The sequence below is a fragment of the Sorangium sp. So ce448 genome (assembly GCF_051520915.1).
GTDB classification, from domain to species: Bacteria; Myxococcota_A; Polyangia; order Polyangiales; family Polyangiaceae; genus Sorangium; species Sorangium cellulosum_B.
Genome location: NZ_CP150343.1, coordinates 3,051,431 through 3,109,101 on the forward strand (window position 1 = coordinate 3,051,431; position 57,671 = coordinate 3,109,101).

The 57,671-nt window shown below is 71.8% G+C and carries 41 protein-coding genes (2 of these 41 running past the window's edge); 25 read left to right on the forward strand and 16 right to left on the reverse strand.

Features of this window, described 5'->3' with window-relative positions:
• The 4 genes in view from WMF45_RS11765 to WMF45_RS11780 are tightly spaced (at most 16 nt apart) and all read right to left on the reverse strand, a layout consistent with a single transcriptional unit that may run on beyond the window.
• Positions 1-985 carry the 5' portion of a TIGR02679 family protein gene (locus WMF45_RS11765; protein ID WP_437717002.1) on the reverse strand. Its footprint begins 257 nt before the window's first position, so 985 of the gene's 1,242 nt are visible here — the first part of the coding sequence; its start codon is at positions 983-985; the stop codon falls past the left edge of the window.
• Positions 986-1,001: 16 nt separating this feature from the next.
• Complete coding sequence (locus tag WMF45_RS11770; RefSeq protein WP_437717003.1) at positions 1,002-5,132, reverse strand: TIGR02680 family protein; 4,131 nt, start codon at positions 5,130-5,132, stop codon at positions 1,002-1,004.
• Positions 5,129-6,430, reverse strand: a complete 1,302-nt coding sequence (locus WMF45_RS11775) for a TIGR02678 family protein (RefSeq protein ID WP_437717004.1) — start codon at positions 6,428-6,430, stop codon at positions 5,129-5,131. Before WMF45_RS11775 ends, WMF45_RS11770 begins: the two co-directional genes overlap by 4 nt.
• Complete coding sequence (locus WMF45_RS11780) at positions 6,427-8,031, reverse strand: TIGR02677 family protein (RefSeq protein WP_437717005.1); 1,605 nt, start codon at positions 8,029-8,031, stop codon at positions 6,427-6,429. The genes WMF45_RS11775 and WMF45_RS11780 overlap by 4 nt, the downstream gene beginning before the upstream one ends.
• A 243-nt stretch (positions 8,032-8,274) precedes the next feature.
• Here WMF45_RS11780 and WMF45_RS11785 point away from each other — a divergent pair, with 243 nt between their 5' ends.
• From WMF45_RS11785 to WMF45_RS11795, 3 genes are all read left to right on the forward strand, one after another.
• On the forward strand, positions 8,275-10,248 hold the full coding sequence (locus WMF45_RS11785; RefSeq protein ID WP_437717006.1) for a hypothetical protein: 1,974 nt from the start codon (positions 8,275-8,277) through the stop codon (positions 10,246-10,248).
• A gap of 182 nt (positions 10,249-10,430) precedes the next feature.
• Entirely contained in the window at positions 10,431-10,907 is a 477-nt protein-coding gene (locus tag WMF45_RS11790; protein WP_437719524.1) for a helix-turn-helix domain-containing protein, read from the forward strand.
• The gene (locus WMF45_RS11795) at positions 10,904-13,534 is read left to right on the forward strand and encodes a VIT domain-containing protein (RefSeq protein WP_437717007.1); all 2,631 of its coding nucleotides are present in this window, start codon (positions 10,904-10,906) and stop codon (positions 13,532-13,534) included. The genes WMF45_RS11790 and WMF45_RS11795 overlap by 4 nt, the downstream gene beginning before the upstream one ends.
• 45 nt (positions 13,535-13,579) lie before the next feature.
• On the opposite strand, the gene WMF45_RS11800 is transcribed toward WMF45_RS11795, so the two are convergent.
• Together WMF45_RS11800 and WMF45_RS11805 are read right to left on the reverse strand one after the other, a co-directional pair.
• The gene (locus WMF45_RS11800) at positions 13,580-14,563 is read right to left on the reverse strand and encodes an OmpA/MotB family protein (RefSeq protein WP_437717008.1); all 984 of its coding nucleotides are present in this window, start codon (positions 14,561-14,563) and stop codon (positions 13,580-13,582) included.
• A gap of 228 nt (positions 14,564-14,791) precedes the next feature.
• A complete protein-coding gene (locus WMF45_RS11805; RefSeq protein WP_437717009.1) occupies positions 14,792-15,376 on the reverse strand; it encodes a hypothetical protein in 585 nt (194 codons plus the stop codon).
• A gap of 658 nt (positions 15,377-16,034) precedes the next feature.
• On the opposite strand from WMF45_RS11805, the gene WMF45_RS11810 reads away from it, so the two are divergent.
• The 15 genes from WMF45_RS11810 (at position 16,035) to WMF45_RS11880 (ending at position 35,065) form a co-directional block, all read left to right on the forward strand.
• The gene (locus tag WMF45_RS11810; RefSeq protein WP_437717010.1) at positions 16,035-17,126 is read left to right on the forward strand and encodes a type III polyketide synthase; all 1,092 of its coding nucleotides are present in this window, start codon (positions 16,035-16,037) and stop codon (positions 17,124-17,126) included.
• A gap of 56 nt (positions 17,127-17,182) precedes the next feature.
• The gene (locus WMF45_RS11815; protein ID WP_437717011.1) at positions 17,183-18,145 is read left to right on the forward strand and encodes an aldo/keto reductase; all 963 of its coding nucleotides are present in this window, start codon (positions 17,183-17,185) and stop codon (positions 18,143-18,145) included.
• On the forward strand, positions 18,142-18,576 hold the full coding sequence (locus tag WMF45_RS11820) for a nuclear transport factor 2 family protein (RefSeq protein ID WP_437717012.1): 435 nt from the start codon (positions 18,142-18,144) through the stop codon (positions 18,574-18,576). Before WMF45_RS11815 ends, WMF45_RS11820 begins: the two co-directional genes overlap by 4 nt.
• Positions 18,577-18,765: 189 nt before the next feature.
• Positions 18,766-19,137, forward strand: a complete 372-nt coding sequence (locus tag WMF45_RS11825; RefSeq protein ID WP_437717013.1) for a DMT family transporter — start codon at positions 18,766-18,768, stop codon at positions 19,135-19,137.
• A gap of 257 nt (positions 19,138-19,394) precedes the next feature.
• Entirely contained in the window at positions 19,395-19,865 is a 471-nt protein-coding gene (locus tag WMF45_RS11830) for a DUF3574 domain-containing protein (protein ID WP_437717014.1), read from the forward strand.
• Positions 19,866-20,196: 331 nt separating this feature from the next.
• Positions 20,197-24,909 carry a copper oxidase gene (locus tag WMF45_RS11835; RefSeq protein ID WP_437717015.1) on the forward strand — a complete coding sequence of 1,571 codons (4,713 nt, stop codon included), beginning with the start codon at positions 20,197-20,199 and terminating at the stop codon, positions 24,907-24,909.
• A 19-nt stretch (positions 24,910-24,928) separates the two neighbouring features.
• Positions 24,929-27,136, forward strand: coding sequence for a YncE family protein (locus tag WMF45_RS11840; protein WP_437717016.1), 2,208 nt, complete (start codon positions 24,929-24,931; stop codon positions 27,134-27,136).
• The gene (locus WMF45_RS11845; RefSeq protein ID WP_437717017.1) at positions 27,133-27,750 is read left to right on the forward strand and encodes an SCO family protein; all 618 of its coding nucleotides are present in this window, start codon (positions 27,133-27,135) and stop codon (positions 27,748-27,750) included. The genes WMF45_RS11840 and WMF45_RS11845 overlap by 4 nt, the downstream gene beginning before the upstream one ends.
• A 7-nt stretch (positions 27,751-27,757) precedes the next feature.
• Complete coding sequence (locus WMF45_RS11850) at positions 27,758-28,489, forward strand: SCO family protein (protein ID WP_437717018.1); 732 nt, start codon at positions 27,758-27,760, stop codon at positions 28,487-28,489.
• A 241-nt stretch (positions 28,490-28,730) separates the two neighbouring features.
• Positions 28,731-30,422: an ABC transporter substrate-binding protein gene (locus WMF45_RS11855; RefSeq protein ID WP_437717019.1), complete on the forward strand. Its 1,692-nt coding sequence runs from the start codon at positions 28,731-28,733 to the stop codon at positions 30,420-30,422.
• A gap of 173 nt (positions 30,423-30,595) precedes the next feature.
• Positions 30,596-31,174 carry a Uma2 family endonuclease gene (locus WMF45_RS11860; protein ID WP_437717020.1) on the forward strand — a complete coding sequence of 193 codons (579 nt, stop codon included), beginning with the start codon at positions 30,596-30,598 and terminating at the stop codon, positions 31,172-31,174.
• Positions 31,175-31,526: 352 nt separating this feature from the next.
• A complete protein-coding gene (locus WMF45_RS11865) occupies positions 31,527-32,066 on the forward strand; it encodes a hypothetical protein (protein ID WP_437717021.1) in 540 nt (179 codons plus the stop codon).
• Entirely contained in the window at positions 32,063-32,782 is a 720-nt protein-coding gene (locus WMF45_RS11870; protein ID WP_437717022.1) for a hypothetical protein, read from the forward strand. The genes WMF45_RS11865 and WMF45_RS11870 overlap by 4 nt, the downstream gene beginning before the upstream one ends.
• Complete coding sequence (locus WMF45_RS11875) at positions 32,779-33,873, forward strand: hypothetical protein (RefSeq protein ID WP_437717023.1); 1,095 nt, start codon at positions 32,779-32,781, stop codon at positions 33,871-33,873. The genes WMF45_RS11870 and WMF45_RS11875 overlap by 4 nt, the downstream gene beginning before the upstream one ends.
• Positions 33,874-33,964: 91 nt before the next feature.
• Positions 33,965-35,065 (forward strand): hypothetical protein, encoded by a 1,101-nt coding sequence (locus tag WMF45_RS11880; protein WP_437717024.1) that lies wholly within the window; start codon positions 33,965-33,967, stop codon positions 35,063-35,065.
• Positions 35,066-35,262: 197 nt separating this feature from the next.
• On the opposite strand, the gene WMF45_RS11885 is transcribed toward WMF45_RS11880, so the two are convergent.
• Positions 35,263-36,288, reverse strand: a complete 1,026-nt coding sequence (locus WMF45_RS11885; protein WP_437717025.1) for a hypothetical protein — start codon at positions 36,286-36,288, stop codon at positions 35,263-35,265.
• Between the two features lie 252 nt (positions 36,289-36,540).
• On the opposite strand from WMF45_RS11885, the gene WMF45_RS11890 reads away from it, so the two are divergent.
• Positions 36,541-36,804, forward strand: a complete 264-nt coding sequence (locus tag WMF45_RS11890; RefSeq protein ID WP_437717026.1) for a hypothetical protein — start codon at positions 36,541-36,543, stop codon at positions 36,802-36,804.
• A gap of 41 nt (positions 36,805-36,845) precedes the next feature.
• Here WMF45_RS11890 and WMF45_RS11895 read toward each other — a convergent pair whose 3' ends face one another.
• Together WMF45_RS11895 and WMF45_RS11900 are read right to left on the reverse strand one after the other, a co-directional pair.
• A complete protein-coding gene (locus WMF45_RS11895) occupies positions 36,846-38,300 on the reverse strand; it encodes a hypothetical protein (RefSeq protein WP_437717027.1) in 1,455 nt (484 codons plus the stop codon).
• 203 nt (positions 38,301-38,503) lie between these two features.
• Entirely contained in the window at positions 38,504-39,616 is a 1,113-nt protein-coding gene (locus WMF45_RS11900) for a hypothetical protein (RefSeq protein ID WP_437717028.1), read from the reverse strand.
• 145 nt (positions 39,617-39,761) lie between these two features.
• Between WMF45_RS11900 and WMF45_RS11905 the strand changes: the two genes are divergently transcribed.
• From WMF45_RS11905 to WMF45_RS11915, 3 genes are all read left to right on the forward strand, one after another.
• Positions 39,762-40,928, forward strand: coding sequence for an RNA polymerase sigma factor (locus tag WMF45_RS11905; RefSeq protein WP_437717029.1), 1,167 nt, complete (start codon positions 39,762-39,764; stop codon positions 40,926-40,928).
• Between the two features lie 119 nt (positions 40,929-41,047).
• Positions 41,048-41,920, forward strand: coding sequence for a helix-turn-helix transcriptional regulator (locus tag WMF45_RS11910; protein WP_437717030.1), 873 nt, complete (start codon positions 41,048-41,050; stop codon positions 41,918-41,920).
• 55 nt (positions 41,921-41,975) lie between these two features.
• Entirely contained in the window at positions 41,976-42,527 is a 552-nt protein-coding gene (locus WMF45_RS11915) for a sigma-70 family RNA polymerase sigma factor (RefSeq protein ID WP_437717031.1), read from the forward strand.
• 598 nt (positions 42,528-43,125) lie between these two features.
• Here WMF45_RS11915 and WMF45_RS11920 read toward each other — a convergent pair.
• From WMF45_RS11920 to WMF45_RS11950, 7 genes are all read right to left on the reverse strand, one after another.
• Positions 43,126-44,436 carry a multicopper oxidase family protein gene (locus WMF45_RS11920; protein WP_437717032.1) on the reverse strand — a complete coding sequence of 437 codons (1,311 nt, stop codon included), beginning with the start codon at positions 44,434-44,436 and terminating at the stop codon, positions 43,126-43,128.
• A gap of 1 nt (position 44,437) precedes the next feature.
• Positions 44,438-45,856 carry a TolC family protein gene (locus WMF45_RS11925; protein WP_437717033.1) on the reverse strand — a complete coding sequence of 473 codons (1,419 nt, stop codon included), beginning with the start codon at positions 45,854-45,856 and terminating at the stop codon, positions 44,438-44,440.
• A 667-nt stretch (positions 45,857-46,523) separates the two neighbouring features.
• On the reverse strand, positions 46,524-49,712 hold the full coding sequence (locus WMF45_RS11930; protein ID WP_437717034.1) for an efflux RND transporter permease subunit: 3,189 nt from the start codon (positions 49,710-49,712) through the stop codon (positions 46,524-46,526).
• 8 nt (positions 49,713-49,720) lie between these two features.
• On the reverse strand, positions 49,721-50,908 hold the full coding sequence (locus WMF45_RS11935; RefSeq protein WP_437717035.1) for an efflux RND transporter periplasmic adaptor subunit: 1,188 nt from the start codon (positions 50,906-50,908) through the stop codon (positions 49,721-49,723).
• Positions 50,905-51,549 carry a hypothetical protein gene (locus WMF45_RS11940; protein WP_437717036.1) on the reverse strand — a complete coding sequence of 215 codons (645 nt, stop codon included), beginning with the start codon at positions 51,547-51,549 and terminating at the stop codon, positions 50,905-50,907. The genes WMF45_RS11935 and WMF45_RS11940 overlap by 4 nt, the downstream gene beginning before the upstream one ends.
• On the reverse strand, positions 51,546-52,850 hold the full coding sequence (locus WMF45_RS11945; protein ID WP_437717037.1) for a TolC family protein: 1,305 nt from the start codon (positions 52,848-52,850) through the stop codon (positions 51,546-51,548). The genes WMF45_RS11940 and WMF45_RS11945 overlap by 4 nt, the downstream gene beginning before the upstream one ends.
• A 1-nt stretch (position 52,851) precedes the next feature.
• Entirely contained in the window at positions 52,852-53,772 is a 921-nt protein-coding gene (locus WMF45_RS11950; protein ID WP_437717038.1) for a hypothetical protein, read from the reverse strand.
• A gap of 270 nt (positions 53,773-54,042) precedes the next feature.
• Here WMF45_RS11950 and WMF45_RS11955 point away from each other — a divergent pair, with 270 nt between their 5' ends.
• From WMF45_RS11955 to WMF45_RS11965, 3 genes are all read left to right on the forward strand, one after another.
• On the forward strand, positions 54,043-55,539 hold the full coding sequence (locus tag WMF45_RS11955) for a sensor histidine kinase (RefSeq protein ID WP_437717039.1): 1,497 nt from the start codon (positions 54,043-54,045) through the stop codon (positions 55,537-55,539).
• The gene (locus WMF45_RS11960) at positions 55,536-56,951 is read left to right on the forward strand and encodes a sigma-54-dependent transcriptional regulator (RefSeq protein ID WP_437717040.1); all 1,416 of its coding nucleotides are present in this window, start codon (positions 55,536-55,538) and stop codon (positions 56,949-56,951) included. Before WMF45_RS11955 ends, WMF45_RS11960 begins: the two co-directional genes overlap by 4 nt.
• 206 nt (positions 56,952-57,157) lie before the next feature.
• Positions 57,158-57,671, forward strand: partial view of a copper-transporting P-type ATPase gene (locus WMF45_RS11965; protein WP_437717041.1) — the 5' end (the start) only. Its footprint extends 1,736 nt past the window's final position; only the first 514 of its 2,250 coding nucleotides appear in the window; the start codon lies at positions 57,158-57,160; the stop codon falls past the right edge of the window.

Below are 57,671 nucleotides of genomic sequence, written 5' to 3' on the forward strand. Positions count from 1 at the left end.
ACCGCAGCGTCGCGCCGCCGCCGCGGAGCCGCTCCAGGAGGAGCCGCGCCGCGGTCCGGACCTGCCCCTCCACGCAGACGAGCGGCGCCCCGCGCGGCCCGAGACGGTCGGCCGCCGCCGAGAGGACCGCTGGGTTCTCGCAGACGAACACCTCGCGCCCCGACACCTCGAAGCGCGGCGGCGCGCGCCACAGCTGCCGGACCGAGAGCCGGCAGGGCTCCCCCGCCGCCGCGTGCATGGCCAGCACCCGCCCGGCCAGGCTGTCCGGCGCCGCTCCCAGGTTGAGCACCAGCACCGGGGCGCTGAGGTCGTCCAGCAGCACGCCCGCGCGGTCCCACGCCTCCCGCCGCTCCGCCGCGCGCTCCCAGCGGGTCGCCCCGGAGAGCGCCGCCGCGAACCGGATCACCAGCGCGCCGAGCGGCGCGCCCGCGTCGAGCGCGTGGCTGTCCCCGGTCACCGCCGCCGCGAGCTCCGCGAGCGCAACGCCCTCGGCCGGCAGGCGGCGCACCACCGAGACGGCCTGCCGGAGCAGATTCCGCGCCGACCCGACGTCGCCGCACGAGAGCCGCCGCACGAGGCCGGATGCGCGAAGATCATCGAGCCACACGCCGACCTCGGGCCGGCCATCGCCCGACACCGCGGCCTCGTCGAAGACCGCCTGCCAGCCCGCCTCGAGCCGCGCCGCCTCGGCGCGACGGTCCACGAACGGACCCGTCAGCGCCTCGACCGCCGCCTCCACGCCCGGGCAGAGCTCCGCGTCCCGGAGGAGCTGCGCCAGCTCGTCCAGCGAGACCCGCAGCGCGCCGCCGTGGGTCACCCGGCCGAACAAACGCTCGACCGCGGCGCGCTCCGCGGCCGTCGGGTCGCGGCGCTGCACCACGGCGCCCCGCACGGGCTCGCCGCGCTCCAGCCGCCGGCGCGCCTTGTCCACGATCCACCCGAGCTCCCGGGCGCCGAGCACCGCCCGCAGCCGATCGCCGGTCACGAGGGCCCGCCGCCGGTCACGAGGGCCCGCCGCCGAACAGCGGCCCCGTCACGCCGTCGGGCTGCGGCTCCGGCGGCGCTGCCGCGGCGGTCGAGCGCACCCGCTCTCGCCCGTTCCACACCCACCGGGTCACGCCGACCGCGTCGATGCCGGGCCTCACCGTGAGCTGGTGGATCGACAGGCCGGGCAGCGTCGCGTAACACCCCCACTCGCGCTCGCTCGTCATCACGAAATCGAGGTCGAACGCGGCGAGGAGCCCCATGCACTTCGCCCGCATGTCGGGGTCGATGCCCACGAACGCCTCGTCCAGCAGGATGAGCCGGGGGGCGTGCGGGTGCGCGCTGCGGTAGTGCGCCGCCGCCGCGGCGAACTGCGGGATCGTCAGCGCCAGCGCCTTCTCGCCGCCAGACCCCGTCCCGTAGGTGCGCCTCGTCAGCCGCTTCCACGCGCCGTCCTGGTGGCGCTCCACCGCGAACGCGTGCCACCCGCGGTAATCGAGCGCCGTCGAGAGCTGCTCCTGCCAGCTCGCCGCCTCGCCGCGAGAGCGCACCTCCTCGATGCGCTCCTTCAGGAACCGCGCGAGCAGCTCGCGGTCGCCCGGCGACCAGGTGCCGCCCGCCCGCAGCAGCCGATGCCGGGCTTCGAGGAGCCCGGGCGGGCCGTCCACGAGCGGCGCCCACGAGAAGCGGAGCCTCATCCCGGTGCTCGTCGGCCGCGCGGCGAGCTCCTGGTTCATGTCGCGCACCATGGCCTCGCACCGGTGCAGGAGATCGTGCAGGTGGCTCGCCACCTCGCCGATGAGGTGGTTCTCCAGCACCTCGCGCTCGCGCGCGTCGAGCACCGTCCGGCGGTGCGCCACCTCGTCGGCCAGCATCGCCTGGAGGTCGTGCACGGCCCACGTCCGGTCCTGGAACGGCACCGTCACCGCGACGAGGCCGTCCTCGCTCGTCGTCTGCGGCCCGTAGCCGTGCGGCAGGAGCGCGTCCCGCAGCGCCTCGACGTGCCGGAAGATGCCCCGCTGCAGCCGCTCCCACGCCCTGTCGTCGTGCTCGACGTCGCCGCTCGACGCCTCGATCCGCCGCGCCACCTCCACCGCCCGCGTCGGCGACCACCCGGCGGCCCCCTCCGTCCCGGGCTCGACGTCCGCCATCTCCAGCACGGACAGGAGCCGCGCCCGCGCCATCGCCGCGAGCGCCTCGACGTGCCCCGCCCGCTCGCGCGTCGCGCGCTCGAGCCCATCGCGAAGCGGCTCGATCTTCGCCTGCGCGCGCGCCTCGGCCACCCGCGCGTCGCCGTGCGCGCGCTGCGCCGCGCGGTGCTCCGCGTCGCGCGCCTCGCGCCGCTCCCGCGCCCCGGCGAGCTGGCGCAGGATCTCGTCGACCAGCGCCCCCGTCGTCCGCTCCAGCGTGTCCCGGTGCACCTCCGCTTCGTGGAGGCGAGAGGCGGCCCGCTGGCGCGCCTCGGCGCGGGAGACCGCGCGCCCCTCGGCGAGCCGCGCCTCCTCCTCGGCCTTCTGCGCGCGGCGGAGCGCAGCGGCGGCGCCGCGCGCCGTCGGCCACATCGCCGCCGCGGCGTGGACCAGCGCCGCGAGCGCGGCGTCGTGCTGGTCGAGCGCCCCGACCCACGCCGCGAGCCGGAGGTCCGCCGCCGCACGGTCCCGCTCCGCGAGCGCCTGGGCCTCGCGCTGCCGCCGCGAGAGCGCGCGCTCCTCCTCCTCCGCGAGCGCGGCGCGGGCGTCGACCACGGCCGCCTCCGCCGCCTGCTCCGCGGCCAGCGCGCGCCGCAGCGCCGCGGAAGACGGCGCGCTGGCCGCCTCCTCGCGGGCGACGCGCGCGCGGCGATCGAGCTCGGCCAGCGCGGTCTGGGCGGCCGAGCGCGCCGCCGCCGCCTCGCGGAGCGCCTCCTCGATCGCCGCGAGCCGCCGCTTCCGCGCCGCCTCGCGCGACGCGTGGCCGATGTGCTCCGCCTCGGCCTTGGCAGAGGCCCCGTGCAGCGGGCCGAGCGCGAAGCTGCCCGAGACGTCGGCCCAGATCCGGCCCGCGCCGCGGCCGGCGCCGATGCGCGCCAGCACGGCCCGCACGACGTCCGGCGGCACCGGCGGCGCGCCGGGCGCTCCCTCGGCCGCGAGCGCAGGCGACGCGCGCAGCCAGCGGCCGAGCTGCTGCTCGGACGGGAGCGCCTGCTCCCCGGCGGCCGAGAGCGCCGTGTCGAGCACCCCCTCGGCCAGGAGCTCGCCTTCGGGTGTCACCCAGGCGTCGAGCAGCCCCGCGGCCTCGAGCGCGGCCTCCAGGCCCGCCCGGCCGGCCGCGTCGAGCTCGGGCTCGAAGTCGCACAGCTGCCACAGCGGCGCTCCAGGCCGCCCCTCGCGAGCGCCCGGCGCGCGCGACGGCGGCGGCTCCGGGCCACGGTGCGCGCCGCGCTCGAGGGCCGCCCGCTCCTCCTCGAGCGCGCGCCGCGCCTCCTCCGCCACGGCGAGGGCGCGATCGGCCTCGGCCCGCGCCGCGGCGAGCCGCCCCTGGGCGTCGGCGAGCGCGCGCTGGGCCGCCAGCGCCGCGGGGCTCTCGCCGTCGCCGTGCTCGGCCCACGCCGCGACAGCGTCGGCCATGTCCTCGACGTCCGTGCCTCCGATCGGGAGCTCCGAGAGCCCGCGCGCCCACGCGCGCCACGCGTCGACGAGCGCGTCGGCCTCCGCCTCCCGCTGCCCGAGCGCCGCGTCGGCCCGCTCCCGCGCGCGCTCGAGCCGCGCGGCCGCGCCCTCCAGCGCGGCGTCGGCGCGCTCCCGCGCGGCGCGCGCCGACGCGAGCTCGCCGTCGAGCTTGCGCACGTGCGCGACGCCCCGGCGGCGCTCGGCCACGGCCGCGTCGAAGCGCGCCTGCGCGCCCGGGAGCGCGCGGCCGCCCGGGTCGGCCTCCCAGCCGCCGGGCAGCGCCGGCGGGGGCAGGCCGACCTCCGCTCCGGCGCCCTCCGCCGCGGCGACCGTCGCCGCGAGCGCGCCGCGCTCGGCGCGCGCGCTCGCGGCGGCCTCCTCACGCTCGCTGCCGCGCCGCTCGGCCTGCTCGACGGCCCGGCGGTGCTCGAGCTCCGCCTCCCTCGCGTCGTTCGCCGCCGCCTGCGCCGCCCCCCGCGCCTCGTCGAGGGCGCGCGCCTGGTCCATCTCGGGGCGCCGGCTCAGGGTCTCGACCTCGCGCGCCGCGCCGCGCGCCGCGCGCTCGGCCTCCTCTTCGCGCGCGGCCGCCTGCTCCCCGGCGGCCCTGGCCTCGTCGAGGCCCGCCTCCGCCGCCCGCAGCTCCCGCATCACGGCCTCGTACGTGGCGTGCCCGCTCCGCACCGCGGCCGCGCGCCGCCGCGCGGCGACCCTCACGTAGCGCCGGTACTCGTCGAGGAACGCCGACGACGCCGCGCTCGCCGCGGCGAAGCCGTCGAGCGCCGCGCGATCCGCCTCGAGGCTCCTGAAGGACTCGGCCAGGTCGGCCACGACCGCGGGCGGCACGGGCGGCAGCGCCGTCGAGAGCGCCCTGGAGAGCTGCGCCTCGTCGAGCTTTCGCGACAGCTGCGGCTGCCGCAGCTGGATCAGGAGGTCGAGCAGCGCGCCGTACCGATCGCCGAGCTGGAAGAGCCGGCGATCGACGGCGGCGCGGTAGGCCGCGGCGCTCGTGAACACCTCGCCGCTCCCGCCGATCTCGGCCTCCAGCCGCTCCCTTCCGATCGCGGCGCCGGCGCTCTGCAGGAACAGATCGCGCCCGACGCGCTTCGAGGTGACGAAGAGCCACTTGCCGGCGAGCCCGCGGCCCTCGACCGCGTGCAGCCCGCAGCCGAGCGTCAGGTAGTGCTCGGCCCCGTCGTCGTCGCGCCGGCCGAGCTCGAGCCAGGTGTAGCCGCGCCGCTCCTCGTAGCGGCCGAGGAGCAGGTTCCACTCGACGCGCTTCGCCGGGTCGGCGTCCGGCTCCAGGCGGTGGGGGCTCACCTCGCCGTCGAGCAGGAACGGCAGCTGCAGCGCGAGCACGCGCGACTTGCCGCTGCCGTTGTTGCCGCGCAGGAGCAGCCGGCCGCCCTCGAAGACGAACTCCTCGCTGTCGTAGCGGTAGAGGTTGAGCAGCCCGCTGCGGAGCGGCTGCCAGCGTCGGGTCACGGGCGAAGGCAGGGTCATCGCGTCTTCCTTGGCGTCCTCGCGCGCGGCGCGCCGTCGGCCCGGCCGGCCGGAGCCCTCAGGCCGGCCAGCGGCGCCTCGGAGCGCGATGCGCGCGCCGGTCCCGAGGGGTCGAAAGGGGCGACGACGGCGTACCGGGCGATGGCGGGGAGCGCCGCGATCCCCGCGGGCGTCCAGCGCAGCAGGCGGAGCGCGGAGAGCCGCTCGAGCGCCCTGTCGGTGAGCTCCACCTCGGCGCCCGCGCCGAGCGCCGCCTTCCTCCAGCGCCCGCGGTGCTCGGCGACGAGCTCCGCCACGCGCTGCTCGACCGCGGCCCGGCCGACGAGCCTGCCGTCGCGCGCGCGGCCCGCGAGCCACTCCGCCACGAGCAGCGTCAGGTGCCCCTCGGTGCCCTCTTCCGGCATCGCGAGATCGCTGAGCTCCTCGTCCGGATCGACCATCGCCAGCCCCTCGCGCCGCGCCTCGGCGACGAGCCCTGTCGCCCGCTCGATCTCGTCGACGATGAACGGCCGCTGCGTCGTGAGGTACGCGCGCTCCTCCGGGGCGAGGTCCTCGTAGTAGACGACCGGATCGTCGAGGAGCCTCCGGAAGAGCCGGGCCCGCAGCGCCTGATTGCGGGCGTCGTCCGTCTCCGGGGCGAGCTCCTCGACGATGCCGGCGAGCCGCGCGGCGAGGTCCGCGGCGTCCGTCGCCTCCAGCGTCGAGGGCCCGCGGCGTACGTTCAGCATGGCGGCGACGGCGGGCCGGCTCACGCTGTAGAGCACGTCGCGGCGCTGATCGGCGATGAAGCCCTGCTCCTCGCCGGCGACGCGCGTGAGCACGCGCAGATCGAGGAGGAGGCGGACGACGTGGACGAGATCGCGCCGCTGGTCCTGCACGTCGAGCTCGAAGGCGCCGGCGCGGGTGAGCGCCGGGTCGTCGGCGAAATACCCCACCATGCGCTCGGCGAGCCGCCCGAGCGTGGTCTGGCGGTCCTCGCCCTCCAGCGCGAGCAGGGCCAGGCAGAGCAGCACGTAACGGCGGCGCGTGAACGGGGTGCCGTGGTGCGGGTCGAGCGCCGGCCGCGTGCCGTCGGCGAGGTCGGCCGGCGTCTTGCGCAGGCGCGCCTGCTCGGGCTCGACGAGCAGCGACCAGCGGGGGTAGCGCGCGAGCCAGGCGCGGAGCGCGGCGGCGTGCCGTCGCACGAGCAGGAACGACGCGGCGTGCGCGCCTGCGGCCGGAAGGAGGGGGTGGCGCAGGAGGGCCCGCAGCGCGCTCTGCCGCTCGTGGCGCTCCTGGGCCTCGAGGGCGCGCGTCATGAGCGCTCCGCGGGCGAAGGTCCCGGCGGGGCGGGCGCGCGGCGCCAGGGCGGGGCCGCGTCCTCGGGGGCGGGCGCGCGATGCCGGGACCGGGGCGCTTCGTCCGGCGCGAGCGAGCGGAGCGTCAGGAGGTGATCCGGTCCGCGGAAGGTGCCCGATGGCGTCTCCACCGTCGCGACCTGGCCGTCGTTCGTGGGGACCAGGGAGATGGCGATCGCCCCGTCGGCCGAGGTGGTCTCGCCGCCGCCCGCGGCGAGCGCCTCGCCCAGCCAGTCGAGGAGCATCTCGAAGGCCAGCGGCTCGAGCCGGCCGAGCTCGGAAAGGCGCGTCGGCCGGCCTGTGGCGAGCCGGGCGCGCGCGTCGGCGATGGCGCGCTCGTCCTCGTCCTCGTGCGCGAGCAGGAGCGCCTTCTCGCGCGATCGATCGATCACGTCGCTCGGACGCCCGGGCCGCGCATGCCGGCCGGTGGCGCGGAGGCGCGGCGAGATGCGGAGCGGCGGCGCGTCGAGCCACGAGCGGCTGGCGGGGACCGGCGCGGCCTCGCGCTCGGCCATCGCCTCCTCGTTGACGAAGAGGTGCCGGGTCGAGGCGAGGGCGAACGCGGCGCGCCAGAGGCGGTGGGCGTCCGCGTCGCTCGGGGCCTCGGCGAACCACCGGGCGAGGGTGCGGAGGTCGGCGGCGCGGTCGCTGCGGGTGAAGCGGCGGTCGTGCAGGCTCGCGACGGCGGAGAGCAGGGCGGGGATGGCGGCGCGGGCGCGGGCCCTGAGCTCCTCCGCCTGCGACGGCGCGCCCGGCCGGCCGATGAACCAGCCGCGGACGCCTTCGATCCGCGCCTCCCACCGCGCGGCCGCGGCCCGCTGGTCGGCCTCCTCGCCGTCGAGCGCGTCGGCGACCTCGCGCCTGCCGGCGCTGTCCGCGAGCCGCTGCGCCGCCGCGGCGTCGACGCGGCCGAGGAGCTCCGCGATGTCCGCCGTGGCGATGACGAGCTGGCCGACGAAGCGCTCGAGGTAGTCGATGAGGCGCTGCTTGTACGCGAGGAAGCTCGCCTCGCCGGCCGTGTGCAGGTCGATGCTGCGCTGGAGGCTGCCCATGAACGCCTGCGCCTGCGTGGTGAGCTCGCCGAAGCGCGCGCGCAGCGCCGAGAGCGCGAGGTGGACCGCGCTGTCGTCGAGCTCCGGCCGGGAGAGCATCTGCGCGACGCTCTCCAGCAAGGTGCGGATGTCGTCGAGCGCCGCGGCCTGGAGCTCGCCGCGCTGCGCGAGCGCCTCGAAATAGGCGCCCACCGCGCGCTCCACCGCCTCTCCCTGCGGGGTGAGCTGGTACAGGAAGCGCGGCCGGTAGAACTCCTCGACGGTCGCGACATCCGCCGTGTCCAGGTGGGATTGCAGGTTCCCCCATTCGCAGAGCTTCTGGAGCGCCGCGTCCACCGCGGCCGGGTCGAGGCCGATCTCCCGGACGGCGCGGAGGACATCGGCCGGCCGGAGGTGCAGCACGAAGCGCTCCCGCGCCTCCACGAACGAGCGCATGATGGCGCGGTAGAGCGCCGCGTTCTCGGCCGTCAGGTAAGAGAAGGCTGGAAGCTTGGCCGGCGACTCTTCCATGATGACCGCACGCTCGCGCCGCGGGGCGTTGGCCCGCCATCGAACGCCGGCGCTACCTACTACCGGCGTCGCGTGGCCGTCAATGGAGGGGGGCGCGCGGCGGCATCACGAAGCGTGCGTGGAGTGCATTGTTATTTGCCTGGTTGAATTCTCATGCACGGTGTTCTTTTGTTCTTGGGGCTCCCCGTCCGGAGGGCTCCCGATCGAGCGGGCCGTCCCTCCTGCAACCGTCGAGAGAGTGCCATGGCGAGATACCCCCGGAGAATCGCGACCCTCTGCGCGGCCGCCGCGATGGCGGTGATCGGCTTCGCTGGAACGGCGCGCGCGCAGGTCGCTGACGTTGTCTATGAGGACGTGAGGGACATCATCGAGGATCTGATCCAGCGGGAGGTCGCCGAGGCGGTCGCCCCCAACCTGGTGTGCCAGACGGCGCGCCTGGCGAGCGCGGATCACCACCTGCAAGAATACGCAGGGATCGTCGACAGGCTCGAAGACGCGGCGGCGGGCCCGGAGAAGGACGCGCTCGAGAAGCGGCGCGACGAGCTAAGGCCCATCCTGAGGAGGGGCTTCCCGATCCTCACCTATTTCCCTCTCACGCTCCAGCGGGTCTTCCGGCGGCAGTTCAACGCGATCCGGACGAGCGTCACGGACGAGGCCGCGGGCTTCGCGGGGCACATGGTCTATGTCGGGCTGACGTCGAACGAGGGGCAGATAAAGAGGCCGCAGGGCACGCAGAGCATCGAGCTCCTGCACAAGTTCGCGAGCGCAGACGACGCTCGCGCCGAGCGCGCGGCGCCCAGCAAGCTGACGTGGACCCGGCTCGACCCGCGGTCGCTGAACACCTGCGTCTCCGTGCTCAAGGAGGATCTCGCTTCGGGCGTCACCGACGCAGGCGCGCAGTCGCCGCTCGAGAAGGACTGCGGCGCGAGCGCAGCGTCGGGGACCAGCTACGCCTGTGAGCTCGCGTTCGCCGTTCGCGCGATTCTCCAGAGGAAAGACGCCCTGGCGGAGGAGCACTTCATCAGGGCAGCCGCCGTCGTGGTCGGGGCGACCGCCGCGAAGGCCCTCGAGGTGACGGACGACGCCGTGAGGAGGAGGCTCCTCGACGAGGCGGTCCTGGTCACGAGAGACGTCCTGCGCGGCGGCAAGAAGCTCGACGAGATCCTCCCTGTCCTCCTGTCCGCGGCGCCCGCCCCGCCGGGCGCCGCCGAGGCGGACGCGGCCGCTCGTGCCCGGGAGCTGCGCTCGAGGTTGAGCAACCTCGAGCGCCTCCGGGTCCAGTGGAACATCGGCACGCGGGGCGGCGCGAACAACCTCGATCTCGTGAGCTTCGTGAACGTCATCGGCGCCGCCGGCGGCGCCCTCCGCGATCTCTGTGACAAGGACCTGGTCGGCCAGATCTGCGCCCAGATCGAGCGACAGTCCTCGGCGCTGACGAAGATCGGCGACCTCCAGGCGGACCTCTGGCCGGCGATCCGGCTCGCCGGCCAGGGCGAGTACGGGGAGGCAGCGAGCCGCGCGATAAGGACGTTCTTCTCCTCGCGGCCCGGAGGCGAGGGGGATCAGGTCGAGATCTACCGGCGCTTCGCCGAGGCGGTCATCGTCTACGTCCTCGCGACGGTCAACGACAAGAGCCCTTCGGACGCCGACCGGGCCGCGTTCCGGGACGCGTCCGTCGAGGTGCTCCGGGAGCTGGGCACGGGGGGCGGCATGGATCGCCCGTGGGGTCACGCCTTCTACAGGCCGGACATGGCGCTGCGCGTGTCGTGGAGCCCGAGCTACATCGACGGCGAGGGCGGATCACCGAGGATCGTGCCGTCCGCGAACACCATCAACCTGCGCGCCGTCGTGCGTTATACGGATGCCTATTATCTCGCCCTCCAACCCTCCTTCATCGACCTCCTCGCCCCGCTGAGCGAGCTCGCGCTCCGGCGCTCGGAGGCGGTCGAGTACGAGGATTCGGGCCGTGTCCTGCTGAACGCCGTGACCCCTCGGATCGAGGTGATGGTCGGCGTGCCCGCCCTCTCGAAGCACCTCGTCGTCTCCGGCGGCGCTTCCCTGCGCCTCTCGGCGCCCTTCAAGAAGAAGGATCAGGAGGGGTGCGACGGCGCCTGCTATCGCTACAAGTTCCTCTGGAACAAGAAGGACGATGTCGTCTCGGACCCGGCCGGGCTCGGGTTCATCGAGTTCGGCTTCGGGGTCAAGTACCTGCTCTGAAGCATCTCATCGAATTTATTCGGGAAAATTCACGGGGAGACGGGGAGGCGAGGCGTGAGATCCCAGCTCTCCCCGCCTCCCCGTCTCCTTGTTCAATTTTCCGCTGAAGATGCAGATGGGGAGGGCGAACTGAAGCTGTATACTTGACAGTTGTAGTGTCTCGATGCAGGATGCCCCTCGTGATGACGTACAAGCTCGACGAGCTCGCGGGCGAGGCGGGGGTCGCGCCGCGCACGGTGCGGTACTACGTGCAGCGCGGCCTCCTTCCGGCGCCGGAGTTCCGCGGGAAGGACACCTCCTACGGGCGAGAGCACCTCGCGCGGCTGCGCGCCATCAAGGTCCTCCAGCAGGCGCACTTGCCGCTCGAGGAGATCCAGGCGCGGCTCGCGGGCGCGGGCCTCGACGAGATCGAGCGCATCGCCGCGGGGGCGCCGCCGCGCGCTCTCGAGGCGCGCTGCGCCGCCCCGGAGGAGGCCGCCGCGGCGCCGCCCGCGTCGAGCCCGCCCGCCGCAGCGCCGCGCGGCGCGCGCTGGGAGCGGGTCGAGATCGCCGACGGGGTGGAGCTCCACGTGCGGACCGACGCCCCCGAGAGCTCGCGGCGCATCGCCCTCGATATCGAGTCTCGTTACACAACCCTTGCCCCGAAAGGCCCGCGATGAACCCCTCCCACGATCCTTCGCACCCGTCGCCGATGTCGTGTCTTCGCACCTCCGAGGGCCACCCCGTCCCGCTGCTCGGCGTCTCCCTCTCGGGCGAGGTCTTCGGCGGCGCGGCGCGGCTCGTCGTGCGGCAGCGTTACCGGAACGAGGAGCGGCGGCCGATCGAGGCGATCTACACCTTCCCGCTCCCGGGCGAGGCGAGCATCGCGGGCTTCGCCATGGAGTGCGCCGGCCGCAGGCTCGAGGGGGAGGTCAAGGAGCGCGAAGCGGCGTTCCAGGCCTACGACGAGGCCATCGCCACCGGCCATGGCGCGGCGCTGCTCGACGAGGAGCGGCGCAACGTGTTCACGGCGAGCGTCGGCAACCTCCTGCCCGGGGAGGAGACGGTCGTCGAGGTCACGTTCGTGCAGGCGCTCACCGCCGACGAGGGGGCGCTGCGGCTCATGATCCCGACCCTCGTCGCGCCCCGTTACATGCCCGGCGCTGCCGCGGGTGACCGGACCGCGCACGGCGTCCACGAGCCCACGGGCGACGTGCCGGACGCCGACCGCATCTCCCCCGAGATCGCGCGGGTCGATTACGGGATCACCGTGGAACTCGTCTTCGATCTCGGGCGCGACGTCGCGATCGAGAGCCCCTCGCACGCGCTCTCGGTGCGCCGCGAAGAGGGGTATCGCCAGCGGGTCTCGCTCCGGAACGACAAGGCCGCGCTCGATCGGGACATCGTGCTGCTCGCGGCGGGCGCGCCTGGCGTGCAGGCAGGCGTGGTGTGCGACAGGACCCCTGGCCAGGAGGGGACCTTCGCCCTCACCGTGGTGCCGGACCTCTTCAACACGCTCGACACGCACGCACACGCGAAGCGGGCGCCCTCCCGGCGCGACGTCGTGTTCGTCGTCGACGTGTCGGGATCGATGCAGGGCGAGTCGCTCGACCAGGCGAAGCGCGCGCTCCGGCTGTGCCTCCGCCACCTCGCCGAGGGGGATCGGTTCGGCGTGATCGCGTTCTCCAGCGATTTCAAGGCGCTGGAGAAGGCGATCACCCCCTTCACGCAGACGACCCTGAAGGCCGCGGATGCGTTCGTCGAGGGCCTCCGCGCGGACGGCGGAACGGAGATGCTGGAGCCGCTGCTCGCGGCCGTGGGCATGCTCGGCGATGCGGAGCGAGACCGCGTGGTCGTGCTGCTGACGGACGGCCAGGTGGGCAACGAGGCGCAGATCGTCGATCGCGTCGTCAAGCAGGGCAAGGGGGCGCGGATCTACACGTTCGGTATCGGCACGAACGTGAGCGATGTGCTTGTGAACGATCTCGCGCGCAGGACGGAGGGCGCCGCAGAGTTCATCCACCCCGGCGAGCGCATCGACGAGAAGGTCACGGCGCAGTTCGCGCGGGCGACGGCGGTCCGGGTTACCGGGCTGGAGGCGCGCTTCGAGGGGATCGACGTCGGCGAGCTCGCGCCGGCCGAGCGCCCCGCGCTCATCGACGGCGAGCCGTGGGTGCTCTACGGCCGCTACGGGCAGCCGGGGATGGGGCGCCTCTCGCTCCGCGGAACCCTGCGCGGAGAGCGCTTCCATCTCGAGGTGCCGGTCGAGCTCGCGGCGGAGGCGTCGCGGCCCGGCCTCGAGGCGCTGTGGGCGGGCGCGCGGGTGCGGGAGCTCGAGGAGTCGGAGCGCGGGCTGGGCGCCAAGCGCGCGGAGGCGATGCGAAAGCGCATCGTGGACCTCGCGGTCCGGCACCGGGTGGCGTCGAAGCATGCGTCGTTCGTGGTGATCGAGCGGCGCACGGGCGACCGGCGGGCCCACGGGCAGCCCGAGGCGCGGCCCGTGCCGGTGAGCGCGCCGGCGGGGTGGGGGACGTCGAGCCTCGACCTCCTGGCGGCGCCCGAGGCCGCGTTCGCCGCGATGCCGGTGGGCGGGGGCGGCCGGAGGCGAGGCGGGCCCGATGTCATGAGATCCTTGGTCTCTGCGCCCGCTCCTATGGCGGCCGCCGCCCCGCCCAGCCCGCCCAGGCCGGCGCCGGCCGCGGGCGGTCTGCTGGCGCGCGCCAAGCAACTCTTCCAGCCGAGCGCAGCGGCCGTGGCCGCGCCCGCTTCGGCCGACAGGTCGGCGGGCTCCTTTGCGCCCCCCAGCGCCCCCGCGCCGGGCGGACCCGCGTCGCTGCACCACGGGCCGCCGCCTGCGGCCGCTGCGCCGGCGCCGAGCGCCGTTCCTGGCGGGCTCTCCTCCAAGGGCGGCGGCCTGGGGCTCCTCTTCGAGGAGCAGCTCGCGTCCGGGCTCTGGGAGCGCGGAGACGCGACCGATCTCGGCCGGCTCTCCAGCACGGCCCTGTGCCTCGCGACGTGCCATGACGAGGGCGTCGACTCGGCCCACCCCATCTACGGCGCTCAGGTGGCCAAGGCGATCGAGGCGCTCTGCGCGTTGGCCGAGTCGCTCCTTCAGCGAGGCGGCGCCGACGGGGCGGTGGCCGCCGCGCTCGCAGCGGCCTACCTCGTCGCGAGCGGCCGGCGGCTGCGGGCGCGGGTCCGCGACGCCGTGGCGGCCGCCGCGCCCGAGGCGGTGCGCGCGCTGCTGGGCGAGCTCGGGGATGCCGAGGTGCTCAGGCGAAGGGTCGAGGTGCTGCACGGCGCATGACAGGCTCGCCGCGGCCGGGCGGCCGCGGCAGCCCTCGCGCCGCCCTCACGGGTACGTGTCGTCCCCGCCCTTCGTGCCGGCTCCCGGGGGGGCCGCGCCAGCCGGTGCCGCGCCAGCCGGTGCCGCGCCAGCGGGCGCTGCGCCAGCCGGTGCCGCGCCAGCCGGTGCAGCACCCGTCGGGGCTGCGCCAGCCGGGCGAGCGGGGCCCTCCGGGAGCTGCGCTGTCCCCTCGATCACGATCTCCACGCGCGGCTCCGCCGGTTGCGCCGGGGCGCCGCCGCTTGCGTCGGCAGCCGGCAGATCGGCGAAGCTCGCCAGGCTGAGCCGCGCGAGCGGCACGCCGGCCTCCTTGGGCTGCGCCAGGAAGAGCAGCACGGCGCGCGCCTGGGCGACCGTCACGTCCCAGCCGTTGCGCCACGCCACGCCGGGCGTGCCGCTCGCCGTGTGGCCGACGATCTGGTAGCCGAGGCCCTTGAGCGGCTCGTTGCTGCGGATGATCGCGGCGATGTCCCGCAGCACCTTCTCCCCCGCCGGGGAGAGCGCGTCGCGGTTTCCCTTGAACAGGACCCGGCTCGGGATCGAGATGACCACGCGGCCGTCGCGCGGCGCGACCGTGACGTCTCCGCCGGCGACCGGCAAGAACGCCCTGAGGACGTCGCTGTCGCGCTCCGACGCCGGGCGGGCCCCGGCCGGCTCGCCGCGCGGCTGCGTGGCGCCCAGCCCGACGTCGAGGCCCGAGATCGGATCGTTCGCCCAGTGCGGATCGGCCGCGGCGCCGCCGCGCGGGCCCTGCTCCTCCAGCTGGCGGACGCGCGCCTGGCTGGCCACGAGCTCGCGCTGGAGGCGCTCGGACCGGTCGAGCTGAGCTTGCCATTCGAACTCGGTGTAACCGCACCCGGCGAGGAGCGCAGACGCGACCAGCGCGGCCAGGCCGCGCCCGGCCAAAGCGGCCCGGAGGGCGCGGGGAGGGGAGGCCTCGGCGCGCCTCTCCGCGCTCACCTCTGCGACACCCGAAACAGGCAATTGCACTTTGCAGGCTCCTTCTCGCCGGATCATCCGGATCCATACTTCTCGCGCCGGTGCGCTGAGCGGGCGGGAGCCTATCCGAGCGGCCGTGATCCCACAAGGCGCGGCCGGGCCGGGGCGCGCCCCGGCCGCGGAGACCTGGGCAGGGGACCGGGCCGAGGGACCGATCCGCTCCGGGATCGATCCGCCCGCGCGCGGTCCCGCGCTCGCTCGCGATGCGGGTGGGCCTGCCTACGACAGCCGCTCGTGGCCGGCGCCGTTCGGCAGCGAGCCCTGGTGCATTTTCCTGCGCTGCTCGAGCTCGGCAGAGATGAGCCGCACGAGCTCCGTCGAGAGCACGATCGCCTCCCGAGGGCCATATCCATGCTTGCTCAGCTCCCGCGCGACCGACTTGGCCAGGATCTTCATGGCCGAGTCGATCTCTCCCGGCGTCTTCGATGTCGACGTCGAGAAGAGGCTCGCGCTCATCCGGGTGTCGGCGCCTCGTCCCTGGCCGTCCTCGGGCGTCCGGTGCAGCGCCGGCTCGCGCTCCGGAGGCGCTGCGCTCCGGAGCGATGGCCGATCGATCGCGTGGCTTTCGTGGTTCTCGGCGGATGCGGGCGTCGTCGTGCTCGTCGTGCTGTCCGTATGCAGCGATGTCATGTTGTGCGCGCTCACGGTGGATCCCCGTCGTCGTTTAACGGTTTTCTCGCCTTCGTCCTTCGTTCCCGCGCGAGGGGCGCTGTTCATCTCGAGCTCATGCCGCGCGTCGCCGCGGCAGGCATCGGTGGATTTACGTCGCGAGACGAAGTTGACGGTAAAAAGCAGGAATGGCACCTGCCGGGGTAGTGTGGAGGCGGACCACATAGGCCCCTGACCCCACGATAGCAGGGCTCCGATAGAAGGCATCACTTCATCGGTTGTTCGCGCGCGAACACCCATGTTCCCACGCGCCGCCGGTGGACCCCGAGAGGGCGCTCGCGCGAGACTGCAACTCTGAATGTGCGCGCCAATGCTCCGCCCGCGGGGGGCGCCGTCCGCGGTGCGCCGCGAGCGTGAGAGATGGCTTGCCCGGGGCAGACCCGAGTGCGTCTGGCGCGCTCGCAGCGCGGGGCGCGGGGCGCCGCCGCCCGCGCTGCGCTTTGCCGGGGAGCGCGGACGCACGCGCGCGCGGATGAGGAACAATCGACGTTGAGCACGGATGGCGAGTCGGGTGTTCGCTGAGTGCACACGGCTTGTTAGGAATCGCACGCCTTCCATTGACGATGTGTGATTCCTGCGGTACTCGAAGGAATCGTTGGCGGCCCGACGCTGCGGCGCCATGGGCGTCCGGAGGGAATTCCGGGCTTTGTAGAGCGGGCGGCGCGGCAGCGGCGCGGTAGCGGCGCGGTAACTCGACGCGACGTCCTTGCTTCCGTGTGCCGCTCCATGGCGCCGTTCGCTGCGGCTCGGCCGACGCCGGACGTTCCGAGTTCATCATGTGTAGGGGGGAAGTATGGCCACACTGTGCAGGCCGGAGGTCGCGGTTCCGGAGTTCATCATCACGCGGGAAGACACGCTGAAATTGGCGGAGCGGCTGCACGCGCGAAACCCGCAGCTGAAGCTCGTGCTGCGGCTCATCAACGGCACCGGGGTGCAGAAGCGGCACATCGTGCAGCCGCTGGAGCAGGCGCTCGCTCACCCTGGTTTCGAGATCCGAAATAGAATTTACGAACGGGAGGCCAAGCGACGGGTGCCGCCGGTGATACGGCAGGCGCTGGAGAACGCCGAGCTCACCGCGCGGGACATCGACGCCATCATCTTCGTCTCGTGCACCGGCTTCATGATGCCGTCTATGACGGCCTACCTGATCAACGCCATGGGCTTCCGGCACGATACGCGCCAGATCCCCATGGCGCAGCTCGGCTGCGCGGCCGGGGCGGCGGCCATCAGCCGCGCGCACGACTTCTGCGCGGCTCACGCGAAGGCCAACGTGCTCATCGTGGCCTGCGAGTTCTGCTCTCTCTGCTACCAGCCGACGGACGATGACGTCGGATCGCTCCTGTCCGACGGCCTCTTCGGGGACGCGGTGGGCGCGGTCGTCGTCCGGGGCAGCGGAGGCACAGGCATCCGGCTGGAGCGGAACGAGGCGTATCTCATCCCGGACACCGAGGAGTGGATCTCGTACGCCGTCAAGGACACGGGCTTTCACTTCCGGCTCGACAAGCGGGTCCCCGGGACTATGAAGCCCCTCGCCCCCGTGATGCGCCGGCTCGTCTCGAGCCACGGCTGGGACGTGGGCAACCTCGACTTCTACATCGTCCACGCGGGCGGTCCGCGCATCCTCAACGATCTGTGCAAGTACCTGGAGGTGCCCCAGGAGGCGTTCCGGTACAGCAGGGCCACGCTGACGGAATACGGCAACATCGCGAGCGCGGTGGTGCTCGACTCTCTGGGACGCCTGTTCGCGGACAGGCCGATGCCCGACGGCGCGCGCGGCGTGATCGCGGGGTTCGGCCCGGGGATCACGGCGGAGATGGCCGTCGGTTCCTGGGTGAACGATCACGGCGAGAGCAGGGGCGGAGGGCGTTCGTCCTCCGCCGCGTGACAGCGGCCCTGTCGCTCCTGCCATGAAAATCGTGTGAGAAGAGGAAGGGAAGGCTGATGACCAACGCATCGCTCAAGACGCCGTCGCTGAGGTTCACGCTCGGAGGCGACCGTCCCGTATGCCGCATGGGTTATGGCGCCATGTACCTGACCGGGCCGGGCTACTGGGGCCCGCCCGCCGACCCGGACGCGGCCGTCCGGCTCCTGCGGCGCGCCGTCGACCTCGGGGTGAACTTCATCGACACCGCCGACGCCTACGGCCCGGACACCAACGAGCAGATCATCCGCCGCGCCCTCCACCCGTACCCGGCGGGGCTCGTGATCACCACGAAGGGCGGGCTGCTGCGCTCCGGACCGGAGGACTGGACCGTCCAGGGGCGCCCGTACATCGTCCCGTGCGGGCGTCCGGCGTACCTCCGCCAGCAGGTGGAGATGAGCCTGCGAAACCTCGGGCTCGAGCGCATCGAGCTCTATCAGCTCCACCGCATCGACCCGGCCGTACCGCTGGCCGATCAGCTCGGCGAGCTCGCGCGGCTCAAGGAGCAGGGCAAGATCCACCATATCGGCCTCTCCGGGCAGCCCGAGGTCACCGTGGAGCAGCTCGCCAAGGCGCGCGAGATCACCGAGATCGCCGCCGTGGAGAACCTGTACAACGTCGCGGACCGGTCCGGGGAGAAGGCCCTGCGGTACGCCGAGCAGCACGGCATGGCGTTCATCCCGTGGTTCCCCATGGGACACGGCGATCTCGCCAAGCCCGGCAGCGTCCTCTCCGGGCTCGCCAAGGAGCGCGGCGCGACGCCCGCCCAGCTGGCCCTCGCCTGGCTGCTGCACAGGTCGCCGTCCATCCTCGCCATCCCCGGCACCTCGTCCATCAAGCACCTGGAAGAGAACTGTCGCGCCGCGGACATGAAGCTCGACGAGAGCGAGCTGGCCGCCATCGAGGACGCCGCCGCCGCCGCGAAGACGTGGCGTCCATCGGCGTCGGAATCGGGATCCGCCCACACGAAGGAGATGCCATGAACACCCAGCAGCAAACCAGCTCCGCCCACCCGAACGTCCAGAAGCTGCGCACCCTCTACGCCGATCTGTCGCGCATCGGGGAGTTCGTCGCCGACGACATGGTCCTGCACACAGCGCACCGGGAGCTCTGCCCCGACAGGGCCGCCGGCCGCGTCGTCGGCAAGGCGGCCGCCGCCACCCACGAGCGCGAGCTGATCCGCATGACCGGCGGCACCCTGCTGATGGACGTGCAGCACATCTTCGCCAACGATCACTTCGGCGCCGCGTTCGGCGTGCTGCGCGCCCACCTCGGCGGCGCGAGCCTGGCGATGCCGTTCTGCGGGGTCTGGCGCTTCCGCGGGGGCCTGATCACGGAGCACTGGGAGAACGCGTACGACGTGGCCTCGGTGATGGCGTTCCTCGGCGACGGGAGCGGCGCCCCGCCCGCCTGAGGCGCCGAGGGGCCGCGCCACGACGGCCTCCGCGGGGTGCGGGGCGAGGCGCGGGCCGCGCCGCGAGGGCCTCGCCCCACCCTTTGTCGTTCCCGCCACCCTCCCGGATCTGCTACTGCTGCGCGCCGCGCCGGTGCCCTCCCGGGCACGGCGAGCTCCCCCGGGGAGCGCGCTCGCCGCACGTCAGCCATGGCTCAAGGTTACCTCTTCCTCATCATCGCCCTCGTCTTCAACGCGACAGCGAACATCCTGATGAAGCTGGCGTCGCGGCGCGTCCCCTCGATGGAGGGGCTGTCCCTCGTCGAGAAGGGCCTCGCGCTCGTCACGAACTACCACCTCGTGCTGGGGCTCGTGCTCTTCGCGTCGAACATCCTGTTCTACGTCCTGGCGCTCAAGCGCATCAACCTGTCGATCGCCTATCCGATCATGTCGTCGGGCGGCTTCCTGCTCATCTCGGTCTTCTCCGTCTACGTCCTGCACGAGACGCTGACGGCGCTGCAGATCGGCGGCATCGTCCTGATCGCGGCGGGGATCGCGCTGCTCGCGTACAACATCGCCTAGGACGCCGATCACGTTGATCGAGCAAGAAATTAGCCGCCAAGGCGCCAAGGACGCCAAGAACAAAACAGAATCTTGGCGTCCTTGGCGCGCTTGGCGGTTCAAATTCCTGTTCTTTTCCGGGGTTTCAACCCGTCTGTCGCTCTAGGCCTCCGGCCGGCCTCCGCGGCGCGACGCCGGTCCGCCCGCCCCCGGCGTGGGGCCGTGGTACGGTGGCGCGCGCCTCGCGCCCGAACGCCCTCGCCCCGGAGACCGCCGCCATGCGCAGCCGAACGCTCCCGCGTGCCTTGCTCGCCGTGCTCCTCGTGACGCCGCTTGCGACGCCGCTTGCGACAACCGCGTGCCATGGCGCGCGGAAGGACGCCGCGCACCCCTCGCCCGGCCGGGCCGGCGCCGCCTGCGGGCGCGGCGATCCGATGACGCGGACCGAGCTCTTCTTCGGCCTGGACCGGTTCGAGCTGCCCCCCGTGACGCAGGCGGAGTGGCAGCAGTTCGTCGACACGGCGATCACCCCGCGCTTCAAGGACGGGCTCACCCAGTTCGATGTCGACGGCCAGTACCTCGCGACGACAGGGAAGCTCATCCGCGAGGACAGCCGTCTGATCATGCTCCTCCACGACGGCGGCCAGGTCGCCTCGGACGCCATCGACGCGATCCGCAAGGAATACAAGGTTCGCTTCAACCAGGAATCCGTGCTGCGCATCGACGAGCCCGTCTGCGTCGGCTTCTGACGCCTGGAACCGCCGCTGAAGGGTGAGCTCCGCCCGCCGCCGGGACATCGCATGTCCCGCGCGTGTCTGTTCGGAACAGCGCCTGTTCTCTCGGCTCGGCGGGCCCCTGATCGCGAAGATTCTTGACCCGAGGGGGGCTGGGAGACAGAGTTTTATTACAACTGCCAGGCTTCGGTCGGCGCATGGCCGCGCGTTGCGTTGCGCGCATCCGTCGGCGTGCTCGTGCCTGGCGTGCATACAAAAAGCGTTCGACGCGAGCGCTCCTGCTCGGCTCCAAAGGAGCAAGGAGATCCCCGTGCTGATGAGGCTTCCCTGGCGGCCCGGATGGGCCATGACGATGGTGGCAGTCCTTGGGTGCTCCGGCTCCGAAGGGGCTCCTCCGGAGGAGGAGAGCGTCCTGGAGAGCCAAGATGAGGTGCGCTACGACTTCCATGCACCCGCGTCTGGAAGGACGGTGTTCGCGGACGTCGTGGCCATCGATCAGATGTTCGTCTACGATCGCCTCGGCGCGTTCAACCCCGGGGGCATGGTGTACGCGCTCCGCCGGGACGTGGTGGCCGCCGATCCGTCGAAGTCCATCGGTCCTGGCAACGCGACGCTGCGGCCGGGCAAGCGCCCGAGGCCCCTCGTCCTGCGGGTCAACGCCGGAGACAGGCTCTCCATCTCGTTCACCAACTGGCTCACCCCCGCGACCGGCCCGCTGCCGAGCACCTCCGCGTCGACCCGTGACGCCTCGATCCAGGTGGTCGGGCTCCAGATCCGGAACATCGACGCGCTCGCGGGCGACGTCGGGAAGAACGAGAGCTCGCTGGCCGCGCCGGGCGAGACGCGCAAGTACGAGCTCTTCGCCGGCCGCGAGGGCACGTTCCTCATGCACAGCGGCGGCGCCACGGTCGGCTCGGAGCCCGGGCCGGGGCGGCGGATCTCCCAGACGCTGTACGGCGCCGTCACCGTCGAGCCGCCGGGCGCGGTCGCGTACCGCTCGCAGGTGACGGCCGCCGAGCTCTCGGCCGCCGCCCTGAACCCCTCGAACCCGGACGGCACGCCGCGCATCGACTACGACGCGGTCGACGCGTCCGGCCAGCCGATCCTGAAGATGATCGACGACGCCGGCGAGATCGTGCACGGCGACGTCAACGCCATCATCGCGGGCTTCGGCGAGACGGAGGCCGGGTCCCCGGCGTCCGAGAACATGGGCTATTTCCGCGAGTTCACGGTGCTCTTCCACGACATCCTGAGCGTCGTCCAGCCCATCGCCGAGTACCAGGCGGACCCGCGCTACAACGGCGTGCGCACCGGCTTCGGCATCAACTACGGCGCCGCCAGCCTGGGCAGCGCCGTCTTCGCCAACAAGCGGAGGATCGGCCCGAGCAAGAGCTGCGAGGAGTGCAAGTTCGAGGAGTTCTTCCTGAGCTCGTGGGTCAACGGGGATCCGGCGCTGAACATCGATCGGGACGACGCCGGCAACGCGACGGAGGCCCTCTATCCGGACGACCCCTCGAACGTGTCCCACGGTTACCTCGGGGATCCCGTCCGCGTCAGGAACCTCCACGCCGGCCCCAGCGAGACGCACGTCTTCCACCTCCACGGCCACCAGTGGCTGCGGTCGCCGGGCAACGAGAAGAGCGCGTACATCGACTCGCAGACCATCGGCCCGAGGGCCGCCTACACGTATGACATCACCTATGGCGGGGGCGGCAACCGCAACCTCTCCGTGGGAGACGCCATCTACCACTGCCACCTGTATGCCCATTTCGCGCAGGGCATGTGGGGGCTCTGGCGCACCCACGACGTCTTCGAGGCGGGCACGCCGGACCGCTCGCTCCCGGACGGCGAGATCGCGGCGGGGACGCCCACGCCCGCGGTCGTGCCGATCCCCGGCGTCGCGCTGGCGCCGATGCCGACCTACGAGCGGACGCCGGTCAGGATGGCCGACGGCAAGACCGAGGAGCGCGACCCCATGCCGGGGTATCCGTTCTACGTCGCCGCGGTCGCGGGGCACCGGCCGTCGCAGCCGCCCCGCGACATGGAGCACGACGGCGGGCTCCCGCGCCACTACATCGCGAACGTCCCGCCGGGAGGCGCGGCGGTCGGCGGCCGCGGCCTCTTCGACGTGCAGCTCTTCAAGGCCGACGTGCAGCTCTTGCCGAAGGACGGCACCCCGTCGGAGGTGGCGGCCGCCAACTTCCACGCGGGCGAGTTCCCGGGCGCCGTGCTGGCGCCGGAGCGCTACGGCTTCCCCGTCAAGGGCTATCCCGCCTTCACGGCGGAAGGCAAGCCCGCGCTCTTCCTCGTGAACGGCCAGCCGCCGGCCGCGGGCGCTCCCTTCGCGGACCCGTGCCCGCCAGACGCGCCGGTGCGCACCTACCGCGCGGCCTACGTCCAGACCAACGCCCCGGTGAACCGGGCCGGCTGGCACGACGCGCAGGCGCGCATGATCGTCCTCGAGAAGGACGTCGAGGCGACCCTCGACGGCACGCGGACGCCGGAGCCGCTGTTCATCCGCGCGCAATCCGGCGAGTGCGTCGTGTTCCACGCGACGAACCTCATCCCGGCGGCGCTCGCGGCGGACGACTTCCAGGTCTTCTCGCCCACCGACGTCATCGGCCAGCACATCCACCTCGTGAAGTTCGACGTCACCTCCTCGGACGGCGGCGCGAACGGCTTCAACTACGAGGACGGGGCGCTCGCGATGGAGGAGGTGGCGGCGCGCATCCAGGCGGCCAACGCGCTTGGCGGGGCCCTCGCCGCCGGCGTCAGGAGCGGCGAGCCCGGGGCGCGCGTGCGGCTCGAGGACCCGACGCGCCACCCGCGCATGGCCACCGCGTCGCTCGGGGCGCAGACAACGACACAGCGCTGGTGGGCCGATCCGGTCATGAGCGAGGCTGGCCAGGACCGCGCGCTGAGCACGGCCTTCACCCACGATCACTTCTCGGCCTCATCGCACCAGCACCACGGGCTCTACGGGGGCCTCGTCGTCGAGCCGGCCGGCTCGATCTGGCGCGATCCGGGGACGGGAGCGCTCTTCGGCGATCGCAGCGACGGCGGGCCGACGAGCTACCGCGCCGACATCCTGTTTCCCCCGGGCGACCCCCGGAGCCCGTTCCGCGAGTTCAACCTGAGCATCGCCGATTATGGCCCCGTCTACGACGAGTGCGGCCGGCCGGTGAACCCGTCGTCGCAGGCGCCGGCGCCGCTGCCGGTGGCCATCACCCATGGGCCCTCCACCCCCGACGCCATCTCGTGGCGTGACTCGGGCGTCGGGCTCATCAATTACCGGAACGAGCCGATCCCCCTCCGGATCGCCGAGCGCAACTGCAGCACGCGCGCGGTCGTCCAGAAGAGCGGCGACGCCGGCGCCATGCACAACGTCTTCAGCTCGCGCGTCCACGGGGATCCCGCGACGCCGCTGCTCCGCGCGTACGAGGGCGATCGCACGCTGATCCGCCTCACCCAGGGCGCGCAGGCGGAGCAGCACGTGTTCACCGTGCACGGGAAGAAGTGGCTGAGCGAGTCGACCGATCCCGACAGCGGCTACGCCAACGGGCAGGTCATCGGCGTCTCGGAGCAGGCGGACCTCGCGCTCGACGCGGCGCCCCTCTTCCGGAAGAACGAGGCGGGCGGCGCGGACTACCTCTATGCGGGCGCGCCGACGGACGATCTCTGGGAGGGGCGGTGGGGCATCCTGCGCGTCCACGGCGAGCGGCAGGCGGATCTCCTGCCGCTCTCGGGCGCGTCGCTGCCGAGCGGCGGGCGCCGGGAGGTCGAGGTGTGCCCGCCCGAGGCGCAGAAGAGGCCGTATGTCGTCCACGCGATCACCGCGCAGGGCAACCTGCCGGACGGTCGCCTCACGTACAACGCGACGCACGGGCTCCACGATCCCAACGCCATCCTGTTCGTCCTCGAGGAGGATCTGGCCGCCCTGCGCTCGGGCGCGCGCCCGCCCGAGCCGCTCGTCCTGCGCGCGGCGGCCGGCGAGTGCGTCGAGGTCACGCTCGTCAACGACCTGCCCGAGGATCTGCCGAAGTCGCCTCACTGGAACTACAACGCTCCCATCGTCGACGGGTTCAACGTCAACCAGGTGAAGCCGTCGAACCGCGTCTCGCTGCACCCGCAGCTCGTGGCGTTCGACGTCACGGCGAGCGACGGCGCGAACGTGGGTGAGAACCCCGATCAGACGGTCGAGCGCGGGAAGCAGCGGACGTACACCTGGTATGCCGGCGACATCTCCGTGACGGCGCGGGGCGACGTCCGCTGGATGCCTGTCGAGCTCGGCGCCGTGAACCTCAAGGACATGGCGGACGTGGTGAACCACCCGATGCACGGCGGGATCGGCGCGCTGATCGTCGAGCCGGAGGGCGCCGTCTGGTACCCGAGCCGGAACTCCCGCGCGGCCGCCCAGGTGAAGTACCGGGACGAGAACGGCTCCGAGATCTGGTTCCGCGAGTTCGTGCTCCTCTACCAGGACGAGGTGCCCTTGCAGTCGGATCAGGCGGCTCTCCGCTGCCTCAACCCGGCCCTGGGCTGCGGCGCCACCCTCGCGAACGTCGCTGGCCCTCCCGATCCCGACTTCACGGGTCACAAGGCGTTCAACTACCGCGCCGAGCCCATCTGGGCGCGGCTCGGCGTGGGGCCGGACGCGCCTCTCGGCACCCGCCCGGGCCTCGACGTCAGCGGCGTCTTCAGCTCGGCGGGGCACGGCGATCCGGCGACGCCGATCTTCACGGCGGGGCGTTATGACCGCGTGCGCTTCCGGGTGCTGCAGGCCTCGGGGCACCGGCGCCAGCACTCGTTCGGGCTCTCGAACACGGAGTGGGCGTACAACCCGTGGGCGCAAGGCTCGGGATCCCGGTACCAGGGCCGGAACAGCAAGAGCTTCGCCGTGAGCGCGCACGGCGGCATCGGCCCCATGACCGCGTGGACGGTGACTCCCTACTTCAGGTCGGGCGGCATGTTCGAGATCCCCGGCGATCGTCTCTACATGGACCAGTCGAACGCCATGCTCACCGGCGGGCTCTGGGGCATCTGGCGGGTCACGCCGTGAGCGGGAGGAGGGGCCTGTGATGCGACGGATCTCGATGGACGGCGCCTCGATGGGCGCGCGCGGACTCTGGCTCTCGCTGGCCTGGCTCAGCGCCTCGACGGCGCTCGGCTGCGGCCGGAGAGAGGCGCTCCCCGCCTCGCAGGACCCGGGGGCCGAGCCGCCGGCGCAGCTCGCGCCGCCGGCGCAGCCCGAGGAGCCGGCGGCTCCCCTGCAGGAGAGCCGGGTCGAGCGCGATGGGCTCTCCATCGCGTTCGCCCTGCGGCCGCTGGATCGCGGCCAGCAGGGCGGGGGGACCGGCCTCGGCGCGGCGCCGGCCGCGGCGGTGGCGGGCTCCGACGTCGTGGCCGAGTTCACCATCACCGACGCGTCCACGGGCGCGCCGGTCCGTGGCCTCACGCCCCTCGGCTGGATGTCGCGCCGCGCCGGGGCGGACGGCGCCGCCGCGGCGAGCTTCTCCGGCGGCGCGCCCGCGGCGAGCCTCGCCAGCGGCGCGTCCGCGGCGAGCCTCGCCGGCGGCGCGGTCGACGCCGCGCCGGACGAGGCGGCGTGCCGGGGGAAGATCAAGAGCTTCATGGCGGGCCTCCTGTCCGTGCGCCCCGAGGTCGACATGAACGCCTACCTCCTCTGGACGCTGAACCAGGACAACACCCTCTCGGCCATCAACCCGCAGGTCGCCCTCGCCAGGACGCAGCTCCGGAGCGTGGTCAGCCTCTCGGGCCGCGGCGTCTCGTTCGTCCTGCACCCCGACCGGGAGAGCCTCTACGTCACGCTCCGGGGCGGGCAGGGCCTCGCCGTTGTCGACACGCGGCGGGGGCTCGTCCGGACGAACGTCACCGTCGGCCAGGATCCGTCGCGCGTCGTGGTCGCCCCCGACGGGCGCACGGTCTGGGTGGGCAACGACGGCGACGGGACGGTGAGCGTCATCGACGCCCGCTCGACGGACGTCCTAAGGACGCTCCCGGTGGGCCCGGGCCACCACGAGATCGCCTTCACCGGCGGCGGCCGCGCCGCGTGGATCACGAGCCAGCAGGGGGAGTCGGTGGCCGTGGTGGACGGCGAGACGCTCGAGCCGCTCGGCGAGATCGCGGTGGGCGAGGGGGTCGTCTCCATCGCGGCGAGCGATGAAGCGGGCGTCGTTCACGCGGCGAACGCCGCGCGCGGCGAGGTCGTCGTCCTCGATGTCGCGCGGCGCGCCGTCGCCGGGCGCGTCGCCCTGAAGCCCGGGCTCGGCGCGCTCCAGTTCGACCCGCGCGGGCGGTTCTCGTTCGCGCTGAACCCGGCCGCGAACGAGGTCGCCGTCCTCGACGGCGCGACGGGCGCGGTGGCGCATACGCTCACCGGGCTGGCCGCGCCGGACGCTGTCACCTTCACCGGGGCCTTCGCCTACATCCGCAACCGGGGCGCCGCGCGGGTCTCGCTCGTCGACAGGTCGGCCCTCGGCGGCCCGGCGGCCCCGCCCCTCGTCGACATCGCGGTCGGCCAGGACCCGCCTCTCGCCGCCGCGGCGCGGCCGGGGCCGGCCGCGCTCGCCACACCCATCGCGCCCCTGCCCGAGGGCAACGGCGCCCTCGTCGCGAGCCCGGCCGACAAGGCGCTTTACGTCTACGTGGAGGGCATGATGGCCCCGATCGGCACCTTGCCGAGCTACGGCCGCGAGCCGCGATCGATCCTCGTCGAGGACAGGTCGCTCAAGGAGGTGCGTCCGGGCGTGTACGCGACAACGGTGCGCCTCGGCGAGGGGGGGCTCTACGACGTCGAGCTCCTCCTCGACCGCCCGCGGACGGGGGTGTGCCTCGAGGCGACCGTGGCGCCCGCGCGCTGCGCTCCGGGCGACGGCGAGGCCGACGCGTCCGGCTGCGGGGGTGACCCCGTGAAGGACATCGCGATCGCGCCGCTCTTCGAGCCCGATCTGCGGCTCGCGGCGGGCGAGCCCGCGACGCTGCGCTTCCGCGCGACCGCAGGCGAAGGGGGCCCTCCGCTCGACGCGCTCGACGCTGAGGACATCGAGGTGATGGTCGTCCGGTTCCCGGCCGGGTACCGCTTCCGCGGCGCGCCGCGGGCGGAGGGGGACGGAACGTTCTCCGTCGCGTTCACCCCGCCCGCGCCGGGCCAGTACCGCTTCCTCGCCGCCGTCCCTGGGCGCGGGGCGCCTGTCGGCGCGCTCCCGTTCGTCCCGCTGCGGGTCTCCGCGCGCGGCGCTCGCGCGCAGGGCGGAGGTGCGCGATGAGGCCCGGGGCGGCCCTCGCCGCGGCGGCCCTCGCGCTCGCGATCTCCTCGGCGGCGCGCTTCACGCCCGCGGAGGGCAAGGCGCCGCGCGTGGAGCGGATGAAGATCGGCGGCGTCTCCCGGGAGGACGACGCCGCCGCGGCGCGGTACTTCACCAACACCGAGCTCGTCGACCAGCACGGCCGCGCGCACCGCTTCTACGACGGGCTGCTGCGGGGCCGGAAGGTGCTCATCAACTTCGCCTTCACCTCGTGCAAGGGCGTCTGTCCCACGATGACGGCGAACCTCGCGCGCGTGCAGGCGCTGCTGCGGGCGCGCGGGCAGGCGGTGACGATGCTGACGATCACGGTCGACCCGGAGAACGACACGCCGGCCGCGCTGAAGGAGTACGCCGCGAAGTTCAAGGCGGGCGAGGGCTGGTACTTCCTTACCGGCACGCCCGAGAACGTCGCCACGGTGCTGAAGCGCCTCGGCGGCCAGGTGAAGCGGCCCGACGAGCACACGATGACGCTGCTCGTCGGCGACACCTCGACCGGCATGTGGCTGAAGGCGTTCGCGACCGAGGAGCCCGAGGCGCTCGCGCGCGCCGTCCAGCACCTCAACGACCCACGGTGAGGCCGACATGCGTTTCCTGTCGCTCGGTGCATTGAAAGCGCTGGTCGTTATCCTCGCCGGCGCGCTCGCCGCGGCCTCGTGCGGCCGCGGGAGCGGGAGCGAGACTCCTGGCGAGCACGCGGCCCCCGCTGCCGCGGGGCCGCCTGGGCGCCCGCCGGACGTCGCCGCCGCCGCCGCGGGGCCGCCTGGGCTCTCCCCGGACGGCGCGGCGGATGTGCGCGCCTTGCCGGCGAAGGGCGTCGAGGTCCTGGACGAGGAGCTCGTGGATCAGGACGGCCGGCCCGTCCGCCTCCGCGAGCTCGCCAAGGATCGGGTGCTCGTCGTCAATTTCATCTTCACGACCTGCACGACGATCTGCTCGCCGATGACGGCCATCTTCGGCCGCCTCCAGGCCCAGCTCGGCGACGCGCTGGACCGGGACGTGCGGCTCGTCTCGATCTCGCTGGACCCTGCGATGGACACGCCGGAGCGGCTGAACGTTTACGCCGAGAAGTTCGGCCGGCGGAACGGCTGGTCCTTCCTGACGGGGCGGCGCGAGCGCGTGAACCGCGTGCTGGACGCGCTCGGAGGGGGCGCGCCGATCAAGGAGCGGCACGCGCCGATCACGCTCATCGGGCGCGAGGCGGAGGGCCGCTGGACGCGGGTCGAGGGCATCGCGCCGCCGGGGCGCCTCGCGGACGAGGTCCGGGCGTTCCTTCCGCCGCGAGGGGCATCGGCGCGGAGCGTGGGTGGTGGCTAGTTCCGTCCGCCAGAGGTCCGGCCAGGGATCCGGCGAGAGAATTCAACGCAAAGCCGCAAAGACGCAAAGTCGCAAAAAAGAACAGATTCTGAGTATTTTTGCGTCTTTGCGCCCTTGGCGTCTTTGCGTCAAATTCTCGCTTCGTTCGCGAGACAGATCCCTGGCGGGATTTCTGACACGCGAAACTAGGTCGAGGGCGCGTCGTCCGGGCAGGGTGCGGCTCGGCCTCCTGGCTGCGGTGATGGCGGTGGGGATTTGCGCGGTCGCGGCGTGGGCGCTCGGCGGTGATGAGCGAGCGCCCCGGGCGCACGCGCCTGCGGAGGGCGAGGCGGCGTCGTGCGAGGAGCTCTCGCCGGCCGCCCGGCGCGGCAAGCGCATCTACCAGCGCGGCGCGACCGAGGACGGCCGGGCCGTCCAGGGCGCGATCGCCGGCGGCGCCGCGGCGCTCTCCGGCCGCGAGGCCGCCTGCGCGGGCTGCCACGGCCCCAGCGGGGAGGGGACGACCGAGGGGGGCGTCACGGCACCGCCGCTCGCGGCCGAGCGGCGCCTGGCGGCCAGCGGCGAGCGGGGTGGGGGAGCAGGGCAGGGCAGGGGGGCAGGCGACGGGGCGATGACCGCCGCCGCCCTGGTGACGGCGATTCGCGAGGGGCGAGGGCCCGCGGGGAAGTGGCTGAGCCCGGTGATGCCGCGGTACCGCCTGGCGGAGGCGGATCTATCGGATCTTGTTGAATATTTGGATTGTGTCGGCCGGGATCTGGACCCTGGCGTCACGGCGGGCTCGGTGGCGCTGGGCGCCGCGTTGCCGCTGACCGGGCCGGAGGCGCCGGCGGGTGCGGCCGCGCGCGACGTGCTGATGGCGGCGTTCGCCGAGGTGAACGCGCGGGGCGGCCTCTACCGGCGGAGGCTCGAGCTGCGGGTGGAGGACAGCGCCGGGCCGGCGGGCGAGGCCGGGGCCACGGCGCGCCTCCTGGACCGCGGCGTGCTGGCGCTGGTGGGGAGCGCCTTCGACGGGGATCCGGCGCTGCGGGCGCGCCTCTCGGAGGAGCGAGCGCCGCTCGTGGGGCCCTTGGCGCTGGCGGGCGCACCCGGGTTCGCCGGCGGGGCTGGCGGGGCAGGCGCACCCGGGTTGGCCGGCGGCGCCCCGGGCCGCGCGCGGGATATCGCGGCAGGGGCCGACGACATGGTGTTCCAGGTGCTGCCGGGGCCCGACGTGCTGGCCCGCGTGGCGGTCAAGCACCTCGCCGGCGCTCCTGCGACCGCGGGGGCGCTCGCCCTGGTCGTGCACACGCGCGATCGCGCCGGCGAGGCCTGGGCGTCGGGCGCGCGCGAGGAGGCCGCCCATCGCGAGCTCCCGCCGCCCTCGACGCTGCCCTTCGAGCCAGGCCGCCTCTCGCCGCGCGACGTCGCCGATGCGGCGCGTGTGCATGGCGCGAAGGCGGTGCTCTTCTGGGGCCCCGGCGCGGAGCTCGCGAGCGCTCGGGCCGCGCTGGACGCCGCCGGATCGGCCGTGCCGATCTACGCCTCGGTGGGATCGATCGCCGGCCATGCCGGGGCGCTGTCCCGCGAGCTCGCCGGCAGCGTGCTGTTCCTGTACCCAGGCTCCCTGGGCGAGCGGGAGCGGGCATCAGAGGACGCGCTGCGGGCCTTCCTGCGCCGGGCCGGCGTGGCGCCGGGGCCGCTCGGGATCCAGGCGAGCGCCTACGTCGCGGCGCAGATCGCGATCGAGGCGCTGAAGCGCGCCGGCGCCCACGCGACGCGGGAGGGGCTGATCGCGGCGCTCGAGCGGCTGCGAGACTTCGACGCAGGTCCGGCGCCGCGCGTGACCTTCGCCCGGAACCGCCGGACCGGCGTCCTCGGAGCGAGCGTCTTCCGGATGAATCCGACGTCCGACACCGCCGTGCGAGCGTCGGAGTGGATCGAGGTGGTCCCGTAGGGCGGGGCCATCCCGACATCGGTCCTCCCTGCCCACGCACCGTGCTCTCGTGACCAGGGCGAGCGCAGCCATCGCGCGCGCGTCCTCGCCCGAGCCGATGAGCTCAGCGACCCAGGGTGATGGGAGCCTCCCCGGGCTGGTTCCCCCTGCGGGGTCGCGCTAGGCTCGGCGCCATGGGTGATCCCGCCGCGATGCGGAACATGAGCGCTGCGGAGTACCTGGCGTGGGAGCGGAGCCAGCCTGCGAAGCACGAGTACCATCTCGGCGAGGTGTTCGCGACGGCGGGTGGCAGCCCTCGGCATAACTTGCTGTCAGGCGCCATGATCGCGGAGCTTCGAGCGGCCGTTCGCGGCAAGGGGTACCACGTGCTGACGTCCGATCAGTGGATCTCGGCCGAGCAAGGGCAGCACTACGTCTATGCGGATTCGGTCGTTGTGTGCGGCCCCATGGACACGGAACCTGGCACGAGCGATGTCCTCACGAACCCGTGCATCCTTGTCGAGGTCCTCTCGCAGAGCACCGAGCCCTACGACCGCGGCAAGAAGTGGGCGGCGTACCAGCGCCTCGTCTCGCTGACCGACTATGTGCTCGTTTCGCAGACTTCTGCGCGGGTCGAGCACTATCGTCGCGAGGCGGATGGCTCCTGGCGCTACCGGGTGCTGGAGGCCGGTGACACGCTGACGCTGGCGAACGGCGCTACCCTCTCGATCGACGCGGTGTACGAAGGCGCGTTCGAGCTCGCCGGCGACTGACGTGGGCGAAGGCCGCGCGCCCGTATTCGCCACGAGGCAGGCCGATCGGTAGCCACCGTGGCTGTTGCGCGGCCGCGGCGCGCGTCGGGTCGTCTTCGCAGGCGACGTCGTGCAACCCGAGCGGTATGGCGGCTCGCGCGCTCTCACGGCGAGCTGGACCGGGAGCCAGTGCGAGCACGTGGAACAAGCACTCGAGCCGCGCAGGCAGCTGCGCACTGGCGCACACTCAGGACAGTACGACCCACGGCCATCGGGGTGTCGCCGTCCAAATTCCGGTTGACGTCCAATTCCACGATCAGCAGGATGGCCCGCGTCGTCGCGTGGCTCGTCCGTTGCGGAGAGGGGAGAGACGATGGGCACACGAAGCCGGCTGATCCCATGGGTGGTCTTGGTCGTCCCCCCGCTCGTCGTCGTACCGACGCAAGGAGAGGCCTCTGAGCTGAGCGCCGGTGTGAGCCTCGGGTGGCTCCAGGCCGGTACCATTCCGCGCCTCGCGGTGGGGCCGCACGCGGGCATATCGTGGCCCATCCAGCGAGACATCCTGTTCACGGTGCACGACCTGTGCACGATCCTACCCCCGATCCAGGAGAACGGGCTCGGGATCTACAACCAGACCTCGGTTGACATCGGGTACGCGTGGAAGGACGGCAACGTCAGCGCGGGGCCGTCTGTCGCGTTCTACCTCATGCCGGCGTGCGGCGTCACCCTGTGCGGCCGCGTCGGTGGCTTGGCCGTAGGCGGCCACGCGCAGACCAACGCGTACGTTGCCGGACCGCTCGGGGTGTCGGTGAGCGTCAACGTGGATTGGGTCGGTCGGGGCAGCCTGGTGCTCCCGGGCTATGTGTCCGCCGTCGTTGTCGCTGGTCCTGTGCTTCGATGGAGTGAGAAATGAGCGTGAGAAAAGTTCTATTTTTGATCTTGACTATCGCGGTTTGGGCGCTGGCGGCGTGCAACATGACGTTCGGCGACTGCTATCCTGTCGGGGAAGGAACTTCGGGTGCAGGGGCCGGTCCGGGCTCCGAGCCACGCCCCGTCTTCGCCTCCTCCGCATCCGGTGACTTCGGGGCCGACCCCCAAGGCGGCGGCGAGCGCAAGATCGCGTGCAACGAGTCGGACCTCGAAGAAGACGACGACGACGAGGAGAGCCCGAGCGACAGCTCGGAGAGGCCGACTGCTAGCCCGACGAGCCCGCCAGATCCATGCCAGCAGAGCGGCACTCCGACCATGGGGTGCACAGGCAAAATACCGATCGACCCGCGGGCTTTCGAATTTGTTACGATCGTTGCCTACGATGGGATTGGCGTTGCAGGTGGTTGGCAGGAGGCAAAGGCCTATCTGGCTTTCGGCCATAATAATGAGGGCGACTCAACGTGTATGGTTCACATTGGGATGCCACTGCGAAGCGAAGAGTGGGGAACGATCTCGTCGGATAGGGCAGCACAGATTAGCGCTGACGTGGCGAACTGGTCGGCGGATACAGTATACGAAAAGGATAGCGGCGCGCAGCTCCCCCCGGGCATATTCTGCAAAACGTTCAAGTCTAGAATAGTAGAACGCTTTATTAGTGATTTCTACAAAGGCCTTGGCGCCAGGCTCAAAAATCCATGAAACACAGCATTAACGAGCTGTTGGACGTTGTCTATCGATACTACCCCCGTGGCGTTGGGATTGCCGATGATGTCGACGAACAGCTCCGCAGCCAGACCGAAGAGCACGCCCGGCTCGTGGCTGCGCAGATCCAAGCATCAAAAGACGAGCGATGGCAATCCATGCTACGTCGCATCGACGACCGCTTCCCTCGTATGCTCATGAACCGTTCGCTGCATCTCACCACGGGCGGTTGCGACGGCTGCTACTCCTTCACGATTGATCTTCGAAAATCCACCGGTGAGTCGCTGTGGTTTCAAATAAGTTTCCTGGCCCCTTACTACATTGTCCATAGATCCTGCACGATCGAGATCGTGAAACAGGTGAGCGACTTGTTCGTGGTTGTATTCCGAGGCTTGCGCTTCATTGTTTATCGAAGCCCATTCGATCCAGGCTTCGTGTCGCGGCCGGACGATAGTCTCAAGTTCGTCAACATCAGGAAACGCTACGTTGTCTTCGATTTGTCGCCCGAAGAACAGCTATATGCGGAGTGGATTTCCCGTGATATCGAAGCGACCTTCGGTTGCGAGCGCATGCCGCCGGAGATCGGGACCGTGCTCGTGCCGGATGTGACAACAGGCGTGCGCCTTCCTGGTGAGGTCAGACTCTACGACTGCTTATTTTCGGACGAGCATGCATGGGTAAGACCATCGCCGTCTGAAGTGTCGGCTGGCGGCGTGGACATCGAAGCGAGCAACCTGACAGACTCGCTCATCGCGGTACTCAACGTGCTTGCGGCGCTGTATCACATCTTGTGGGCTCTGATGCCCGAGGTGCAAAGCGGTTCTTCTTACTGGGTTGTAACGACGGATGGTGTCTTGCGGAGAGAGGAGGTTATTGAGGCACTTGCGAAGATTCGCGTGCTCATTGAGCAGCCGAAGACTGCCCGCGGCATCGCTGCCAGGCGCGAGCTCGAAGCTGCTACGCGCGAACTGGAAGCTCTGGTCGCTTCGTGGGACGGTCACGGTGAGGCGCCAGCCGCCATGGTCGCTTGGGCCTCGAGGTTCCTGGCGAGTTGGCCGTTCGACCCGGCTCCCGGAGGTTCCTCGTAGCCGTCGTTGAGATCCGTGCCGCCGTCCACTTGTCGCCGAGAACGCCATTGGATGGACAGTACAGACACACCGGCTCCAGGATTGTGAATCCATGAAACACAACATCGACGAGCTGATCGGCATTGTCTATCGATACTATCCCCGTGGGGTTGGGATCAAAGAGGATGGCGATATCGACGTCCAGCGATGCATGGAGACCGAAGAGCACGACCGGCTCGTGCGCGCGCGGATCCAGGCATCGAAGGTCGACCGATGGCACGACCTGCGGCGTCGCATCCAAGACGGATTCCCTGGTAGGTTCATGAACCATTCGCTGTACCTCCCCACCGGAGGCTGCGACGCCTGTTACTCTTTTTCGATCGACATGCCGGAGTCCACGGGTCGAACGCTGTGGTTCCATGTGAGCTTTCTGGTTCCGTACTACATCGTCCATAGCGAGCGCACGGTCGACATCGTGAAGCGAACGAGGAACTCGTTCTCGGTCAAGTTTCTAGGACTACATTTCATCATTCCGCGTAGCCCGTTCGATCCTAGGTTCGTCGCTCGTCCGGACGATGGACAAAAGTTCGCCATCATCGGGAGGGAATATGCCACCTTCGATCTGCTGCCCGATGAGCAGCCATGCGCGGAGTGGATTTCTGGCGACATCGAAGCGACCTTCGGTTGCGAACGCATGCCGCCGGAGATCGGGACCGTGCTCGTGGCGGAGGTGATGACGAACCTGCGTCTCCCCGGAGAGGTTAGACTCTACGACTGCCTGTTCACGGACCAGCACAGGTGGGTGGAGCCATCGCCGTCTGATGAGCCGGCACCCGGCGTCCAGATCGAAGCGAGCAACTTGACACAGCCGCTTATCGCGGTGCTCACGGTACTCACGGCGCTCTACTGCATCCTGTGGCCCCTGATGCCAGAGATGCAGAGCGGTTCTTGCTACTGCGTGGTGGAGACGGATGGCGTCCTTCGAAAGGGTGAGTTGATCGACACGCTCGTGAAGATTCGCGTGCTCCTCGAGCCGCCGATGACTCCATGGGGCATCGCTGCCAAGCGCGAGTTCGAAGCTGCCACGCGCGAGCTCGAAGCGCTGGTCGCCTCGTGGGACGGTGAAGGCGAGCCGCCGGCCGCCATGGTCGCCTGGGCCTGGAGCTTCCTGGCGAGTCGGCAGGTGAACTCGGAACCCGTAGCCTCATTGTAGCACGACGCCTGGAAGGTGCCCCGATCAGCAGAAAGGCCGCCGAGATCGCCAGGAGGGGAGCGGAAGGGCCATCCCGGCATGTTCCCTCCTACGCCCATGGTTCCTTGGGTCCCAGCGGTTCGCTTCGCTGCCTGCCTTGCTGCGATCGTTGCAGCCGTCGTGGAGGTCCGTGCCGTTCTCCCATGACGTGAGTTCGGCTATTCTGGGAAACGCTGCATCTCGACCTGGATGCCGTCCTCCCCGTGGATCTCTTCGCCAGACCAATCCCAGCTCACGCCGCCCTTGCCCGGCGGTCCGAGATCGTAGGTGACGCCCTCCAGCGTGAGCTGGTCCTCGTCGAGGTAGGCGATGCCGATCGAGTCGCCGCCGCGTCCGGGGCCGCCGTAGCCGCCGTCGCCTCCTCGGCCTCCGTCGCCGCCGCCACAGGACCACGTGCCGTCCCCCACGGCCCCGCCTGGCATGCCCCAGCCGCCATCGCCGCCTCGCTCCGGCGCCCCGCCGTCCCCACCCGACCCGGCGAGGCGCGTCGTGAGCAGGCTGTCGCGCACCGTCAGCTTGGCGTGAAGCACGGCGATTCCGATGCTGGGCTGGCCGTTCCCGCCCCCTCGGCCGCCTCGGCCACCGCAGCCCCCCGCGCCGCCCGAGCCGCCGCCGGCGCCTCCCTTGGAGGCCACGCCGCACACGGCGAGCCCACCGCGACGCCCGCCTCCCCCGCCACCGCCTTGGCCCGGCATGCCGCGGATGCCATCGGCTGCCCTGTCGCCCTCCCATCCGGTCTCGGTGAGCCGCCCGATGCCCTCGCCAGATGCGCCGATCGCACCCCACTTGCCGTTTTTCCCGTTGAAGCCGCTGTAGCAGCCAACGTCTTCGCGGTTGCCAAGTCCTCCTTGCCCTTCGTGGCCGGGGTCCGGCGCGGGTACGGGCTCGCCGGCCTCCCCGTCTCCAGCGCCGTCGGCACGCCCGTCTCCTCCCTTGCCACCGACGGTCGGGATCCCGCCCTCGCACGGGTTCACCACCGCGGGCCCGCCGGCGACGACGGCGCCCGAGCACGCATCCCCGCCGTAGATGCCGTGCGGCCCGTCGGGTGCTCCGTCCGGCCCGGGCCACTCCTCGCCATGGCCGCCCCCGTTTCCGGGGGATGCGCTGATCTCGCTCCGGGTGAGCTCCACCGCGGTACCCGACCGCACGAGCATCCCGATATAGGTTTCGCCCAGGATGGTCACGTGGTCGATCGTCGAGACTCCATCCGCCGCCCCGGTGTCGCCGGCGCCCGCCGGCTCGACGGTCAGAGCAATGGCGAATGGTCTCTCACGGACGATGAGACCGGTTGTAACACCCTCTTTGAAGCGTTCGAATGTTTGGCAATCAACGCCCCCGTAGAGGTCCACGCCGGAGGGTAGGATGAGGGACTCTTCGAAGACGTCGTTGCACGCGAACACCCTTCCTCGACCGATGCGCGCCAGGGCAATCGCGCGATGGAGAGAGCGGACCGGCTTGTTCTTCGTGCCTGGATTCGCATCGTCGCCGCCAAAGAAGGGCCCGGCGACAAACACGCCACAGCCGTCGGCCAGCCGATCGGCGGCAAGGTGCTCGAGGCAGACGGCTTCCGGCGGTGGTTCGTCCTGGCACGACGATGTGAGCGCACACGGCGGACCATCGCCATCGATGGGGCCTGGCGCGCTCTCGCAGCCAACGGCGGCGAGAGAAAGAGCCAGGAGCAGGCCAATCGTGCGTTTTGACGTCATCGGCATTCCTCGACGGCTGCGCCGCGATGAGCGACTCAACGGGGCGGCTCGTTTGCCGCACCGAAAGGATAGAGTGGACCCCATGGGCCGCTCGCCCCTCGGCCCACCTCGTCGTCTAAGGCGGCGTTTCCTGCATAGCCGCCATCTCCTGCGTGCCCAACGTCGATGATCGTGCCGGGCAGGATGGCCAGATGGGGGACCACGTACGCGATGCCGATCGCAGCGCCGCCGAGCCCACCGCCGGCATCACCGCCGTGGCCGCCGTTGCCTCCGAAGCCGCCGCTGCACGCAGGCCACATCTCCTGGCCGAAAGGGAGGCCCCCTCGGCCACCAGCCTGCCCAACGCCGCCTGGTTGGCCCGTTCCGCCGACCCCGCCATCGCCGCCGTTGCCCGCGACGACCTTCGTGGCGTCGAGTTCCAGCTCCGAGTCCTCCAGTGCGACGATGGCGATGCTCGCGCCGCCATAGCCGCCGCCCCGGCCTCCCTCGCCCCCGCAACCCCCGCTCCCCCCCGAGCCACCGGCCGCACCGCTCTGGGGCCGGCCTGCAGGGCACGCAACCATTTCCCCGCGCGACTTGCTGCCGCCACCTCCGCCCCCCCCTTGGCCGGCGCCGCCCTTCTTTCCATCCTCACCCCGGACGCCGACCCATCCGTGGATGTCGAGGTAGCCTTCACCTTTCGCGCCGTCAGCGCGGCCACGGCTGGCACCGGGTGCGCCGTCTTTCCCCTCCGTGCACGGATCGCTGCCCGCGCCGAGCCCCGCAACCCCGTAGCCTTGCGGATTTTCCGCGGGGTCCGGCTTTCCTGGCATGCCATCGCCGCCGCCGTCAAGTCCGCCGTCGCCGCCATATCCGCCCGTCGACTCGATGCCGTCTTCGCAGAAGTTGACAACCGGTAGGGCGCCCGCAGCGGCGTCCACGGTGCAGGCGAGCGCGCCGTCGTTCCCCGGCGCTCCGTCCGTCGCTCGATAGCTGTGCGCGTCCTTGCCCGCCTCCCCGACCTTGCCGTCGCCAGCGATGACATCGCTCGACACCACCTTCGCCTTGGCCCCCTGGCTCAAGATCATCGCGATCGACGACTTGCCGTCGTCCGCGGACGCATCCGCCGCCACGGCGCGCACGCCGAAGATCACGGACGTCGCGTCGTCCCCTGCGACGACCGCGTCGCTCCCCCCGAGGACCCGCAGCGGGATCCCCACCGGCGGAGCGATGATCGTCGGATGATCCGGTCCGTCGAACGATCCCGCATACGACCAGTCGCCGCCGTCACAGAGGCGTCCGCCCCACAGATCGACCCCCGAAGGCAGCGTGATCGTCTCCGCGAACTCCCCTCCACACGCGTACACGCGCCGGGTCGGCTCCTCGCGGTGGCCTCGCCCGTGCGCGGCGAGCCCGATCGCGCGTTGCAAGGTCTTGACCGGCGCGTCCTTCGTTCCGGGGTGCCTGTCGTCGCCTGACGACGCGCTGACGAACACCCCGCAGTCGTCCACTGCCGGCGCGGTACCAGGCGCTCCTGCGCAGGGGTCGGGCGGAGGCTCCGGATCGGGGGCACAGTCCAGCCCTTCCCAGCAAGCATCGGAATAACGGCACGCGGTCGACGCGCCCGCGCTCCACGCGCACAGCACCACGGCGAAAACGGAACCTCGAGCGCTTCGGCCGCCCTGCGAATGCATCTCCACCGCCCCTCCTGACCTCACCAGCTTCCCTCGATCCTCACGCCGGTCTCACGCCCAACCGCCACGGGCGAGACGTGGATCCGCTCCTGAGCCGGCGAGAGCCCCAGGAAGGAGAGGTCGATGAAGAAGGACGCGGCCGTCGCTGCGCCGAGGACACCCCCCGTGATGAGCAGGGCCGTGCCCAAGCCGTCGGAGAGGTTGCGCTCGTCGAGGAGGCGGCGCAGGGCGCCGCACGAGGAGCGCTGGGACGCTTGCCAGCACATCGACGAGCTGGACGTCCGACCACGCGTGAGCCCGTCGCGTTGCTCGCTCGCGTCACCATCCAGCGTGCTGGCCCTGATCATCAGGACGGCGCCCGCCGACAGGGTGGCCGTCGTGGCGGTGATTCCCGCGATACGCAGCGTCCCCGGCCAGGAAGCCCACGGGCTGGGGGCCTGCGCGCGCACGACGGGTGAAGGGCTCCTGGTCTCCTGCGTTTCCTTCGGTGAACCCGGCGCGCTCTCCGGAGCTTGGCTCATCGCCATACGCGCCAGCGGCATTCTGACGTTGTACGCCGTTGCGGCCACAGCCCCGAACTCATGGAACCCATCCAGGCGGCCCGGGGCGCTGGCCCGCACGATGCGCTGGCCGGGCTCCAAGAACAGCTTGTACGTCCGCGCGACCCGGCCTACCCACTTGCCGTCGACGAGCACCTCGGCATCCGGCGGATCGACCGAGAGCACGAGTGTCGCGACGTGCGATGTTGCCTCGCGCTCTCCTTTCTCGAATCGCAGCTGAAGCGCGAGCGGCAGCGCCGTGCGCTGCTCGAGGCTAAAGGCCAGGTGCTCGGCGGCATCGCGGTACTTGCGCAGCGCGAGCTCGCAGAGGCCAAGCTCGCCGGCGAGCTCCGCGCGCTCTCGCTCCGTGCTGGACGCCGGGTCTGCTGCCTCGAAGGCGGCCTTGTAGGAGGCGTATGCCTCGGTCCACTGCCCGGCGTTGCGCGCCCTGCGACCGCGGCGAACATGGTCCTTCACCGTTGCGCCGTCACGTAGTCCTGGCTCCGGATAGGCGTCCTCTGCGCTGGCCGAGCTCGCAGCGCCGGTTGCGGCGAGGAGCGCAGAGAACAGCAGAACACATGCGGAACATCGCATGGTTGGACGGTACTCGCGCCAACCGCGCGGCGTCAACGGGAGCGAATCGATGCAAAGTGACCCTGGCAGTGGCAAATTGCGTTCGGGTGCGGCAATGCGATCGCCTGTTCGCGGCAGCGTAGCGAAGACTCGAGCGCCTGAACGCATGTATCAGTGCTACCTGGTGCTACCAAAGTTGCCGCTCCTTGCACTTTCCTGCACCGTTTCGAGCGGCTCAGGGATGCTACCTACCGTGGGCAAGCCAGCGACCCATCTCCTCAGCTTCAACCGCTTCCGGCGCCTGGCCAGGCTCCACGGTGTGCCGGCGCGCGACGCCGAGGACGTCGCACAGAACGCGATGCTGCGGGGATTGGAAGCGGCGAGGCGGGTCGAGCTGAGCGGCGATCCGGCGCGGTACTTCGTCACGATCGCCCTCAACGAGGCACGGAAGCACAGACGGAACGAGCGCCGCCGCGGAGAGGTGCTGACGTCGTTCGAGGAGCGCGATCCCCGAGACGAACGCCCCACGCCGGAGGAACTGCTGCGCTTGCGACAGCAGGAAGAGCTGGCCCGGGACTTGCTCGACCGGGTCGGCCCCAAGGACCGGGATCTCTTGGTCAAGCACGAGCTGGAGGGGACACCGCTCTCCACGATCGCCGCCGAGCTGAACGTCCCGTTGGATACGGTGAGGGCGCAGCACCGCCGGGCTTGGGATCGACTCGTTGCGGCTTTCAAGCGGTGGACGGCCCAGCAACCCGCGCACGGTAGGGACGAGAGCGCCTGCGTCCCGCTGGTGCTCGGGCTGGACCGCCGTGCGTCGTGGACGGCCTGGCTGCGCCGGCTGGGCGTGAGGATCGTCGTGCAGGGTGCGTTCGTCGTGTTGAGCGGCGCGCTCCTCTCGGCGGTGCCGCCGCTGCCCAGCGCGGAATCGTGGCTGCACAAGGCGGCATTCCGCGCACCGGGCGGCGCGCCTGCACCAGACGACGTCACGGCGCAAGGCTCACGTGACAGCGCGCGTTCCGCTGCCGCGCCCGCCGCGCCCGAGAGCTCGTCGCCGACGGCGACAGGCAGCGTGCGCGCTGAGGCTGTGGCGAGCAGCACGCCCGCGCCCTCTGTGGCGACAGCACCTCGTATCTCGTCCCCGGGGCGCCCCGTGTGGCCAGCGGTCACCGCACGCGAGATGCGCCTGATCAGCCAGGCCCGAAGGGCCATCGAGGACAACGACGGAGAGGGCGATCACGAGGCACGCCTGCTGCTCGAAGCCCATGCGCGGGAGTTCCCGCGCGGTCGGCTCGCAGCGGAGCGCGAAGCGCTGTTCAGGCACATCCGCTGAATCGTCAGCCGTCGATCGACGGCGAGCTGATGGTGACGCTGATGGTGTCTTCAGACCGGACAGCACAGGGCCGAGATCTGTCTTGCGTAGGAATGCTTACGTCCAGGAGGAGAGTTGCCATGGAGGACATGTTGGGGGCGATGTGGCTCGTGTCGCCGCTCGGGCTCGCGATGATCGCGTGCGTCGCGATCGGCTTCGCGGTCACCGCGCGCGAAGCGCTGGGACGCGAGCGCGGGCTTCGCGAGGCGCGCGAGCACGCGCACGAGGACGAGGAGTCCGCCCTCATCGAGGCGAAGGAGAAGGCAGCGGAAGAGCGGGATCGATACCAGCGCCTTCTGGACTGTCATGTCGACGCGGCGCTCGCGGAGCTGAGAGTCGCCCGCGCGCGCCCCGTCCCCTGGCCAGGAAGAGTGCTCGAGTCGTTCTGCGCGACGATGCCTTCGTGGAGAAGAAAGCTGGCCGAGAGCACCGGGTTGGAACCGAGGGAGGTGGAGCGGTTGCTGAGGAGCGACCTTCCTATGACGCCCGGACTTGCCCGCCAGCTGCAGGCCTTCACCGGCACGCCTGCTCGGTACTGGGAGCGCCTGTGGCAGCTGCACGACGACTACCGGATGGACGCAGAGGAGACCGTGGTGGTCCAGGTCGGCGAGCCCGTCACCAAGCGCGAGAGCTCGGCGCGTCCCGCGTCGTCGCCGGCGCCGCCGATACCTCCCCGCGCGCTCGACGTTCCTCCGCCTGTGGTGCCGTCGCCCGAACTCGCGGCCATGAGCCCGCGCGCGAAGCTCCCGCCGCCGCCGCCGCCGCGCCTTAGGTCGCCGCTCCCTGTCCGCGCCGCCACGGGGACTGAGCCCGCCCGGCGCGCTGCCACGCTGACGAGCTTCCCTCTACAGCGTGACGAAGCCGGGCCGGGTTCCGTGAACGCTGCCGATTGGGAGGACGTAGAGCGCTCTCCGCTGAACACGACACTTCCGGGACTAGGGAGCCATGGGTGAGCGCAGCCGTGCCTCGCATTCATCATAGGGGGCGATTGCCTAAGGGGGTAAAGCCATGGATCGTCCGAATGAAGGCGAGCGCGCTGCGGCGTACGCGATCTTGTTTTGCCCGATGCTGATTCGTGCCGTGTGGGGCTGGTTAGAGAGGCTGGGGGTCCCTCGGTGCCACCGTGACGACGTCGCAGGCCAGGTCTGGCTCAACGCGTGCGAGAGCTGGCCCAGGTTCGATCCGAAGCTCGGCAGGCCGGCGCGCTGGTTGAACGCGATCACCGTACACGTTGCCTCCCACTACCACGAGCGTGCGCGACACCGCCGGGAGGAGTTGGTCGATGTGATCGATGTGCTTGATCCAGCGCCGGATGCTGCTGCTGTGATGGAGTCCGATCACGTCAGGATTAGCACGAGGGACGCAGTGAATGAGCTCGATCCAGAACTGCGATTTGTTCTCGTGGTACACGACCTGGACGGAGCTTCGATGACCCAGATAGCCCAAGAGGCGGGGTTGCCTCTCTCCACGCTTTACAAGCGACGGGCGATGGCCATCGGTGAATTGCGCAACATGATTATGCTTCGGGAAGCTGGCGAGATCTCCATCGGCCCGCGCTGACGCGCGACGCTGGCGCGCGGACGACGTGGTGCAGCTCCAAGCGTGCGACCCGCAGCGCGCCGTCAACACAGCCGGCCGACGGGGCCGCGACGGGCCGCGCTCGAAGGCCGAGCAGACGCGCTCACGCTGGCTGCACCCCGAGATCGGCAGCCTGTGTGATCAGCTTGAAGCGCCCTGGAACGCCGTGCGAAGGATCGCGCACGCGCCGGGGGCGGCGGAGCAGTGGGAGCGCGCGGCGCAGGTGCTCGGTGAGCTCGTGGAGAAGCGCCGGGCGACGGCGCCGCGCCGGTCGAGGCTGGAGGCTGCGCGCCTGGAGGCGCTGAAGCGATGGGACCGCCGATGGAGGGGGGAGGAAAACTTGCAAGCAGCCTGCGAGCCGCGTGGGAGGCGGCGGAGCACGGGAGGCACGCGGTCCCAAGCGCACGGTGAGCGTGCTGAGCATCGCCTCGCTCGTCGGGTTCATGCTCACATTCCGGTCTTGCACGAGGTGCTGCTAGGCACGTCACGGCAGCACCTGGTGCACAGGAGGGGGACGGTCGACCCAGGGTGGGCCCAAGCTCCTGCATGCCACAGCGGATTGTGCTCGTCGTCCGTCGCGCTACTTCCGTGTGCCCGGGTCGATGCCGTCCGCGCGCATCCTCTCGGCGGCGGCCGGTCCGGCGACCGTGCCGGCCGGGTGCGTGTACCAGCCGTTCGGGTCGGCTTTGCCCGGCTCGTCGCGGACCTTCAGGACCGTGAACATCCCGCCCATGTCGATGTACGAGAAGGGCCCGTCGCCACCCTTCATCGGCAGGCTGTTCGGCGGCGTCGGCATGGGCATCTCGCCCATGCCGCCCATGCCCGTGGTCCCCATGGTCATGTAGTCGGGCATCACGCGGCTCATGCGCCGGTCGAGCGTGCGGGTGTTCGCGCCGACCATGTTCGGCAGTCCATGACCCATCTGCATCATCACGTGATGGGTCATGTGGCAGTGCACGGCCCAGTCGCCCGGCTCCTCGGGCACGAACTCGATGACCCGCGTGCTTCCGACCGGCACCAGGACCGTGGTCTCCGGGTACTGCGCGGACGCGGGGACATACCCGCCGTCCGTCGCCGTGACCTGGAACGACAGCCCGTGCAGGTGGATCGGGTGGTGGTCCATTGGTCCCAGGTTCCCGAGGCGGATGCGCACGCGCTCGCCGCGGCCGACCACGAGCGGCGCCGTCGCCGGGAACGCCTTGCCGTTGAAGGTGAGCACGTTGAAGTCGCTCATCGCGTTCGGGTCCGGCCGGCGCGCTCCCGGCCTGATCAGCCACTCGTGCGTCATGAGCACGAAATCCCTGTCCACGCGCGGCCCACGAGGCTTCTTCGGATGCACGATGAACATCCCCACGCCGCCGAGCGCGATCTGGGTCATCTCGTCGAAATGTGAATGGTACATGTACGTCCCCGAGTACCGGACCACGAACTCGTAGACGTACGTTTCCCCGGGCGGGATCGGGCGCTGGTTGAGCCCCGACACTCCGTCCATCCCGTTCGGGAGCACGAGCCCATGCCAGTGCACCGACGTCGGCTCTGGCAGGCGGTTCGTGACGTAGATCCGGAGCCGGTCCCCCTCGACGGCCTCGATCGTCGGCCCGGGCGTGCTCCCGTTGTAACCCCAGGCCTCGGTCTTCAGCCCGGGCGCGAACTCGTGCTGGATCGGCTCGGCGATGAGGTGCCCCACCTTGACCCCATCCACGACCCGCCAGGGGAGCGTGCTGCCGTTGGGCGTCACGACCGCAGGCTGATTCCCCGCGCTCGCGATCCGAGCGCCGGCGGGCTGCCCCGCGGCCTGCTCGGGGCGCTCCTGCGCATGGGCCAAGCCTCGCGTGAGGAGGGCAGCGCCGGCGGCGAGGCCGCCCACATGGATGAAAGAACGTCGGTCCATCTCAGTGTCCTCCTCCGCTCTCTGCGGCTCCGGACATCGGAGCAGGAGCGATCGTGCCCATCACCTCCACGCGACGCCCGGCCAGGATGGCGTCGAAGGCGGCGCGTGAGGTCCAGTAGTCGCGTAATGCGTCCACCTGCGCGAGCTCCGCGTCGAGCTGCTCCCGGCGTGCCTGGAGCAGCTCGAAGACGCCGGCCTGCATCGCGTTGTAATGGAGCAGCGTCTGCTTCAAGACGCGCGTCCGGGCCGGGACGAGGACACGCTGGTGATGCAGGACGCGCGCATGCGCCGACGCCAGCCGGTTCTGCGCTGCACGGACCGCCGAACGCACGTCGATCGCGCGCCCGTGGTACCGCTCGAGCAGGCTGTCGAACTCCGCCGTATGCGCCATCGTGGCGCCCTGCTTCCGATCGAAGAGCGGCAGCGTGAGCCGGAGCCCGGCGCCGACCTGCCATGCCTCGTCCTCTCGCTCGCCGCGTACGCCGACGGACAGGTCCGGCAACCACCCCGCCGTGCGCGCAAGGCCGGCGCGGCCGGCTGCGGCCTCGAGCCGGCTGCGCAGCTCAGCGAGCTCGAGGCTCGCGGAGAGCGCGCGCGCCTCAGGCCGCGGCGGCATGACGAGCTTCTCGGGCGGCCGCGGGATCTCGTCCGCGATACGCCAGGAGGTCTCCGCCCCGGAGAGCCCGAGCAGCCGCTGGAGCTGCTCGCGCCGGTCGAGGAGCTCCAGCTCGATCCCGGCGACGGCGACGCGGGCAGCCTCATACCCCGCCTCCTGCGTCGCGACGTCGAGCTCCGGCACGTTGCCCGCCTCGAAGAGCGCCCGGGCGGCGTCGCGGGCAGCCGCGAACGCATCCAGGGCCCTGTTCGCTAGGGCGAGGCGCTGCTGGGTCGCCTGCGCGGCATAGAACGCCGCCCGCACGGAGTAGCCGAGCTCGACCACCGCGCCCGCAGCGCGGTAGCGCGCGGCCTCGTGATCCGCCCGCGCCGCCCGCTCGCCGAGCGGTGCCAGGATGGCCGAGGTCAGATCGAACTCGACCCCGAGCTCGACGCGCGTGTGCTCGAGCGTCCCCTGCCGCGGCGTCACCTGGACCTCGAACTCGGGGTTCGGCAAGACACCTGCTTGCACCAGGGTGCCCCGGGCCACACCGACCTCACGGAGCGTGGCGCGGAGCTCGCGGTTGTTGAGCAGCGCGACCCGCACGGCGGCGTCCGCGCTGAGCGGTCGCGAGAGCAGCGGCCGCGCGTCGCTGGTGGTCGCCGGCTCGACCTCCTCCGAAGCGATGCTCGACGGAAGGTCCAGACGAGACAGCTCGCGGATGCGGCCGAGATCGGAGGCCGCTGACGGGGCGGCGCAGCCGGCCGCTGCGGAGAGCGAGAGCCCCGCCGCGAGCAGGAGTGCGCGCCAGGGATCAATGCGCATGGCTCGGCTCCGAGGTGCTGGGCGGCGTATGGCCGTGATGGTGGCTGTGATCGCCGCCGGCGGGCTTGGGATCAGCGGCACCGGCGGGCTTGGGATCAGCGGCACCGGCGGGATGGTGACCCGCGCCGTGGTGGTGATGACCATGGCCGTGAGCAGGCTGGGTGTCTGTCGTCGCCCCTGGAGCGAGCCCAACCCACCCGCCGCTCGGCTCGCCGGGCAGCGGAGGATCTTCGGCGAGGGCGATGCCGACCTGCGGAGCAGGAGCCTCCGCGCCCGCCGGCGAGGCGGGGGACGAGGCCGGGAAGCTCGCCGGGACGCTGCGCGGCGCACAGCCGGCGAGGACGGCCGGGAGCAATACGAAAGCGAGTGTCCTCTCGATACTCGATGTGTTTGTCAGAGCGTTCCACCACGACATGATCGTTCCTCCTGAAGAGCTCATCGCCGGGAGCTCGGTCAGCCAGGTACACAGGTCGTCAACGCGCGCCTGGTTCCAGGCGGACGGCCGTGAGCGCTCTGCTTCCGGGCTGCACTTCGCAGACGCGGGGAACCCGGCGGCATTACACCGCCAGCTCGATCCGTCGGACTGCGCCCGGGCGAGCGATGAGAGAGAGCCGTAACCGAAGCGCCCGCCCGGTCGATGTGTCGGCCCGGTAGCGGAGGCTCCGTTTCAAGGCGCTCCGGCGCAGACCCCACGCTCCACGGCAACACTCCCGCATTCATGCGGCGCCGCACCGGCGAGGTCGGCCTGGGCGCCGCCCGCGCTGTCCCGGGCGCGCGCCAGACGCTCAGCGGAGCTGCGGCCAAACTTCAGGAACACCGCCGGCGTGACGACGATGTCGAGCAGCGTCGACGAGAGCAGGCCGCCGAGGATCACGACCGCCACAGGCTGCAGGATCTCTTTGCCCGGCTGGCCCTTGGACAGCGCGATGGGCACGAGCGCCAGGGCGGCAGTGAGCGCGGTCATCAGCACCGGAACGAGGCGTTCCAGCGAGCCGCGGACGATCATCTCCTCGCCGAACGACTCGCCCTCTTCCTTCATGAGGTGGATGTAGTGCGAGATCATCATGATGCCGTTGCGCGAGGCGATGCCGCAGAGCGTGATGAACCCGACGAGGGTCGCGACCGAAAGGACCCCGCCGGTGAGCACGACGGCGAGCACCGAGCCGACCAGAGCGAGCGGGATGTTCAAGAGGATCTGGAGGGCCACGGTCCACGAGCGGAACTGGGAGTACAGGACCACCAGCATCCCCGCGAGGCTCGCGATCGAGAGCCATCCGATCAGCCGCGACGCCGAGCGCTGGCTCTCGAACTGCCCGCCGTACGTCGCGTAGTAGCCCGGCGGCTTCGGGATCGCGTCCACGGCGCGCTGGATATTGCTCACGACTTGCTCCAGATCGCGCCCCGCCACGTTGGCCGAGACCACGATGCGCCGCTGCGTGTCGTCGCGGCTGATCTGGTTCGGCCCCATGCTCTCCGTCACGTCGGCGAGGTCGGCCAGCGGCACCTTCGCGCCGCTGGGCGTATCGACGAGCGTGCGCCGCAAGGCGCCCGTGTCCTCGCGGAGCTCCGGCGGGTACCGCAGCACCACATCGATGGTCCGCTGCCCCTCCAGAAGCTGTGTGACGGTACCGCCCGCGAGGGCGAGCTCGAGCATCTCCGAGAGCTGACCCGCGTTGACCCCGAGCTGCGCCGCGCGCTCTCGGTTCACCTTGATGGCGATCTGCGGGATGAGCACCTGCTGCTCGATCTGCAGGTCCTTCACCCCGGCGACGCCCTGCATCGCATCGCGCGCCGCCTTCCCGAGGCGCCGCAGCTCGCCGAGATCCTCGCCGAAGATCTTCACGGCCACCTGCGCACGGACGCCCGAGAGCAGGTGGTCGAGCCGGTGCGAGATCGGCTGGCCCACGTTGATCGCGACGCCGGGGATCTTGTCGAGCTGGTCGCGGATGTCGCCGAGGATCACCTCGCGCTCGCGCTCGGACGCCCGGAGATCGACGTCGATCTCCGAGTAGTGGACCCCCTCCGCGTGCTCGTCCAGCTCGGCTCGGCCGGTCCGCCGCCCGGTCGACACGACCTCGGGGACCTCGTGGATCAGCTGCTCGGCGAGCGTGCCGAGGCGACTCGACTCGGCGAGCGACGTGCCCGGCCTGGCGATGACGTTCACGGTGAGCGTCCCCTCGTTGAACGGCGGGAGGAACTCGCCGCCCAGGAACGGCACCGTCGCCGCGGCGGCGAGGACCAGCGCGCCTGCCGCCGCCATCACGGCCCCAGGGTGCCGCAGCGACGCCGCGAGCACGCGCCGGTCCGCGGCCTTGAGCTTGCGCACCAGCCAGCCGTCCTCGTGGCTCATGCGCTTCATGGACGGCAGGAGATACGAGCAGAGCGCGGGAGTGACCGTCAGGGATACAACCAGCGACGCAAGGATCGACACGATGTAGGCGACCCCGAGCGGAGCGAAGAGCCGCCCCTCGATGCCGCTCATGGCGAACAGGGGGACGAAGACCAGGACGACCAGGATCGTCGCGAAGACGATGGAGCTCCGGACCTCGCTCGACGCGTCGCGGATGACGTCCATCGCCGGTCGCGGCGAGGCGAGCGCCCTGTTCTCGCGCAGGCGCCGGAACACGTTCTCCACGTCCACGATGGCGTCGTCGACGAGCTCGCCGATCGCCACCGCGAGACCGCCGAGCGTCATCGTGTTGACCGACAGGTCGAAGGCCCGGAACACGAGCGCGCTCACGATGAACGAGAGCGGGATGGCGGTCAGCGTGATCGCGGTCGTCCGGAAGTTGAGCAGGAACAGGAAGAGGACGATCGTGACCAGGATCGCGCCGTCGCGTAGCGCCTCGACCACGTTGTGGACCGCGCTCTGGATGAAGGTCGCCTGCCGGAAGAGGCGCGGGTTGATGGTGACGCCCGCGGGCATCGACCTCTGCAGCTCGGCCACGGCCTTGTCGATGCTGCCGGTGAGCGCGACGGTGTCGGCGCCCGGCTGCTTCTGCACCGAGAGGATCACGGCGGGCTTGCCGTCGATCGACCCGTCGCCGCGCTTGATGCGCGCGGCCTCTTGCACCGTGGCGACCTGCGCCAGGGTCACCGGCGTCCCGTTCCGCATGGCGATGACGGTCGCGGCGATGTCCGCTTCGGTCCGGGCGCGGCCGAGCGTCCGCACGAGGAACTCCAGCCCCCGCCGGTCGACGTAACCGCCGGTGCTGTTGGCGTTCGCGCCGGTCAGGGCGCGCGAGATCTCGTCGAGCGACACCGCCGCGGCGGCGAGCTTGGCCGGGTCGACGGTGACCTGGATCTGGCGGACCTCGCCCCCGATGGGGATCACCTGCGCGACCCCCGGGATCGTGAGCAGCCGCGGCCGGATCACCCAGTCGGCCTGGGTCCGCAGGGTCATGGGAGAGACCCCATCGCCCTGCACCCCGATCAGCAGGATCTCCCCCATGATCGAGGCGACGGGCCCCATCTGCGGCGTGACGCCCTTCGGGAGCTGCTCCGTCACCGTGGCAAGGCGCTCGGCGACGAGCTGTCGGTCGCGGTAGATGTCCGTGGACCAGTCGAACTCGACGTACACGACGCTCAGGCCGACGCCCGAGGTAGAGCGCACGCGCTCGACCCCGGGCGCGCCGTTCATCACCCGCTCGAGCGGCACCGTGACCAGCGTCTCCACCTCCTCGGGCGCAAGCCCCGGAGCCTCGGTCATGAGGGTGACCGTCGGCCGATTCAGATCAGGAAAAACGTCGATCGGGAGCTTCAGGAGCGAGTACGTCCCGTAGACGAGCACCAGCGCCGCCGCGGCGATGACGAAGAGGCGGTTCCTGAGGGAGAAGCGGATCAGGGTTTCGAACATGGTTGCTGCTAGCCCCCGGCGGCGAGGAGGACGGCCATGGCGCCGTCGACGACCACGCGCTCTCCCGCCGTCACGCCCGCGGTGATCCCGATCGCACCGGCGGACTTCGGCCCGATCGCGACCGCGCGCAGCTCGAACGTCTCGGGGCCGATCTTCACGACGACCGTGGGCGTGCCGCTGCGATCGAGCAGCGCCGAACCCGGGACCACGACGCTCTCGACGGGCGCGCTCCCCGCCATGCCGATGTTGACGAGCGCGCCGACGCGCGCGCGCCGGTCCTTGTTGTCGAACTCGAAGAGCGCCTGGACGGTGCGGGTCGCCGGGTCGACCAGCGACGCGACGGCGAGGCGTCTGGCCTCGAAGCGCGCTGCGGGATCCGTGACGAGCGTCACCTCCGCGCGATCGCCCGCGAGGCGCGCCGCGTCCGCCTCCGGGATGCGCACGTCGACCCAGAGCGCCGCGAGATCGACGACGCGCCAGAGCTCGGTCCCCTCCGCGACCTGGGCGCCCGGGCTCACGCGGCCGGAGACCACCGTGCCGTCGATCGTCGCGCTGAGCCGCTGCGTACCCGCCCCACCCGAGAGCACCCCGACGTCCGCCCGGGCGCGCGCGACCTCGGCCCGTGCGACTTCCACGTCGGCCTCGGCGGCCTGGATGTCCTTCTCGGCGACGATCCCCTTGAGCTCGCGGCGTCGTGCGAGCTCGCGTTCGGCCAGGCCGAGCCGCGCCTCGGCGGCGGCAACCCGGGACGCGGCGTCGCTGCGCGACAGCCCGAGCTGCGCGCTCTCCGCGCCGCCCAGGCTCGGCCGGAGCGTCGCGAGGAGCTGCCCCTTCTTCACGTCGTCGCCGAGCCGGAGGAACCCGCCCTCGGGCGGGAAGAGCCGTCCGGACGTCGGGGCCACGACGGCCAGCTCGCCCGCGGGGCGCGCGACCACGGTGCCGATCTGCCCGATGCTCGTGGCCAGCGCGCCGCGCTTCGCGCGCTCGGTGCGCAGCCCGAGCAGGAACTGGGTCTCGATCGGCACCCGCGCCACGTTCGGGTCTGCCGCGGCGCTGGCTGCGGGCTTTGCGGGCACGCTGTGGTCCTCGCCGCCGTGCGCATCGGCGCGCTCCCCGAGGCCCGTGACCGCGAGGGCCGAGGCGATGGCGAGCGCGGCGGTGATGGCGCTGACGGTGAGCGGTCGTGCGCGGTTCACGCGGCCTCCTGCGGGAGCGCCGAGGGATCCTCGGGGCGACGGGTGGCGGCAGGCGGCTTCCGCCTCGAGCGACGCCCGAGCGCATACCCGATCCCGCCGCTGAGCACGGCCAGCGCTCCCGCGGCCGCCGCCAGACCGCCGAGGGGCACCTCCCGGCCCGGCGTCATCCCGGTCGGCGCGGCGGCGGGCGCGATGGCGCCGAAGCGCAGGTCGCCGACGAGCACGAGGTCGAAGGCGTCCCCGGCCTCGACCGACACGACCCCGTTGGCCGTTGCTCCTTCCGGGGCAGCGGGGAGCGTGACCTCATAAACGCCGGCGGCCGCCGTCTTCCCCGCGTCCGCGGCGAACGTCAGCCCTCCCTTCAGCTCGAGGCGGACACGCGCGCCGGAGACCGGCGCGCTGGAGTCGGCCCGAGCGACGTAGAGGCGCGCGGGCGACGGTCCTTCTGCCTTCTTGGCCGGGTACTTGATGACGACCGAGAACACCGCCGTTTCCCCGGACACGACGTGCTCTGTCCCGGTGCTCGCGGCGGTCGGCGCGGCGGGCGCAGCGTGATCCTCGCCGCCGTGCGCGGAGGCGCGCGGGGCCGACGCAACCATCGCGAGCGCCACGGCACAGGCGAGGTGCTTCTTGTGCATCATGGTTCTTCTCCGAGCGCGCGGGACAGCTCCGCGCGGGCTTTCAGGTAGGCGGCGCGCGCCTCGAGGATCTGGACGCGCGCGCGGGCGACGCGCTCGGCGCGGGCGAGGGTGTCGAACAGATCGATCTGCCCTGCTGCGTAGCCCTTCTCGACCATCGCCTGCGCCTCGTCGAGCCGGGGAGCGATGGCCTGCCACCGCGCGAGGGCCACCCAGCTCGCGTCGACCGCGGACCTCGCGCGTGTGACCGCTGCGCTGATCTGCCTGGCAGCCACCGCGCCCTGCTCGCTGGCGGAGCTCGCGTCGGCGAGCGCGCGGGCTCGCTCGGCCTGGTTCCGGTCGAAGAACGGCAGCGGCACGGACAGCGTGATCTGAAGCTGCGTGCGCTCGTGCCGGACGCCGGTCGCCCCGTCCGGGCTGGCCAGGGCGGCATCGCGCTCTTCCCGCCCCACCTCGACCCCGAGGCCCAGCGTGGGCTCCGGGAGCGCGGCGCGTGCGGCGAACGCGCGCCGTGCCTCGGCCTCTCCCGTCCGAGCCCGCCAGAGCCCAACCTCGGGCCGGCGGCGGAGCGCGGCGGCCACGAGCACGTCGCGGCCACGGGCGTCTGGCGGCCGGACCGGCGCCTCCGCGACGCGGAGGGACGAGGGCTCCGCTGCGGCGATGAGCGCCCCGAGCCGCGCCTGCGCGCGCGCGAGCTCGGCCTTCGCGCCGGCGAGCTCGGTCGTCGCACCGGCGCTCTCGGCGCTGGCCAGGATCGCGTCGAGATCCGACCGCTCACCGGCGCGGGAGGCCGCCGCGGTGCCAGCGGCAATGCGCTCGAAGACCCGGTCGAGCTCGGTCCAGACGGCGAGCACGCGCTGCGCTCGCTCGAGCGCGATGAACGCCTCGGCCGCCTCGGCGAGCCCGTCGAGCTTCAGCGCCGCCCCCTCCAGCTCCGCGACGGCGACCTTGTGCTGGCCGGCGCGCGCCGCTGTGGCCGCGACCCCGAAGACGTCGAGCTCTTGCTCGATGCCGACCGAGAAGGTCCGGTCCTCCGGGTGTCCGAACGGTGCGCCGAGATCGACGCCCCCCGTGAGCACGGGGTTCTTGCGGGGCCAGCGCCCCGCGCCGGCCACTTCCGCGCGTGCAGCGCGCGCCCCCTGGTTCGCCTCCACGGTCGCGGGGGACCGCGCGGCGGCGCGTGCCTTCACCTGGGCCCACGTCAGCGTCTCGCCGCGGGCGCCCGACGCGGGCACGAGCGTCAGCGTTGCAGCGAGGGCCGCGAACATCGCGTATCGGGTCCGGTGCGGCCGCCGGGTCGTCATCTCAGTGCCCCGCGTGGTCGTCGTGCCCCGCGTGATCGTGCCCCTTTTGGCCGTCGTGCCCCGCGTGGCCTTCGAGGTGGAACGCGAACCGGAGCGAGGTCGCGGTCCCTCCGGCCGGCGTGATGCCGAGCACCCCGTCCACGTGCTCCTGCTTGATTGGGTCGATCTTGCCCCGTAGCACATCGGCCTTCTCGTCGTAGGCGAGCTGGGTCTCCTTCGCCCCCGCGACGACGGGCCGGAGGCTCGCCGTGACGCCCTTCGCGGAGCGAGGCTTCTCGGCCGAATCCAGCATCCAGACCGTGATGTCGCCGGTCTTCTCGAGCTTCACCTCGACATGGCCGCCTGCGAGCGACTGGACGACGCCGCCATGGGGCGAGCCGTGGGCGTGGTCGCCGGCCGGATGGCCGGCGGGCGCGTCGGCGAAGGCCGCCGTCCCGCTGGCCGGCACCGTGAGCGTCATCTTCATCGGCGCGCCGCGGACCTTCAGGTCCCAGGTGTAATCCCCGTTGTCCGGCGCCGGGCCCTTGGCCGAGAGCGAGCCCTTCGCCTCGTTCGGCGCGAGCGTCAGGGTCTGCTTCTCGCCCTTGCCCTTGGGCTCGATCGTGATGGTGCCGGAGACGTCCTTCGGCGGGATCGGCGTCCGGATCGCGTCGCTGACGTAGAGGTCGATGGCGCCGTCCGCCCCGACCACGACCTCGACGTGGTTGTCGCCCTCCATGGTGACCAGGCCTCCGTGACGAGCGTTGTGATCCGCGTGGGGGCGCGTGCTCGCGGCGCGGTCCTGGGGCGCATTCGTGGGGGGCGGCGCCGCGGCGGGAGCCTGTGTCGAGGCGGCGCTTTCGTGGTGGTGGCCAGGTGTCTCCTTCGTGGAGCAGGCCACAAGCGGGATCGAGACGAGCAGAGAGAGAAGGATTTGGCGCATCGTGCTTTCCTGGAGCCGAGGTTGTTGCCCTGGCGAGCACAGGCCTGAGCAACGAGCGCGCCAAGCGGTCGCGCGCCTGGATCCCGGGTTTCTGGGCGGGGTCCGGTCCTCGCGGTGACCTCGACGGTCACGATCTTGTGACCGCATCGGTCACAAACCGTCCCCCCGCCGGGGCGGGGCCGGCGTTGGCCGGGCCTGATCGGCGGGTCAGCGCGCCGGTCAGCACTCGATTGCGGCCCCGGTACGCGGCTTGCGAGGATGCACCCGTCCATGGCTCCGCCTCCCGCTCCACAGCGCCCGTATCGACTCCGCCGCCGGCTGCTCCTGGTCATCAGCCTCCTCGTCGCCCTGGTCGCCGTGAGCGGCGTCGCCACCGTGCTCACCGGCCTCGCGTCCCGCCGCGCGATCCTGGAGGCCCACGACCTCGAGGTGGCCTCCCGCCGGGCTGCGCTCCTCAGCGTCACCGCGCGCGAGCAGTACATCCACGAGGCCCACACGATCATCCTGCGCGACCGCTCCCACGTCGCGCACCACGACGCCTGGGTGAGCGAGCTCGGCACGACGCTCGCCGAGCTACGCCCCGGCCTCGACGCCGAGACGGCCACGAAGCTCGACGATATCGGGAAGACGAGCCACGAGCTCAGCCAGCTCTTCTCCACGGCCATCCTCCCCGCCATCGATCGGCAGGACTGGCACGAGGTCCACCACGCGCACGACCGTGCGAACGCCCTCGTCGACCGGATGACAGCACATGCGGACAGCCTGGCGCGTCACTTCGACGAGCGCGCCATGGCCGCGGAGCAGCGAGCTGAGCAGTTCATCCGGTTCGCTTTGATCCTCGCGACGGCCGTCTGCGCGCTCGCCGCGGCGCTCGCCTTGATCGCCGGGCGCAAGCTCTGGCGCTCGTTCTCCACCCCGCTCTCCTCGCTCGAGCGCGTCGCCGGGCGCGTCACCGCTGGAGATCGCAGCGCCCGCGTCGAGCCGGTGGCGGCCGTGGAGCTCGCGGCGGTCGCCGACGCGTTCAACCGGATGCTGGACGCGCTGACGCGCACCGAAGCCGAGCTGGTCGCCTCGGAGCGGCTGGCGGCGATTGGCCGCGTCGCCGCGGGCGTCGCGCACGAGATCAACAACCCCATCGCCGTGATCCGCGGTTACGTGAAGACGATGGCAAAGGAGGCCGAGAAGCCCGAGCTCCGCGAGGAGCTCTCGATCCTCGACGAGGAAGCGGCGGCCTGCCAGCGGATCGCGGAGGAGCTGCTCATGTACGCGCGCTCTCCGATCCTCTCGCCGCGCCCCGTGCAGGTCGAGGAGCTCCTCAGGGACGCAACCTCGCACTGCGACGGCGGGCCGGGGCGGCGTGACCAGGGCCCGCTCGTGGACGCCGAACCAGCCTTCATCAACGTGGATCCGCTCCGCATCCGGCAGGTCATCGTCAACCTCGTGACCAACGCGCGCGAGGCGACCTCTGGACCCTCGGAACGTGATGAGATCCTCGTGCGCGGAAGGCGGCAGGACGATGGTTACCGGATCGAGGTCCTGGACCGGGGAGCCGGTGTTCCCGAGGAGGCGCGCGAGCGGCTCTTCGAGCCGTTCTTCACGACCCGCCGCGACGGCACCGGCCTCGGCCTCGCGGTCTGCTATGGTCTGGTGACCGCGCACGGCGGGACCATCCGGGCGGAGCCCAGGCCGGGAGGCGGGTCCCAGTTCGTGATCGACTTGCCGGGCGTCCTCATCGAGGAAGCAAGGGAGAGCCAGGAGCGCGGATGAAGCCGACAGTGCTCGTCGTCGACGACAAGGCGAACATGCTGGCGCTGCTCTCCAAGGTGCTCGGCAAGAGCGCCAAGGTCCTGACGGCGCGGGGCGTGCGAACGGCGCTCCAGATCCTTGAAACCGAGCCGGTCACAACCGTCGTCTGCGATCTGCGCATGAACGACGGGGACGGGCTGGAGGTGCTCCGGGCAGTGCGCGCGCGCTGGCCCGGAGTGCCCTTCATCCTGATGACCGCGTATGCGTCGGTCCCGACCGCAGTCCAGGCCATGCGCGAGGGCGCCTATGATTACGTGACGAAGCCGTTCGACCCGGACGAGCTGCGCGCGCTGGTCGAGCGGGCCATGGCGCAGGCCGCGGTGCTGAAGGGCGAGCAGGACGCGCCGGAAGCGCGCGGCTTTGCGGGCATGACGGGGGGGTCGCCCGCGATGCGGGTGCTCTACCAGCTGATCGAGCGCGTGGCGCCGACGGACGCGACCGTGCTCATCCTGGGCGAGACGGGCACCGGGAAGGAGCTCGTGGCGCGCGCCATCCATGAGCACTCGTCCCGCGCGTCGCACCGCCCCATTGCCGTCAACTGCGCGGCCATCCCCCGTTCGCTCATCGAGAGCGAGCTCTTCGGCCACGCGCGCGGCTCGTTCACGGGCGCGGCCACGGACCGGGCGGGGCTCTTCGAGGAGGCGCACGCGAGCACGCTGTTCCTCGACGAGATCGGCGAGCTCAGGCCGACGGTCCAGGCGAAGCTCACGCGCGTGCTCGAGGAGCGGGCGGTGCGGCGCATCGGCGAGTCGCGCGAGCGCAAGGTGGACGTGCGGCTCATCAGCGCAACGCACCGCGACCTCCGGGCCATGGTCAAGACGGGCGCCTTCCGCGAGGACCTGTGGTTCCGGCTCAACGTCTGCGTCGTCGAGCTGCCCCCGCTGCGCGAGCGCGCAGAAGATATCCCGTTCCTGGCGCAGCGGTTTCTCGCCGAGCGAGCGCCGCAGTCGCGCTCGTCCGCGACCGGGTTCTCGGCAGCGGCGATGAGCGCGCTCCAGATGTACCGGTGGCCTGGCAACGTGCGCGAGCTCAAGAGCGCCGTCGAGCGGGCGCTGGTCATCGAGACGACGAGTGAGATCCGCCTCGAGTCGCTGCCGTCCGAGGTGCAGGGGACGAGCCCGCTCCGGCTCACGAGCTCGAGCGACGTGGACCTCGCTCAGCTCTCGTATCGGGAGGCGGTCGACGCGTCGCGCGAGGAGATGAACCGGCGCTACCTGGAGGCCGTGATGCGCCGCTTTCGCGGCGACGTGCTGAAGGCCGCCGCCCACGCGGGCGTCGAGCGGGAGAGCTTCTACCGGCTCCTCCGCCGCTGCGGCCTCTCCGCGGACGACTTCCGCGAAGAGCGCCGGGGCACGGACGGCTCGAAGAACTGAGCGGGGCATTCCCCGCGAAAACATGGGCGAGCTGGCGCCTCGAACGCCGGAGGCCAATTGACCTGTTCGCCCGCCATCGCGGGCGTCATTGGGCACCGCCTGCTGCGGGAGCTCCGGGCGGCCGCGCGAAGCGACAAGCGGCGCCCGCGGGGTGCTCGGGATGTAAGAAGTCTGAACCGCGATCGTCGGCGGGGGAGGGAGACGACATGAACCACGGGCATCACCACGACCACGGCCACCCTCACGAGCACGGCCGCCCTGCTCCTGCCGACCTGGACCGAGCGCAGACGAAGGATCCGGTCTGCGGGATGGCCCTGGAGCCGCTCGAGCCGGCCCAGGCGACGCGCGTCGAGTACGTCTGCCCGATGCACCCCGAGGTCGTCCGCACGGAGCCGGGCTCCTGCCCGATCTGCGGGATGGCCCTCGAGCCGCGCACGGTGACGCTCGAGGACGCGCCGAACCCGGAGCTCGCGGACATGTCCCGGCGCTTCTGGATCAGCGTCCCGCCGAGCCTCGTCGTCCTCGTGCTGGGGATGTCCGAGATGATCCCGGGCCAGCCGGTGCAGCTGCTCCTCGACCGCTGGCTCGTCTGGATCGAGCTCGCCCTCACCATGCCCGTGGTGCTCTGGTGCGGCGCTCCGTTCTTCGAGCGCGGCTGGGCCTCGATCAGGACTCGGCACCTCAACATGTTCACCCTGATCGCCATCGGCACGGGCGCCG

Coding starts and splice junctions, on each gene's coding strand:
- WMF45_RS11860 (WP_437717020.1), top strand. CDS start 30,596: ATGGGTGATCCCGCCGCGATGCGGAACATGAGCGCTGCGGAGTACCTG.
- WMF45_RS11950 (WP_437717038.1), bottom strand. CDS start 53,772: ATGCGCCAAATCCTTCTCTCTCTGCTCGTCTCGATCCCGCTTGTGGCC.
- WMF45_RS11855 (WP_437717019.1), top strand. CDS start 28,731: ATGGCGGTGGGGATTTGCGCGGTCGCGGCGTGGGCGCTCGGCGGTGAT.
- WMF45_RS11955 (WP_437717039.1), top strand. CDS start 54,043: ATGGCTCCGCCTCCCGCTCCACAGCGCCCGTATCGACTCCGCCGCCGG.
- WMF45_RS11810 (WP_437717010.1), top strand. CDS start 16,035: ATGGCCACACTGTGCAGGCCGGAGGTCGCGGTTCCGGAGTTCATCATC.
- WMF45_RS11920 (WP_437717032.1), bottom strand. CDS start 44,436: ATGGACCGACGTTCTTTCATCCATGTGGGCGGCCTCGCCGCCGGCGCT.
- WMF45_RS11795 (WP_437717007.1), top strand. CDS start 10,904: ATGAACCCCTCCCACGATCCTTCGCACCCGTCGCCGATGTCGTGTCTT.
- WMF45_RS11945 (WP_437717037.1), bottom strand. CDS start 52,850: ATGACGACCCGGCGGCCGCACCGGACCCGATACGCGATGTTCGCGGCC.
- WMF45_RS11775 (WP_437717004.1), bottom strand. CDS start 6,430: ATGACGCGCGCCCTCGAGGCCCAGGAGCGCCACGAGCGGCAGAGCGCG.
- WMF45_RS11835 (WP_437717015.1), top strand. CDS start 20,197: ATGACGATGGTGGCAGTCCTTGGGTGCTCCGGCTCCGAAGGGGCTCCT.
- WMF45_RS11845 (WP_437717017.1), top strand. CDS start 27,133: ATGAGGCCCGGGGCGGCCCTCGCCGCGGCGGCCCTCGCGCTCGCGATC.
- WMF45_RS11875 (WP_437717023.1), top strand. CDS start 32,779: ATGAAACACAGCATTAACGAGCTGTTGGACGTTGTCTATCGATACTAC.
- WMF45_RS11825 (WP_437717013.1), top strand. CDS start 18,766: ATGGCTCAAGGTTACCTCTTCCTCATCATCGCCCTCGTCTTCAACGCG.
- WMF45_RS11930 (WP_437717034.1), bottom strand. CDS start 49,712: ATGTTCGAAACCCTGATCCGCTTCTCCCTCAGGAACCGCCTCTTCGTC.
- WMF45_RS11870 (WP_437717022.1), top strand. CDS start 32,063: ATGAGCGTGAGAAAAGTTCTATTTTTGATCTTGACTATCGCGGTTTGG.
- WMF45_RS11905 (WP_437717029.1), top strand. CDS start 39,762: ATGTATCAGTGCTACCTGGTGCTACCAAAGTTGCCGCTCCTTGCACTT.
- WMF45_RS11890 (WP_437717026.1), top strand. CDS start 36,541: ATGGAGAGAGCGGACCGGCTTGTTCTTCGTGCCTGGATTCGCATCGTC.
- WMF45_RS11865 (WP_437717021.1), top strand. CDS start 31,527: ATGGGCACACGAAGCCGGCTGATCCCATGGGTGGTCTTGGTCGTCCCC.
- WMF45_RS11790 (WP_437719524.1), top strand. CDS start 10,431: ATGACGTACAAGCTCGACGAGCTCGCGGGCGAGGCGGGGGTCGCGCCG.
- WMF45_RS11785 (WP_437717006.1), top strand. CDS start 8,275: ATGGCGAGATACCCCCGGAGAATCGCGACCCTCTGCGCGGCCGCCGCG.
- WMF45_RS11850 (WP_437717018.1), top strand. CDS start 27,758: ATGCGTTTCCTGTCGCTCGGTGCATTGAAAGCGCTGGTCGTTATCCTC.
- WMF45_RS11925 (WP_437717033.1), bottom strand. CDS start 45,856: ATGCGCATTGATCCCTGGCGCGCACTCCTGCTCGCGGCGGGGCTCTCG.
- WMF45_RS11815 (WP_437717011.1), top strand. CDS start 17,183: ATGACCAACGCATCGCTCAAGACGCCGTCGCTGAGGTTCACGCTCGGA.
- WMF45_RS11910 (WP_437717030.1), top strand. CDS start 41,048: ATGGAGGACATGTTGGGGGCGATGTGGCTCGTGTCGCCGCTCGGGCTC.
- WMF45_RS11820 (WP_437717012.1), top strand. CDS start 18,142: ATGAACACCCAGCAGCAAACCAGCTCCGCCCACCCGAACGTCCAGAAG.
- WMF45_RS11880 (WP_437717024.1), top strand. CDS start 33,965: ATGAAACACAACATCGACGAGCTGATCGGCATTGTCTATCGATACTAT.
- WMF45_RS11960 (WP_437717040.1), top strand. CDS start 55,536: ATGAAGCCGACAGTGCTCGTCGTCGACGACAAGGCGAACATGCTGGCG.
- WMF45_RS11840 (WP_437717016.1), top strand. CDS start 24,929: ATGCGACGGATCTCGATGGACGGCGCCTCGATGGGCGCGCGCGGACTC.
- WMF45_RS11940 (WP_437717036.1), bottom strand. CDS start 51,549: ATGATGCACAAGAAGCACCTCGCCTGTGCCGTGGCGCTCGCGATGGTT.
- WMF45_RS11780 (WP_437717005.1), bottom strand. CDS start 8,031: ATGGAAGAGTCGCCGGCCAAGCTTCCAGCCTTCTCTTACCTGACGGCC.
- WMF45_RS11830 (WP_437717014.1), top strand. CDS start 19,395: ATGCGCAGCCGAACGCTCCCGCGTGCCTTGCTCGCCGTGCTCCTCGTG.
- WMF45_RS11900 (WP_437717028.1), bottom strand. CDS start 39,616: ATGCGATGTTCCGCATGTGTTCTGCTGTTCTCTGCGCTCCTCGCCGCA.
- WMF45_RS11770 (WP_437717003.1), bottom strand. CDS start 5,132: ATGACCCTGCCTTCGCCCGTGACCCGACGCTGGCAGCCGCTCCGCAGC.
- WMF45_RS11915 (WP_437717031.1), top strand. CDS start 41,976: ATGGATCGTCCGAATGAAGGCGAGCGCGCTGCGGCGTACGCGATCTTG.